Raw genomic sequence first — 56,130 nt, 5'->3', positions numbered from 1 at the left:
GGACATGACGGTTCTGGTCAGCTGCTGGTAAGCTTGCGCTGAAAGACAAACGAAAGGCCCTGCCCGTGCGGGGCCTTTCGCGTTTTTGGGGCCTAGCGGCCGAACAGCCGTTTCAGCGCGCCCCACTGGCTGAGCAGCACTCCGGCCAGGATCAGCACCAGCGCCACCAGCAGGCTGGGGCGCAGGGGTTCGTTCAGCAACAGCACCCCCAGGAAAACCGACCACAGCGGCACCTGGTAGTTGGTCAGGCTCATGAAGACCGGACCGGCGCTGCGGATCACCAGAACGCGCAGCAGGTTGGCCCCGGCGGTGGGCACAAGGCCAAGAATGGCGATCACCAGCAGGGTCTGGCCTTCGGGCATGACGGGCGGGCCTTCTTGCAGCCAGGCCAGGGGGATGACAAAGGCGCTGCCGATGATCAGTGGCACGGCGGCCAGCCCGATGGGATCGACAGGCGGCAGGCGGCGCATGGTGACGGAACTGACGGCGTAACAGGCGGCGGCGCCCAGACAGGCCAGGCGGCCCAGCGGTTCCAGTGCCTCGCCGCTGCGGGCCAGCGCCTCGGGGCCGATCAATACGGCGACACCGGCAAAGCCGATGAGGAAACCGATCAGGCGGCGCAGGCTCATCCGTTCGCCGGGGACAAAGAAATGCGCCAGCGGCAGGACCATCAGCGCGACGGCGGCCATCGACACGCCGGCAAAGCCGGATGTGACGTATTGCAGCCCCCAGGACAGCAGCATGAAGGGCAGGGCGGTGGACAGAACGCCGATCACCGTCAGCGCGCCCCAGGGGCGGTGGTCGGTCAGGAACAGCTTGCCGCCCAGGGCCAGCCAGATCACCACGGTCAGCAGCGTGGCAAAGCCGATGCGCCCGGCGGCCAGCCAGAAAGGGGTGATGCCGCGCAGGGCGATTTCCATGAACAAAAAGGTCGCGCCCCAGACAAGGCCAAGTGCGGCCACCATGAGCCAGCTTTTGGGGGTGATGTCGGGTGTCATGTCCGCTCCTGCGTCAGGGATTATGATCTTGTTTCGTGAACGGCGGGCGGCGCAAGGGGCCGGGGGCAAGGGGGATGGGAACGGCGCTCGCTCGGGAGGCCGAGCATCGCCCCGCCCACCATCCCGCAGCGCAAATGAAAACGGGGGCCGCAATGGGCCCCCGTTTCGCGTTGTCAAACCAGGGCGGGCCTTAGTTCTTGGATTTGTCGACCATCTTGCCGGCCGAGATCCACGGCATCATGCCGCGCAGCTTTTCGCCGGTCGCTTCGATCATGTGTTCGTCGTTGATGCGGCGGGTTGCCTTGAACGACGGCTGGCCAACGGCGTTTTCCAGCATGAAGTCGCGCACGAACTTGCCGGTCTGAATGTCGGTCAGAACCGCCTTCATCCGCGCCTTGGTTTCGTCGTAGGGCAGGATGCGCGGGCCCGAGACATATTCGCCATACTCGGCGGTGTTCGAGATCGAGTAGTTCATGTTGGCGATGCCGCCTTCGTAGATCAGGTCCACGATCAGCTTCACTTCGTGCAGGCATTCGAAATAGGCCATTTCCGGTGCGTAACCGGCCTCAACCAGGGTTTCAAAGCCCATGCGGATCAGTTCGACCAGACCGCCACACAGAACCGCCTGTTCGCCGAAAAGGTCGGTTTCGCATTCTTCGCGGAAGTTGGTTTCGATGATGCCCGAGCGGCCACCGCCGATGGCGGCACAGTAGGACAGGCCGATTTCCAGCGCCTTGCCCGATGCGTCGTTGTGAACGGCCACAAGGCAGGGCACGCCGCCGCCCTTGGTGTATTCGCCGCGCACGGTGTGGCCGGGGCCCTTGGGCGCCATCATGATGACGTCGACGCCGGGCTTGGGCTCGATCAGGCCGAAGTGCACGTTCAGGCCGTGGGCGAAGGCGATGGCCGAGCCTTCCTTGAGGTTGTCGTGCACGTATTTCTTGTAGGTTTCAGCCTGAAGTTCGTCGGGCATGGTGAACATGATCACGTCACACCATGCGGCGGCTTCGGCGATGCCCATGACCTGCAGGCCTTCGGCTTCGCATTTCTTGGCCGAGGAGGAGCCTTCGCGCAGGGCGACGGCGACGTTCTTGGCGCCGGAATCGCGCAGGTTCAGGGCGTGGGCATGACCTTGCGAGCCATAGCCGAGGATGGCGACCTTTTTGTCCTTGATCAGGTTCACGTCGCAATCGCGGTCGTAGTAAACGCGCATGATAATCTTCCTTCCAGTGCGTGGTTGTCTGTTTGAGGGCAATCTAGCCGTTTGCGCGCGAGGAGGTTTGCGTTTTTTGAGTATTTTTGCCAAGAAGAAGAAATATCATTCGCGATATGGACGAAGAGCGGGTTTTTCATGCTTGATGATACGGATCGGCGCATACTTCGCTATTATCAAGGTGCGCCCGAGTCTGCGGTGGCCGATCTGGCCGAGCGGGCCGGGGTGACGCCCAGCACGCTGACCCGGCGGTTGGAGCGGCTGCGCGACCAGGGGGTGCTGCGCGGGGTGCGCGGCGTGATCCACTGGCCGTCGCTGGGCTATGAGGTCGAGGTATCGCTGCGGGTGACGCTGGACAAGACGCAGGCGCGCGCCTTTGACGATTTCCTGGAGGCGGCGCGCGAGGTGCCCGAGGTGCTGGAGATCCAGACCTTTCTGGGGCAGGTCGATGTGCGCCTGTCGGTGATCGCGCGCGACATGGGGCATTACCAGCAGCTGTACCGCGAAAGCCTGCTGACACTGCCGCATATCGCCGATATCGAGGCGCTGATGCATGTTGCGCGGGTCAAGGGGCAGGAGGCGCTGCCGCTATGATCGCGCTGGACGAGACCGACCGGGCATTGGTGCGTGCGCTGGCGCAGGACATGACGGCCAGTGCCGGGGCTTTGGGGCGCGAATTGGGGCTTTCACAGCCCGCCTGCTGGCGGCGGATCAAGCGGCTGCGCGAGGCCGGGGTGTTTCGCGGCGCGCGGCTGGATGTCGACGCGGCGGCGCTGGGGTTTGGCGTGACGGTGTTTCTGGGGGTGAAGCTGGCGGCAAAGGGCCGCGTCAGCCTGGAGGATTTCGAGCGCGCGGTTTCCGCCATCCCCGAAGTGCAGACGATCGAGCATGTGCTGGGCGCCTATGACTATCGCCTGCGGGTGGTGGCGCGGGACATTTCCGATTTCGAGCGGGTGCTGCGGCGGCGGATCATGACGCTGCCGGGGGTGGGCACGCTGGATGCCAACGTGCTGCTGAGCGAGGAGCGGCGGCCCGGGCCGCTTTAGGCCGAGCCGGGAAAGATCGCCTTCATCTCGCTTTCGAAGCTGCCCCAGGTCATGGTCGCCTTGTTGCCCGCATAGCCGCTGTAGTGCGATTTGCCCGAGGAATTGGGCAATCCGGCCCAGATCTTGGCGATGTTGTTCATGAAGCCGGTACGGCTGAGGGTGCCGGCCTGAAGCGATTGCAGCCCTGCCTCGGCCAGAAGCTGATCGGCCAGCCGGTCCTGCAGCTGCGGGGAAAAACGGCTGGCGGGGTTTTCGCCCAGTTTCTTCATCAGGCGTTTCAGCGTGGCAGGGATGAACTGGTAGCGACCGATGGCGTGATGCTGGCCCGGGGTCGCCTTGATCCAGTCATAGATTTCCTGAACCGTCATGTCGGTTGGGCGTCTGGGCGGCTTGATCCGGGCGGCATAGACCACCGCGTCATAGCCCATGCGCCCCGCTTCGGCGCGGGCGATCAAGGCGCGCAGGCGTGCGACCTGACCGCCGCCGGTGCGCGTCGGGATCGCCACGGCGCTGAGCGCGGCGGCGCGCGGTTCGGACCGGGGGCGGCGCTGGACGGGGGCAAAGAACCCGCCTTCGGACGGACCGGCGAACAGGCTGGCCGCGCGGGCGGTGGGCCCTGCGTCCGGCGCGGCGCGGTTGATGCGGACCAGCGGCTGCGCCTGGCCTTGCCGGTCGCCTTGCAGGAAGAACGCCACCTGTTCGGCCGTGGCGGCACCGCCGGGGCACAGCAGCAAAAGCGGCAACAGGGACAGGATCACAAATCTGGTCAGAGGCATTCTGCCCTCGGGTTTGGCTGTTCGATGACGGGACTGTCCCGCAATAAGGTTGAGATTCCCTTGTCGTGGTCGATCAAATCGACGATGCCTTTTGTCAAATGGGGTTTTGCGCGGCGGCTTTGCCTGCGATACCTGACAGGAAAACCAAGGGAGACAACGCCATGGGTGCACTGCTTGAGACCGTCGATCCGACGGGGATGGATGAATTTTCGGTCGTGTTCACCGACCGGTCGCTGAACCACATGTCGGCGGCCTTTCAACAGGTGATGCGCGACATTTCGGGGATGCTGCGCGAGGTCTACAAGGCCGATGGCGTGGCCATCGTGCCGGGCGGCGGCACCTATGGGATGGAGGCCGTGGCACGCCAGTTCGGCCGCGGCGCTGATGTGCTGGTCGTGCGCAACGGCTGGTTCTCGTACCGTTGGAGCCAGATTTTCGAGGCTGGCGGTTTTGCGGGCACGACAACCGTGCTCAAGGCGCGGCGGGCCGGCAACGCGGTGGACGCGCCCTTTGCTCCCGCGCCGATCGAAGAGGTCGAGGCCAAGATCGCCGAGACGCGGCCCGATATCGTCTTTGCGCCGCATGTGGAGACCAGCGCCGGGGTGATCCTGCCCGATGACTACGTCACCCGCATGGCCAAGGCGGCGCATGATGTCGGGGCCTTGATGGTGCTGGATTGCATTGCCTCGGGGTGCATCTGGGTGGACATGAAGGCGACCGGCGTCGATGTGCTGATATCGGCGCCGCAAAAGGGCTGGTCCGCGACGCCCTGCGCGGGGTTGGTGATGCTGTCGGAACGGGCGATTGCGCGGCTGGAGACCACCACGAGCGACAGTTTCGCCATCGACCTGAAAAAGTGGTACCAGATCGCGCAGGCCTATGAGAACGGCGGCCATGCCTATCATGCCACCATGCCGACGGACGGGCTGCGCAGTTTCCGCGACACCATGGCCGAGACCCGCGATTATGGGTTTGAGCGGCTGAAAGAGGCGCAATGGGCGCTGGGTGAAGCGGTGCGCGAGATGTTTGCGGCCAAGGGCGTGCGCTCGGTCGCGGCGCCCGGGTTCGGGGCGCCGGGGGTTGTGGTCAGCTATACCAGCGACCCCGAGATCCAGTCGGGCCGTGCCTTTGCCGCCGAGGGTATGCAGATCGCCGCCGGTGTTCCGCTGCAATGCGATGAGCCCGAGGGGTTTTCGACCTTTCGGATCGGCCTGTTCGGGCTGGACAAACTGTATGACGTCGAAGGCACGGTGGCGCGTTTGCGCCGGGTGGTTGACCGGGTCTTGTAAGCGCTGTGCCGGTTGGCGGTGTTTGTTTTTGGGCGCAAGGAGCGCCTGACGGCGCGCATTTCATTTTGCGTTCAGGCCACGCAGGCCAGGGGGGGGGGGGGGGGGGGGGGGCTGCCCTCCCCAAACCCCACCCGGGATATTTTTGGCACAAAGAAGCGGGGCCGCGGGCCTAGCGGGCGCCGAGGCCCAGTTGCATCAAGGTCTTGCGCACGGGTTTGAGGGTGTAGAGCCCGTCCAGCGCCCGGGCGCGGGCGTCGCGCAGCAGCGGATTTGACAGCATCGACGTCTTGTTCAGCAAGGTGATGCCGGCGACGCGGGTGCGGATGTCGGTGATGCGCTTGCGGTGATAGGCTTCGAGCATGGCAGCGTCGCCCAGGGTGTCAGGGCGGGCCTGGGCCAGGTCGCGCAGAGCCGCCAGATCCTTGAGCGACATGTTCAGGCCCTGCGCGCCGATGGGCGGGACCACATGCGCCGCCTCGGCCACCAGGGCCAGACGCTGGGCGCTCAGGCGTTCGGCCTGTTGGGCGATGATCGGCCAGAGCGTGCGGCGCGAGGCCAGCGTGAGCGGCCCGAAAAGGTGACAGGAGCGCGTCGTCATTTCGGCCTCGAAGGTGGCCTCGTCGAGGGCGAAGAGGCGGTCGGCCTTTGGACCTTCCTCCATCCAGACGATGGCCGAACAGGGGCGCCCCTGGTGATCGGGCAGCGGGACCAGCGTGAAGGGCCCGCCGGTGCGGTGGATTTCCGTCGACACGTTTTCATGCGGGATCGGGTGGGTGACCGCGAAGGCCAGCGCCTTTTGCCCGAACCGGGTGGTCTTGACCTCGATCCCGGCGGCCTTGCGCATCGGGGACTGGCGCCCGTCGGCGGCGATCACCAGGCGGCAGGACACGCGGCTGCCATTGGACAGGCCGACGCGGGCCTCTGCCTCGCGGGTGAAGAGGGTTTTGGTGGCGGTGCCGGGGCGGAAATCGACATTGGCCAGCTGTGCCAGGCGGGCGACCATTTCGCGCCGCAGCAGCCAGTTCGGCAGGTTCCAGCCAAAGGGCTCGTCCGAGATGTCGGCGCTTTCGAAGTTCTTGATCACCCGCGGTTCCGGGGTTTCGCCGCCGGCATCGACGATGCGCATGATTTCCAGCGGCGTGGCGTGCGGGGCCAGGCGATCCCACAGCCCCGCCTCGATCAGGAAATCACGGGCCGGTTGCAGAAAGGCGGTGGTGCGCAGATCGGCGCCCTGGGCATCGGCCTGGGTGACCGGGGGGGCCGGATCGACGCAGAGAATGCGAAAACCGGCCGAAGCAAAGGCGGCAGCTGCGGTAAGCCCCGCGATGCCGCCGCCCGAGATGACAATGTCGTAATCCATGGGTCTTGACTCCTTGCTCTGCAATTTAGTGCGGCAAGTGGCCAAAGACCATGCGGCTTACTTGCCGACAGTGATCAGAATCAGCGTCGCGTAGATGAAGGGCACGGTTGCCAGCGCCGACATCGCAAGACCGGGCAGGCCGAAGGTCGCCGTCAGCACGGCCACCAGCGCCACGAACAACGCAACCACGATCAAGACACCCTTGTCGCCGGAAAGGACCCCTTTGGATTTGGCTTTGCCGGGGGCGATCGCTTCGGTCACAGACATATTCAATTCTCCTAATTTGACGTCCTGACGGTCAAATAGCGTTCTGGAGAATGGTGAACATGTGCGAAATGTCGCATCTTTGATGTCTTTTTGCCAAAAGGCTGAAAGCAGGCGGAAAACCGCCCCTGATTATTTCGAAACCAATCGTCTGAGAAAACCCGCCAGATCACTTGTGTGATGATGAACATGGGGCGCGTCCTGACGGTCGGGGGCGACGTGGACGGTGCGCATGCCCATGTCGTAGGGCGCGGCAAGGTTGCGCAGGTCGTCCTCGAACATGGCGCCCAAGGCAGGGTCCAGCCCGTCCTGGGCAAAGACCGTTTCAAAGGCCGCGCGCTCGGGCTTTGGGGCGAAACCGGCGTTTTCGACGCCGTAGATGGCGTCAAAGGCCGCGTCGAGCCCGCGCGCCCTGAGCACCTGCGCGGCGTAGGGGGCGCTGCCGTTGGTATAGACGATCTTGCGGCCGGGCAGGGCGGCGATCATTTCGGCCAGGTGCGGGTCCGGGGTCAGCGCGTCAAAGCTGATGTCATGGACTTCTTCCAGGTAGGCCTCGGCGTCGATGTCATGTTCGCGCATCAGCCCGGCCAGGGTGGTGCCATGGGTCGCCCAATAGTGTTTGCGCAACTGGTTGGCCTGATCGCGCGTGGCCCCGGTGGCGCGCATGACGAAATCGGTCATCTTCACCTCGATCTGGTCGAACAGGCGTGCCGCGGGCGGGTACAGCGTGTTGTCGAGGTCAAAGACCCAGTGACGCACATGAGAGAAGAACGGTTTTGTCATGGCTTCATTGCTAGTGCGCCGCGGGGCCTGTGGCAATGGGGACGCTTGATTGCGCTCACATCGCGGGGGTAACCTGCCCCGATGTGTGAAGGAGGAGCCGCATGAACCAGGCCAGACCGCCGCAAAAGGATGCCTATACGCTGATCCTTGAGGCCATCGACAGCGGTATCTACCGCCCCGGGGACCGATTGGTCGAAAGCGAACTGGCGGAACGGTTTGGCGTCTCGCGCACTCCGATTCGCGAGGCATTGCAACGGCTTGAGACGCAAAGCCTGTTGTCGCGCGATGGCCGGTCGCTGATCGTCGCGTCGTTGGATCACAACCAGATGGCCGAGCTTTACGCGGTCCGATCCGAGCTGGAGGGGCTGGCGGCGCGGCTGGCGGCGCGCCATGCGACCGAAGAGGAAATCCAGGTTCTGGGCGAGATGATCGAGGAAGACCGCGCCCTGCTGGGCAATCCGGCGGCGCTGAGCCGGGCGAACCGGCGGTTTCACAAGATGATTCACCTTGCGTCGCACAACCGGTTCCTGGTGCAGCAACTGGACCTGGTGCACCGGTCCATGGCGCTGATGGCGACCACGTCGCTGGCGGCGGACGGACGCGGCCAAATCGCCCTGGCGGAACATGCGGCGATCGTCGATGCCATTGCTAGGCGCGACGAAGAGGCGGCCTATCGCGCGCTCAAGGATCATATCTCGGTGGCTTTTGTCACGCGGTTGAAACTGGACGCCAAGGCGCAGGCCGACAGCTGACCCGGCCCCGGCCGGTCACGTGTCGCCGGGGATATCCGCGGCGGGGCTGTCGGGGGCGGAATGGCCATGCTGGGTCTTGTCCCAGTAGAAGGGTTTGAACAGGGTTTCATACAGAGCCTTGTAGATCGCCAGCGTGCCCAGCGGGAAATAGGCAAACAGGGTCGGCACCCAGGGCGTCAGGCCGCGATGCGGGCTGCGGGCGACAGCGGCTAGGCCGATGACGATGGAAATCGCCTCGGCGCTCAGGAACAGGGCGGTCAGGGTCAGGATCACGGGCCGGGTCAGGTGCGGGTCCAGCGGATGGGGCAGCCCGAACAGCACCAGCCAGAACGACCAGAGCACCGGCGCCAGGGCGAATTGCAGCAAGGTGCCCATCAGCAGGATCTGCATTCCGGCAAAGCGTTTCGGCCCCAGTTCGCGCCAAAGCTGGCGCGGGCGTCTGCTGTGCACCCACCAGGTGATGCCATAGCCCTTGAGCCAGCGCGAACGTTGCTTGATCCAGGGCCAGAACCGGTTGTTCGCCTCTTCGCGGGTGGCGGTGGGGATCAGTTCGGTTACATAGCCTTGTCGGGCCAGGCGAAAGCCAAGGTCGGCGTCTTCGGTGACGTTATGGGCATCCCAGCCCTGAACCGCCTCAAGCGCGGCGCGGCGGAAAAAGATCGTGGTTCCGCCCAGAGGCACCGCAAGCCCAAGACGCGCGAGACCGGGCAGAAGAACCCGGAACCAGCTGGCGTATTCCACCGCGAAACAGCGCGACAGCCAGTTGGCACGCGGGTTGTAGAAATCAAGGATGCCTTGCAGGCAGGCGACATTCGGCGGCGCGCGGCTGAAGTGTTCGGCCACGCGGGTCAGCTGGTCGGGGGCGGGGGCATCTTCGGCGTCGTAGACACCGATGATCTGGCCGCGGGTAAAGCGAAAGGCATAGTTCATCGCGCGCGGTTTGGTGGTGACGGCGCCGGGCGGCACCTCGATCACGCGGCACCAGGGCGGCAGGCGGGTGCGGGCCAGCGCGCGGTGGGTACAGTCATCCCCCGCCTCGAGGATCAGCACCACATCCAGCAGCGCCTTGGGATAGGTCAGCCGGGTCAGCCGGGCGATCAGGGTTTCGGCGATTTCCTCTTCCTTGAACAGGGGCACGAGGATCGACATGGTAGGCGGGTTTTTCGGCAAGGTGGCGGCGCCGGCGGGCGCCTGCCTGCGCGGCAAGGCCAGAAGAGCCGCCAGTTTCATCCCCTGCGACGCAACAAGCGAGCCAAGCGCCATCAAAAGCGCGCCGCCAAAGAACACCGCCGGAGCAAAGGCCAGCAGCAGCAGGCACAGCCCCGCCGCCAGCGCCGCGACCACGATGGCCCCGCGCCCTGCGCTGTTGATGTCGCGGCAGCTGTCCTCGGGCGCGCGCCATGTTTCGGCGCGGTTGGCCAGCGCATCGCCATGGCGCGCGGCGATTTCGTCGTGAACATCCGCCTCGAGGGTCAGCGCCATCATCACCGGCCCCAGGCCGCCGGGCAGGATGCCCAGCAGGGTTTCGTAGTCTTCGGGGCGGGCGGTGGCCAGCAGCAGGGTGTCGCCCAGCCGCATCCAGGGCAGGACCCCGTGCATCAGGCAGAATTCGGCCGGCAAAAGCCTGGCAAGATCGGGATCGGGGGGCGTATCGTCGCGCCGCAGGACCATGGCGCCATAGTGTTGGGCCTGCGCGGCAAGGATGTCCTGGCGCGATGCCAGCGACTCGGCCTCGAGAACGCGGGAAATGGTCTGGCCGGTGCGCGATGCCTCGGCCAGGGCGCCGACCATGCTGCGCGGGGCAACCTGGCCATCGTCCATCAGAATGCGTGATATGGGCTGGCCCCGACGCGCCTGCGCCTGGGACAGGTGCCCTATGACCAGTTGGCGGCTTTGCGTGCTCATGGATCACATCCCGTCAGAGAGGATCAGTTGGCACGCAAAGCCTTAAGACAAAGTTAAAATACCCTTCAGGCGGCGTTCATTGACGCTGCGAAACGCTCGAACAGGTAAAAACTGTCTTGCGGTCCGGGGCTGGCCTCGGGGTGGTGCTGTACGCTGAAGACCGGGCGTCCGGTCATGCGGATGCCGCAGTTGGACCCGTCGAACAGGGAAACATGGGTTTCCTCGACGCCCGCGGGCAGGGTCTGGCTGTCCACGGCAAAGCCATGGTTCATCGAGGTGATCTCGACCTTGCCGGTGCCCAGTTCCTTGACCGGGTGGTTGGCGCCGTGGTGGCCGTGGTTCATCTTGATGGTGCGGGCACCCAGCGCCAGCGCCAGCATCTGGTGGCCAAGGCAGATGCCAAAGACCGGCAACGCGGTCTTGTCCAGCAGGTCGCGGATCATCGGCACGGCATATGCGCCGGTGGCGGCGGGATCGCCCGGGCCGTTGGACAGGAACACGCCGTCGGGATTGTGCGCCATGACATCGTCATAGGTCGCGGTGGCGGGCAGTACCGTCACGTCGCAGCCCGCCGAGGCAAGGCAGCGCAGGATGTTGCGCTTGGCGCCATAGTCGACGGCGACGACCTTGTGCTTTGGGGCGGTCTGGGGCTGATAGCCATCGGGCCAGGCCCAACGCATTTCGTCCCAGCGGTAGCTTTGTGCGCAGGTCACGCCCTTGGCCAGATCCAGCCCTTCGAGGCCGGAGAAACCGCGCGCGGCGGCGACCAGTGCGGCGGGGTCAAAGTTGCCGTCGGGGTCATGGGCCATGGCTACATGCGGCGCGCCCTGAGCGCGGATGGCGCGGGTCAGGCGGCGGGTGTCGATGCCGCCGACGGCGATGCGCCCGCGGGCGGCAAGCCAGTCCGACAGCTCCTGTACCGCGCGCCAGTTGGAGCTTTGCGTCGGCATCCATTTGACGACCATGCCCTCGGCCACCGGATCGCCGGTTTCGTCATCCTCGGGGTTGACGCCGGTATTGCCGATATGGGGGAAAGTGAAGGTCACGATCTGGCCCGCGTAGGACGGGTCGGTCATGATTTCCTGATAGCCGGTCATGGCGGTGTTGAAGCACAGTTCGGCGGTGCACTGGCCCGTGGCACCAAAGCCTTGGCCGTAAAACAGGGTGCCGTCGGCAAGCGCGAGGCAGGCGGTAGGTTTCTGCGCAGAAGGCATGGCAGCGACTCCCGGGTTATGTGGGGCAAATTGGGCGGAACCTACGGCGTGGGCCGGGCAGGGTCAAGACCTATAGGGATTTGTGTTCTTTCGTATATTCAATGGGTTAGCTTTGTCTTGTGTGGTTGCGCGGGTTCCTGGCTTTGGGTAATCTGCGGGCTTATGCCAAAACAGGGGATGTGAGGCTCATGGAATTGCGCGACAAGGTGAATGCCGCGATCAAACAGGCGATGCGCGACAAGGCAGCGATGCGGCTGTCGACGCTGCGTCTGGTCAATGCGGCCATCAAGGACCGGGACATAGCCGCCCGCGGCGAAGGCAACGATCAGGGCGTCGACGAAAGCGAGGTCCTGGGGATCCTGGGAAAGATGGTCAAACAGCGCCGCGAAAGCGCGCGGACCTATGAAGAAGGCGGTCGGCTGGACCTGGCGGAACGCGAGGTGGCCGAAATCGAGATCATCGAGGAATTCCTGCCGCGCGCCCTGTCCGGGGACGAGATCACCGCGGCGGTCGATGCGGCGGTGGCCGAGGTCGGCGCCGAGTCGATCCGCGACATGGGCAAGGTCATGGGCGCTCTCAAGGCGAAATACACCGGCCAAATGGACTTTGGCGCGGTGGGCGGCATGGTCAAGGACCGCTTGTCGTCCTGATCAGGGTTGGGTGGGGGCTCTGCCCCCGCCGCCCTGTGGGCGGCCCCCCCCGGGATATTTCAAGCACAAAGAAACACGGTGTCAGGCAGGCGGGAAGTCCTGCGCGATGTCCTGCAGGATTTGCGCGTCGGTGATGCGGAACCTTTCGACGAAGCGCGTCTTGAAGCTGGTCCGGCCGCGGCGCGCGCCGAAGTTTTCACCGTGGTTCAGGATATAGAGCACCGAAGGGCGGCTGAGCGGCGTCAGCTTGCGCCCGGCCAGGGCGGCAAGATGCGGGAACATGCGGTGTTCATGCGCGGTCATGGCGCGCAGGAAAGGCGCGCTTTGCGGTTGGTCCGGGTCGTGGGTCAGAGCCGTGCAGGAGCCGCAGAGTTTCCAGAACGGTTTGCGCAGCGGCTGCGCCAGGCTGGGGCGGTCCGCCAGGGCATAGGTTCCGGCGCCATGGTCCATGACATAGCCTGATTGCACCAGGTAGCCGCCCGGGGCCTGCCGCGAGAGCATTTCAGACACGGTGCCCTGGCGCAGCAGGTCATCGGCATCGAAGCTCATGACATAGCCGCAGGGCAGGGACAGGGCGGGAAGGTGATCGCAAAGCGCCGCCAGCTTGCGCCATTTGTCGTTGCCGGGGGTGGGATCGTCGAAGGACAGGTGGGTGATGCGCGGATCATCCGGCAGCGGCGGGCGCTGCTGGCAGCAGATCACCGCGCGCCAGTTGCGGTTGTCCTGGGCCAGAAAGCTGTGCAGCGTCGATTGCAGGCGCTGGGTGACCGCCTGCCAGTCGCCGACCTGCCGCGGGCCGACAAGCGGGATCAGGAAAGTCACGGTTTCGCGCCGGGCCTGCGGCAGGCCGGCGGCGCGCAGGGCCAGGGCGGCGGTTTCGCTGTCGCCCCGGGCGCGGCCCATGGCGGCGTCGGGGCCGGCGAGGGCGGCCAGCAACCGGATCAGGGCGCGGTGCGGTTTCGGTGTGGCGGGGGCCTGCGCCATGATGCGCCTCGTTTGGTCAGGGGTGGCCCAGCCGTCGCAGCCGGTCGGCCAGCTCGGCAAAAAGCACTTTGCGTTCGTCTTCGCTCAGAAAGGCGCCGATCTCAACCTCTCTTCCGCTGCCCTTCAGCGTGACGTAGTTCGGCACCGGCCCGCCGGACGGGTGCAGCGCGGGTTTGACCCAATAGGTGTTGCTTTCCCAGTCCTGCACGTCGCCCTTGGGGTTGGTGCGGGTCAGGTGGGTGACTTCGGGGGTGATGGTCAGCACCTCGAGGATGCGGCGATCCTTTTCGTTCTTGCGCAGCGCATAATAAAGCGCCGCGACGGCGGCCAGCATGAAGGGCAGCAAGGCCCACAGAAGTTTGGTTCCCAGCAGCCCGTAGAAGGGCATCGAGGCGAAGAGGAAAAAGCCAAGGATCATCGCCGCGAACCCCTCGGGCGAGAGGGAGTTGTGCGGCCAGGCGCGCAGCTCGGCGGTGTGGTCAGAGGTTTCGGTCCAGGTGTGGGGCATGATCGTTCTGGGTTGGTGGATGACAGGGCGCGTGGTTGAGGTGCGGGCATCGGGGCAAACCCGCAAGGGGAATGATAGGGTGCCGGGCGGACATCGACAGCCCGAAAACAAGAAAGGCCCCGCGTCATGCGGGGCCTTTCGATTTTCACTCAGGTCCCGGCGCTTAGTGCGCGTGGCCCTTGTCCCAGTCTTCCTGCTTCGGCAGCTGCTCGAACGTGTGTTCGGGCGGCGGCGAGGGCAGGGTCCATTCCAGGGTGTCGGCCCATTCGTTCCAGGGGTTGTTCTGGGTGCAACGTGCGCCGCGCGTCAGGGCGTGGAACATGATGCCGAAGAACAGCAGGAACGAAGCGAAGGAGATGAAGGCACCGATCGACGACACGTAGTTCCAGGTCGCGAAGGCGTCCGGATAGTCGATGTAGCGGCGCGGCATCCCCTGACGGCCCAGGAAGTGCTGGGGGAAGAAGGTCAGGTTCGCACCGATGAACATCAGCCAGAAGTGCAGCTTTGCCATCGGTTCGCTGTACATGCGGCCGGACATCTTGGGGAAGTAGAAGTAGATCCCCGCGAAGATCGCGAACACGGCGCCCAGCGACATCACATAGTGGAAGTGCGCAACCACATAGTAGGTGTCGTGATAGGCACGGTCGACGCCTGCCTGGCTCAGCACCACGCCGGTCACGCCGCCAACGGTGAAGAGGAACAGGAAGCCGAAGGCCCAGAGCATCGGAGACTTCATCTCGATCGAGCCGCCCCACATGGTGGCGATCCAGCTGAACACCTTGACCCCTGTCGGGACCGCGATGACCATCGTCGCCAGCATGAAATAGGACTGCTGGGTCAGCGACATGCCAACGGTGTACATGTGGTGTGCCCAGACAACAAAGCCCAGTGCGCCGATCGCGATGATCGCCCAGACCATCGGCAGATAGCCGAAGATGGGCTTGCGCGAGAAGGTCGCAATGACGTGGGAGATGATGCCGAAACCGGGCAGGATCACGATGTAGACTTCGGGGTGCCCAAAGAACCACAGGATGTGCTGGTACAGGATCGGGTCACCGCCACCGGCCGGATCGAAGAACGTCGTGCCAAAGTTGCGGTCGGTCAGCAGCATGGTGATGGCGCCCGCCAGAACCGGCAGCGACAGCAGGATCAGCCACGAGGTGACAAAGATCGACCACGAGAACAGCGGAACTTTGAACAGGGTCATGCCCGGGGTCCGCATGTTCAGGAAGGTGGTGATCATGTTGATCGCCCCCAGGATCGACGAGGCACCCGAGATGTGGACGGCAAAGATTGCCAGGTCCATCGAGTAACCGCCTTCAGTGGTCGACAGCGGCGGGTACAGAACCCAGCCCACGCCGGAACCCAGCTGGTTGTTGCCACCGGGGCTGAAGACCGAGGCAACCGCCATGGTGGTGCCGGCAACATACAGCCAGAACGACAGGTTGTTCATCCGCGGGAAGGCCATGTCCGGTGCACCAATCTGCAACGGCATGAAATAGTTGCCAAAACCGCCGAACAGCGCGGGAATGACGACGAAGAACATCATCAGGATCCCGTGGCCGGTGATCATCACGTTCCACAGGTGGCCGTTCGGCTCACACGATGGGCGCTGGGCGATCAGGTGCCAGGTATCGGCACACATGTATTGTACGCCGGGCTCCATAAGCTCCATGCGCATGTAAACGGTAAAGATAACGGATACGAGCCCCGCGAACGCAGAGACGATCAGGTAGAGAATCCCGATGTCCTTGTGGTTCGTGGACATGAACCAACGGGTAAAGAACCCGCGGTTGTCATGGTGGTCGTGGCCGTGAATGGCGGCGTCTGCCATTGTATGCCTCCTGCTGGTCTTTCAACAAACGTACCACGTCAGGGGGAATCCCCCAGCGCATACGTCTTCCCCTTCACGTTTTAGAATGTGGGGGCGGGTCCGGCAATGGCGGGATTTGACACAGATCAAACATTATTGTCGCACCCGGATTGATCTGGCGCAGGGTCGGGGCCATGCGATTTGGCCCGAACAGGGGGCAAAACCCGCTGCGGGTAAGGCATTCCAGACCCGGTTTTGCCCCTTGGGTCAGGCTTTCCGGACTGCCGCGGCGCCGGGGTGGGGTGCATGATCGGGGCAACTGTCTGCCAACCGCTGCCCAAGGAATTTTCGCCATGGCCTTTGCCGACCTCAGCCTTGCCCCGCGCCGCGTTTCCCTGTTTGCCCGTCTGGCGCGTCTTCTGGACACGCCCTTTGATCGCCGTCACCGTCGGCTTTCGGCCCGGGTTGCCGAATTGCGTGCCCTGTCCGACCGGCAACTGGCCGAGATCGGCCTGACCCGCGACACCATCCTGCTGCACGTCTTTCGCGGACATTAGGCCGCGCGCGCCCTGCGCCCTATTGCGCCGTGGGCAGGCATCTGCAACACTTTGACCACGATGGTGATCGCAGGGCCCCGGTCTTGCGATTCAAAAGGGAACACGGTGCGGGCCCATGCCCAATGCCGCGACTGCCCCCGCAACTGTAAGCGGCAAGCGATCCGTCAAATCCACTGGCCCCCGGGCTGGGAAGGGACGGTCAGCGATGACCCGCAAGTCAGGAAACCTGCCATCGCGGACGCCCTTGCGGCGTTCAACGCAACTTGACCCGGGCGGGGTGCCTCGGGCAGAGCCAGAGCCCTGGGGCATGGCCCCGCCGGGATGTTCTGTATCTGCCTTTTCGTGCCCTGTCCCACGCGCGGAGGGCGCAATGCTGATCGCAAGAACCTTGAACGGGCTTCAGGCCCGGACCCTGACGGACGAGCGGGCCAGAGAACTGGGCCAGATGGGCTATATGCAATGGCTGGGCGCCTTGCCCGGCAATGCCGATTACGAACACGAGGCGGTGCGCGCCTATCTGCGCGCGATGGATTTCATCGACACCGATCCGGCCATCGCGGTGTTCTGCGGGCTGATCCGTGACAGCCTGCGCCAACCGATCCGGCCACTTGACCTGGCCTTGCCCAAGGCCCGGCGGCGCGGCGGTGCGCGTCAGCGGCGGCTGTCTATCTAGGCGTCAGCGGCGGCAAAGGCGGCTCGAACGGCGGGCGGTCGGGCAGGATGTCATCGTGCCAGTTCGCCCGCCGCACTGCGTTCAGATACAGGTTGAAGCGCAGGGCGCGGGCGCTGTCCGGGTCGGTGACAAGGTCATCGACATAGCCGGCCATGCAGTCGGCCATGTCGATCTGGTCGCTGGCGCCGGGGCGCCAATGGTCGCTGACGCTGCCTTTCCAGTAGCGTTTGACCATGGCGGCGTCTTCGCAAAAGGCAAAATCGCCCAGCAGCGACAGGCCGAACAGCCAGGCCCGTTCGGAATGGCGCAGCGACCGGGTGGGGCGGATCAGCAGCGGGCCCGCGCCGATCACCTCGCGCCGGATCACCGACTTGAAGCTGCCGCTGAACAGCCCCTGCCAGAACAGCCCGGCGGAAAAGGCCATGGGGTCGTCGATGGGCCGCAGCGGCAGGCGCGGCTCGTCGCGCTGCGGCAGGCGGTTCCCGGCTTCGGTCTGGGCGCGCACCCAGCCGTGGCTGACCACGACCTCGGGGCGGCTGCGCAGGGTTTCTGCCAGAACCGCCGTCGCCGCGCCCGCAACGCTGTCGTCATGCGGGATGATGCGGAAAAAGGGGGTCTGGCAGGCGCGGATCATGCGGTTGCAATTGCTGACCCAATTGCCGCCGGTCGCTTTGGCATCAAGGACCTGCACCAGCCCGGTCCCGGCATAGCGGTCGCGGATTTGCGCCGCGGCATCGTCCAGCCCGTGTTCGTCCGAACACAGCACCCGCCCGCCCAGGGCGACATGGCTGTCGATGTTGTCCATGACCACCGGCAGCAGGCGCGCGCTGCGATACAGCGGGATCAGGCAGGTGACATCGCTCAGGGTCATGGCGCGCCTTCGTCGATCATCATGCGGGCGGCCTGCACGCCGAACATCGGCGCGGTGCAGAACTTGCCGGTCGAGATCGACAGCCAGCGGCCGCTGCCCTCGACGCCGATCTGGTGGCGTTCGTGCAGTCCGCTGGCCCTGTCGTCGATATCCGTGTTGCCTACTGCCATGATGAAACCGCCGCCGATGCGGCTGCGCGCGGCCTGGTCTTGCAGGGCGGCGACCCCGGGCATCAGCGTCGCAAGCCCCTGCAGCGCCTGCCTCCGCAGGGTCTCAGGATCGCTTTGCGCAACCTGCGCGCGCACCTCTTCGGGGGATGCGGTGGTGGACATCGACAGGCGCAGCGCCGGATACCACGAGGCATAGACCCGGCGGTCGCCATAAAGCACGAAATCGCCGTAGGGGCCGACAAAACCGGTGGTCGAGGGCAGGTCCAGCGCGCCCGGCGGCACGTCGATCACCACCGTGGCCTTCCAGCGCTGCGACCAGACGAAAGGCGTGTCCTGCCCGACCATGGCATCCAGCCGCACGCGGTCTTCCCACAGGGCGTTGATCACCCGATCTGCGCCAATCGTGACCCTGTCATCGCCCTGGGCAAGGTCAATGGCATAGCCCCCGGACCCGGTCTGCCCGGCCCCCAGTACAGTGCTGTTGCCGCAAAAGGTGATCAGCGGGTCGGCATAGACCGCCGCCGAGACGATATCGGCGATGCGCCCCGGATCGACGGCGATCTCGGGGGTTGTGAACACGGCCTGGATGCCCGGGGCATAAAACGCGCTGATGGCGCCGCTGTCTGCGATCCGGCTGGGGGGCAGGGGGGCTTGGCCGAATTCGGCGGCCAGCGCGGCATTGGTGCGGTCGACCGTCTGCACATAGTCCCAAAGCGCCGCGACCGGGCGGGCCGAATCCTGCGGGACAATATAGTTGAAACACCCCGAGGTGATCTGCATCGCAAGCGGCGTCCGCGTCAGCCGTGCCACCGTGTCCTGAAACCGCAGCGATCCCGCCGCCAGCAACCGGTGGGTTTCCAGCTGCGGGTCGGCGGCATAGACATAGCCAAGGTGCAGCTTGCCCTCGTTATGGCGGCTGGCGCCCATCATCGGGCGCGGGGTGCGGTCGATCAGGGTGACAGACTGACCCGCCTGGGCCAGGTCCAGCGCGGCGCAGCACCCGGCCAGCCCTGCGCCTAGAATGATGACAGGGGTGGCCTGGGGCATTGGTGGCTCCGCAAGGGGATTGGATGGCTGCGTCAGGTGATCCGCCCGGCTAGGCGAAAGTCAATCGCAAAACAACCATAAGGTGTATGGCGCGCGCAGGATGAGGCCTGCGCGCAAGATTATTTGGCACGCGGCGCGGCCGGGCCCATCACCGTGTCAAAGCTGCGGCGCAAGGCGACATCCAGATCGTCCATGCTCACCGGCAGGCCCATGTCGACCAGCGAGGTCACGCCGTATTCGGTGATGCCGCAGGGCACGATGCCCGCGAAATGCTCCAGATCCGGTTCGACGTTGATCGAAATGCCGTGAAAGCTGATCCATTTGCGCAGGCGGATGCCGATGGCGGCGATCTTGTCTTCGGCTTGCTTGCCCGAAGGCGTCAGCGGCCGGTCGGGCCGTTCGATCCAAACGCCGACGCGGCCATCGCGGATATGACCGGTCAGCCCGAATTCGGCCAGCGTGGCGATCACCCAGGCTTCGAGGTCGCGGACAAAGCAGCGCACGTCGCGGCCGCGCCGGTTCAGGTCCAGCATGACATAGACCACCCGCTGGCCGGGGCCGTGATAGGTATACTGCCCGCCGCGCTTGGCCTCATGAACCGGAAAGCGTTCCGGATCCTTCAGGTCCTCGATCCGGGCGCTGGTGCCCGCAGTATACAGCGGCGGATGTTCCAGAAGCCAGACGCATTCCTCGGCCTCGCCGGTGGCAATCGCCGCGACCCGCGCCTCCATGAAGGCCAGCGCCTCGTCATAGCCGGTCAGGCCATCGGTGATCTTCCATTCGACCATGTCCTATCGGGGCAAAAGCCCCGCCTCCTTGATCTTGGGCAGGTTGGCCCGGCTGACGGGCAGATCGTCCCCGACGCGCATGGTCAGGATCGCCCTGTCCCCTTCGCGCCGCACGGACGTGACCTGCCCGAAGGCCGCCCAATGCGACCGGTGCACCTGATCGCCCGGTGTCGCACCCACTTCGCGGATGGCGTCAGACAGGCGCATCAGCACCAGTTCCTCGCCCTTGGTGGTGCGTACCCGGACATAGTGGTCTTCGACCGAAAGCGCCACCAGCGGGCCGCGTTTGTCCAGCGGCAACCGGTCAAGGATGGGGGGCAGGGCCGGGGGCGCGGGCGACGGTGCGTGCGCGGCCGGCGCCTGCCGGGAAATCAGGCCAAGGGCGGCGGTGATGATCACCGCGATCACAAAGATGGTGCCCAGCAAGGGCAGCCATTCCGCCCGCCCGGGCCACCAGCCAAAGGTGACAAGGTTGATCGCCAGAACCGCTACGCAGACCCCGGCGCCCGTTGCGCTGCCGACCACCAGCACCCGTTGCCAAAACGGCAGCGCGGCTGTGGGCCGGTCCAGCAAAAGCCCCGCCATCAGCCCCCAGCCATAGGTCGCAAAGACCGTCACCAGCCAATAGGCCAGCCGGGGCAAAAGGGTCAGCCGGGCCTCGGTGCCAAAGGGGCCGGCAAGGCCCAGCACCGCCGCGATGGCAATCAGCGCAACCAGCGCCACAGGCTGGCCGATCTGCCGCCGCCATTCACGAAGCGCCGATTGCGGTTGCCTGTCGTTCACGAACTCATCCCGAGGTTTCACGCAAGCGGCATGGCATGGGGGCAGGGGGTTTGTCTAGGTCAGCCCATCGCATTCACCCCGACGGAGAAGACAATGACCGCTAGCCCCTTTCTTGCTGCCCCGCTGCACATTCAGGCCCATGCGCTGGCCGCCTTGCTGGTGCTGATCCTTGGACCCTTCGTGATCCTGCGGTCCCGGCGCGACCGTCTGCACCGGCTGGGCGGCTATGTCTGGGTTGTGGCGATGGGGTTCACGGCGCTGTCCAGTTTCGCGATCCACAGCTTTGCGCTGATCGGCCCGTTCAGCCCGATTCACCTGCTGGCGGTTCTGGTGCTGTGGTCGCTGTGGCAGGGCATGGCACATGCTTTTGCCGGACGCATCCGCGCCCACGAAGCGGTGTTTCGCAACCTCTACTGGCGCGGGTTGATCGTGGCGGGGCTGTTCAATTTTCTGCCGGGCCGCGTGGTCAGCCGCGCGCTTTTGCCCGAAACGCCCGAACTGGGCTATGCCGTGATCGTCGCTGGGGCCGCGGCCCTAGTGTGGCACGCCCTGTCCGCCCGGCGCGGCCCTGCGGCGCAGCTGGCCTAGGGCAAGGCCCCGCCCCGGCACCCGGCAGGTGCGGGACGGGGCCGCGATGTCAGCCCTTGGCCATGGTCTTGTCGATATAGGCCTGACACTGGTCATAGGTCGCCGGGCCATAGACGATCTGGCTATAGCCCTTTTGCGCCAGAATCTGCGATCCCATGCCATAGGTCTGTGTGCAGGCGATGTTCACCTGAGACGAGTCGTTTGGCTTGACGCCCACCCAGCATTGCTGATCCGCCAGCGCCGCGCTGGCCAGAACGCCAAACCCCAAGGCCATCGCCGAAATTTTCAGCAGGGTCATGTCTTCCTCCTATCCCTTGTTTTTCATGGGGTTAGTCTACGCCTGCCAAGGGGTTCGCGAAATAACATGGATCAACAACCATGGCGCGAGGCCGCCGCCGCGCCGCATCGCGGGAATGCGCAAAAAGCCGCTTTTTTCCTCTTCACAAGGCCGCCGCGCTTCTGTAGAGAGCCTCCACCAAGTCAAGACAGTGCGGTCGTGGCGGAATTGGTAGACGCGCAGCGTTGAGGTCGCTGTTCCTTAACCGGAGTGGAAGTTCGAGTCTTCTCGACCGCACCATCTGGCCCTTGGGCCGAATGTCAAAGCGCCCCTTGCCGGGCGCTTTTGTCGTTTTTGGCCTGCAACTGTGTTGGCCAGTGTCTGTGTCGGCCAGTGTCCATGCCTGCGCTATTGCCGCGTTGCCGGGGTCAAAAGCGCGCCGTCGATCACCATGTCGCCGGGGTGGCTGACCACCTGTTCGCCTTCGCTCAGCCCGGACAGGACCTCGGCCATCATGTCGTTGCGCCGGCCCAGCGTCACGGTCCGCAACCGGGCCAGGCCGCCGTCATCGACAAAGACCGCCCAATCGCCGCCCTGCCGGAACAAGGCGCCCAGCGGCACGGCCAGCACGTCGGGGGCCTGCCACTCGATCACTTCAAGCCGCAGCGCATAGCCGTCGCCCAGCCCCGGGCGCTGCGCCGCCGGCGACAGGAAATCAAAGATCGCTTCGACGCGCTGCTCCTCGATGCCAAGGGCCGAAACCTCGGTATGGGCGACGGGGTCGATCTGGCGCAGCCGCGCCTCCAGCACCGTATCGCCGCCCCAGCGGGTCACCCGGGCCATGGCGCTGGCCGGAATGCGCACCGCGTCGCGCGACAGAGGGTCGGCGACGATTTCCAGATCCGACGGATCACCGATGGTCAGCAGGCGCTGGCCCGCCGTCACCGGGCGTTCGCTGATCTGGTCGATCGACAGCACGACGCCATCGGCGGGGGCGGTGATCTGCACGCAGCAGCTGTCGGGGGTGTTGCGGGCGGTTTCGGGGCCGATCAGGGCGGCGCGGGCGCGGTCAAGCGTGCTTTGCGCCTTGGCCCGGCTGGAAATGGCGGTGTTGCGCGCCGCTTGTGCGACATCGCGGGCCTGCATGGCGTTTTCCAGCTGCACGATCGAGGCCACGCCGCGGTCGGCCAGCGCCTGGGCGCGGTCCACCTGGGACTGGGCATAGACCAGGTCGGCCTCGGCCTGGACCAGCTGGCTTTGCGCGACGGCCAGCGCGGCCTCGGCCTCCTGGACGGCGGCCTCGGCCTCGGTGCGCGACCGCAGGTCCAGCAGGCTGGGGGCAACCGGTTCAACCCGCGCCACCAGCGTCACGCCCGCGACAACCATGTCGCCCACCCGCACCGGCGACCGGTCGGCGGTGCCGGTGATCGGGGCCGAGACCTCCCAGACCTCGCGGATGCGGGTGACGGCGTCGACTTCGATCGTCACCTCCATCGGGCCGCGCGTCACCGGCACCAGGTCGACCGACACCGGAACGGGGCGCAGGGACAGCCAAAGCAGGAAACCGATCAGGCCGGCGCCGATCAGGCTGAAAAGGACAAGGCGAGTGCTGCGGGTCATCGGTTCATTCCCGTGTCTTGAGGACAGAGACAAGATCAAGCCGGTCAAGCCGCTGGCGCACCAGCAGCGCGGCAGCGCCGGTGGCGGCCAGCGAAACCAGGCTGGCGGTGGCGAAACCGGCGGGCGTCAGCACCAGCGGCACGCGGAACAGGTCGGTGTCAAAGCCGATCACCATCAACCAGGCCAGGCCCGCCCCGATGGCCCAGCCCAGCGGCTGCGCCAGAAGGGCCAGCACCGCGGTTTCCCCCAGCAGGATCATCGAAATCTCGGGCCGGGTAAAGCCAAGGATGCGCAGGCTGGCCAGTTCGCGCGCCCGTTCGCTCAGCTGGATGCGGGCGTTGTTGTAGGCGACGCCGATGGTGATCAGCACGGCGATGGTCAGAAAGACGATCATGTTGATCCGCAGGTTTTCGCCCAGCGTCTGGCGGAAACTGTCGCGCACCTCGGTCATCATCACCACCGAGGCAACCGCCGGCAGTTGTTTCAGCCGGGCCTGGAAGGCAAGCAGCTGATCCGTATCCAGCGCGACATTCAGCGCGGTGATCCGCGGCGCGGCCAACAACCGGGCCGACAGCGCGTCCAGCTGCATGTAGGCGCCCAGCCCGATGTATTGCGTTGCGATGCCCGCCACGGACAGGGAAAAGCTGGTGCGCCGGGTGCGGGTGACATCGACCTGTACCAGATCGCCGGGGCCAACGCCCAGGTGCATGGCCAGCCGCTGCGACAGCACGATGCCCTCGGCGGGCACCGGGATCACGCGGTCGTCGGTGTCCAGCACCCGTACCAGATCGCCGCCGGGGGGATGCGCGCTGATCGCGACCTGTTTGCTGCGCGCGCCATTGCGCAGGGTGACGGGCAGGTCGAACTGCGGCTCGACCCGCAGCACGCCGGGCAGGGCGCGCACGTCATGCACCACGTCCAGCGTCGCCTCGCTGGCCAGAACCAGCGTGGCGTGCTGGCGGTTGGCCTTGAAAAAGGCGCTGTCGATGACCTTGTCCATCGAGCCCTGGAAAAACCCCGAAGCGACCAGCACCGCCACGCCAAAGGCCAGCCCGAACGAGGTGGACAGGGCCCGCACCGGCCAGCGCATCAGCCCGCGCAGGATCATCATTTCCGATTGCGACAGCCGCGCCCAGCTGGCCAGGCGGTCGACCGGGCCGTGGCGAAAGCTGGGCGGCACCGGCGGCGCCATGGCCACGGCGGGCGCCAGCCGCACCGCCGCCAGGACCGAGCGCATTGCCCCGATCCCGGCCGCCGCCAGCCCGATCAGCCCTGAAAAGGCGTATTGGTCCCAACCTTCCATGCGCACCAGCCAGGGAAAGTCATAGAACTTGGCATATAGTCGGGCCATGCCCTCGGTCAGCCAGGCCCCGGCGACCCAGCCGATGACGATGCCCAGCGTGCCCACCAGCGCGGCCATCATCAGGTAATGCAGGCCAATCTCTCGGTTGCGGTATCCCAGCGCCTTGAGCAGGCCGATCTCGCTGCGCTCGAGCGCGACGATATTGCCCATGACCATGTTCACCAGGAACCCGGCGATGGCAAAGAACACTGGCGGCAGCACCAGGGTCATGCCGCGCAGCCCGTCCAGTTCGGTCTGCAGAAAGGCGTGGCTGACCTGGTCGGCGCGGTCATGGGCGCCGGTGCCGCCCCAGGGGTCCAGCAGGCGGTCCAGCTGGTCGATCACGGCCTGCGGGCGGGCATCGCGGCGCAGCGCCAGGGCCAGGTCGTTGAAGGCGCCGGTCATGTCAAAGGTGGCGGCGGCGGCGCGTTCGGGCATCCAGATCACGCCAAAGCCCGCATCGTCCGGCATCAGCCCGCCGGGTGGCAGGGCATAGATGAATTCGGGGCTGCGCAGGGTGCCGGTGATGGTCATGGTGATCCGCGTGCCATCGGTGATGGCGGCAAAGCGCGACCCGGGACCAAAACCGTTGGCCTTGGCAAAGCGGTCGGTGACGGCGACCTCGTCCTCGGAGTCCGGGTCGGGCAGACGCCCGGTGACCAGCAGCGGCGCGTTCAACCCCGCCCCCCCGGCAGGCAACGACAGCACGCGCCCGCTGGCGGGGGCCGCGCGCCCGGGCAGGTCCAGGATCACCCAGCCGGTGACCCGCGCCTGCACCGCCCGCACGCCGTCGATTTCACGCACATCGTCCAGCAGCGACAGCGGTGCCCGGCTGGCACTGGCAAAGACATCGGCAAAACCTTGGCGGGCATAGTAATCGCGTTGCGTCGCCTCGAGCGCGCGCAACATGCCAAAGCCGGTCAGAAAGATCGCCACGCCGCAACCCAGCACCAGCGCGATCGCCAGCGCCTGCGACCGAAGCCGCCACAGATCGCGCAGCAGCTTGCGGTCAAGGGAATGCAGGCTCACCATTCGATGTCTTCCGGGGGCAGGCGGGTTTCGTTCAGGGCAACATCCACCACCTTGCCGTCCTGAAAGCGGATCACGCGATGCGCCATGCGCTGGATGTTGGCGTTGTGGGTGATCACCAGAACCGCCGTGCCAAAGGCATCGTTCACCTGTTTCAGCGCGTTCAGCACCGACAGGCCGGTTTTGCTGTCCAGCGCGCCGGTGGGTTCGTCGCACAGCAGCACGGCCGGGCGCTTGGCGATGGCGCGGGCGATGGCGACGCGCTGCTGCTCTCCGCCTGACATCTGCGCCGGGAAATGGTCCAGCCGGTCCTTCAGCCCGACCAGCGCCAGCGCCTCGGCGACGGGCATCGGATCATGCGCCACATCGGTCACCAGCGCCACGTTTTCCCGTGCCGTCAGGCTGGGCACAAGATTGTAGAACTGAAAGACGAACCCGACGTGGTCGCGCCGGTACAGGGTCAATTGCCGGTCGGTCATCGCGGTGATCTCGTGGTCCTGGAACCATGCCTTGCCCGAAGTGGCATGATCCAGCCCGCCAAGGATGTTCAGCAAGGTCGATTTGCCACTGCCCGACGGGCCAAGCAGCACGACGATTTCGCCATGCGGCAGGTCCAGGTCGACCCCGTCCAGCGCGCGCACCACGGCCGTGCCCTTGCCGCCATACAGCTTGGTCAGCCCATCGGTGCGAAACACGAAAGGCGCGCGTGCCGCAGATGATTGCGGGATCGGCGCAGTACGGGCGGCCTTGGGCCTATCGGCATTCTGTTCGGGCATGGCTTTCAGCTTGTGCGATACCGACGCGCCCTGCGTTGACACGGATCAACCAAAGCCTGAAAGAACGATTGCCGCGCAGGCAGGCCGGACTGGTGCAGGGGGGCAGGGACGTTGAACAGCAGGCAGGCTTCTATCGCCCAGTCCGAGGTCTGGGCGCTTGACCGCATCGCGCCTGAACGTTCGGCCGCGGCGCTGCTTTGGGCCATTTCCATCACATCGCCATCGGACCCGGCGGCGCTGGCGCGCACGCTGGCGGCGGCGCTGGCCGGGGTCATTGCGCGCCATGACTGCCTGCGCATGCGCTTTGCGGTGCAGGGCGCGGGCCTGTGCCATACCCTGGTCGCGGCCGGTCCGGTCGCGCTGCCCATGATCGACGAAAGCGCGCTGAGCGACGCGCAGCGCCTGCAGGCCGCGCGGCAGTTCGGCATGCAGCCCTACGCGCTGGCGCAGGACGCGCCTTGCCGGTTCCGGCTGGTGCAGGACGGGCCCGGGGCCTTCCGCCTGCTGTGCGGGTTTCACCACATTGCGATCGACGGGCTGTCCTGGCGGTATTTCTTTCGCGACCTGGTGCAAGAGCTGTCCGCCGCCATGCCGTTCGATCCGGCGCAGGACTACGACGATTTCGCAACGGCACAGCGCGCGCAGATCGCCGCGATCCGCGCCGCGCAGCCCTATTGGCAGGACATCGTGCGGGTAACGCCCTGGACCCTGCCGGGCGGCGGCACCGGCCTGGCCAGCCCGGCGCAGGGCCAGGCCACCCCAGCCGGGATCGTCGAGACCGCGCTGGACCCGCAGTTGCACGCGGCGCTGAAATCGCGGGCCGCGCAGTCGGGGATCAGCCGCTTTCGGCTGCTTCTGACCGGGTTCGGCGCCTGGTGCGCCCGGGCGGCGGGCCGCGACTGCATCGCGGTTGCGACGACGCTGGCGGGGCGCGCTCCGGGCGCCTTTGACGGGGTCATCGGGGTCTTTGCCAACGTGCACCCCATCGCCATCGACACGCAGGGCGCCAGTTTCACCAGCCTTGCCGCCAGTGTCGATGCCGGCCTTGCCCGGGCGCTGGACCATCAGGCCCTGTCGCCCGCAGTGGCGCTGGCGGCGCTGGGCCTTGGCGGCGCACATGGCCCCGTGCCCGCCAGCCTGACCCGTTCGCCGGGGCGCGCCAGCGCCGTGATCGGCACTCTGCGATTGTCCGAAGAACGGGTGTTCCTGCCGGTCGGCACGCGCCCGCTGTCGGTCTATGCCCGGCTGGACGAGGACAGCATAACCCTGACCTGGGTGCATGACGAGGCGCTGTTTGACCGCGATGCGGTGCTGCGCGCGGCGCGGCAGTTGGAGCACCTTTTGCAGCAGGCGCTTGCCGATCCGGACAGCTCGCTGTGCCAGATCCCGTCCATTCCGCCATCCGAGCGGGCAAGGGTGCTGGACATGGCCACCGGAGCGCCGCGCGCCTTGTCGCCGCGTCCGCTGCACCGGCTGGTGCAGGATCAGGCTCAGCGCAGCCCCGATGCGACCGCGGTCCTGGACGGCGAAACCCGGCTGAGCCATGCGCAGGTGCAGGCCAAGGCCAATGCGCTGGCGCTGCAACTGGCCGCGCTGGGCGTCGGGCGGGGGGACTATGTGCCGATCGTGATGGTGCCGGGCGCCCAGATGCTGCTGGCGGAACTGGCGGTGCTCAAACTTGGGGCAATCTTTGTGCCGATGAACCCCGACTGGCCCGCCCTGCGCCTGCAACAGCTGTTGGCGCGGCTGGTGCCGAAGACAGTGATGCGGCGGGCAGACGACGGGCTGGCGCTGGACGGCGGGGCGGCCGCAACGCTGACCGTGCCCGAAGCCCTGATCATCGCAGAGGCCGGGCGCTGCGACAGTGTCGATATCGCCCCGGACGATCCAGTCTATTGCATCTTCACCTCGGGGTCGACCGGCCAGCCCAAGGGCGCGATCAACACCGGCCGGGGCCTGTGCAACCGTATCGACGGCATGCGCGCCATGATCGACGATCCGCGCCCGGTGGTTCTGGCCGGCGCCGGCGCCGGGGTCGATACGCTGGTCTGGCAATATTTCCTGCCGTTGGTCGCCGGCGGGATCTGCACGCTGCCCGGCGTGCAGACCGGCGGCTCGGCCGAGGCGATGCTGAAACGCTGCGCCGAGGCGCAGATCACCGTGATGGATTTCGTGCCGTCGCTTTTCGCAGGCTTCGTCGAGTGCCTGGACCAGATGCCAGAGCCCGATGTCGCCTGGGCGCTGGCCTCGGTGCGCAACGTGCTGATCGGCGGCGAGGCGATGCAGGGCGCCCCGGTGCGCCGGTTCCGGCAGCGCTTTCCCTGGATCAGGGTGCACAATTCCTATGGCCCGACAGAAACCGCAATCAGCTGCATCTTTCACGAGGTTTCGCAGCACTGCGGCGATCCGGTTCCGATCGGCAGACCGCTGCGCAATACCATAGCGCTGGTGCGCGATGCACAGGGCCATCCCGCCCCCATCGGCTGGACCGGCGAGCTGTGTCTTGGCGGCGCCTGCCTTGGGCTGGGGTATTTCGATGCGCCCGATCTGACCGATCACAGCTTTGTCCGGGTCGATCCGGCGGCGCTGGGCACCGACCGGCTGTACCGCACAGGCGATCTGGCGCGGCTGCGGGCGGATGGGCTGATCGACTACCTGGGCCGGCTGGACGACCAGATTTCGCTTAATGGCAACCGGATGGAGCCGACCGAGATCGAGGCAACCCTGATGCAGCACCCGGCGCTGGCGCAGGCCGCGGTTGCCCTGCTGCCGTCGCCCGATGGCCCCGCGCGGCTGGTGGCCTTTGTGGTGATCCGGGGCGATCACACCCCAAGCGGCGCGGCGCTGCGCGATTTCCTGGCGCTGCGCCTGCCGCGCGGCTGGCTGCCTTCGCTGTACCTGAAGGTGGCCGATCTTCCGCGCGCGGCCTCGGGCAAATTGGACCGCGCCGCGCTTGCGCGATGCACGGGCGCGCCGCTGCATCTGCGCGCGCCGGACAGCGGCCCGGTGCCGGAACCGGTGCAGAGGATCATCGACGCCTGGGCAAAGGTGCTGGGCCATGGGGACATCCGCGCGCAGGACAATGTCTTTCTGGATCTGGGGGCGGAATCGCTGGCGGCGCTGCAGGTGCATGCGGTGCTGCAACAGGCGCTGGGCCGCGAAATCGACCTGCGCGATCTGTTCACCCACGCCACCCCCGCCGCGCTGGCGCAGCGGCTGGCGGGCCAGGCCCCCCCAGAGCAGGGCGATCTGGCCGCGCGCCTTGCGCCCTATCTGTCGACCTGGAGCGGAGAGCGCAAAACCCCGGACTCGCTGCTGTTTACGCTGAACGGGGCGGGGAAGGGCAGGCGGCTGTTCTGGTGTTTCCAGGGCTTTGCCGAACTGCGCGACCTGGCGCGGCACCTTGCCCCGCATCATCCGGTGACGGGAATGCGCTCGGCGCACCTGGCCTTTGACTATTCCCGGGACAACGTCAGCGCCCTGGCGAAGCTGTATATCCGCGAGATCGAGGACCTGGTCCCCGAGGGGCCGCTGACTATCGGCGGCAACTGCCAGGCCACCCGCATCGTGCGCGAAATCGCGGCACAGCTGCATCAGGCGGGCCGCGAGGTGGCCCTGACGATCCTGATGGAGGACACCGAATTTGCGCCTTTGCCCGGGCGCATCGCGCTGCTGTATGGCGATGAAAGCCACCTGAACCCCTACCGGCAGACCAGCGGACCGAACCCGGATGACCGGTTCCGCGCGCTTTACGAGGGCGGCTTTGTCACGCGGGTCATTCCCGGCGGGCACGGCCGGTTCTTCCTGCCGGGCAATGTCGAAGGACTGGCGGCGGTCCTGCGCGACCTGTTGCCCTGAACACAAGGTCGGGCGCGCAGCGGTTGCGAACCAGACGGGGCCGTGTTTTCGCGGACCTTTCGAAAGGCAGGTCTGCCGCAGCGCCGCCTTGCAGAACCCCGAGTGTGGCGTCTGACCCGCAGGCCTGTTCAGAGCGCTTTCGCAAGACGGCCATGCCCTGCATCAAATGCGTTGACGCCCCGTTGCACGGAAACCCCGATCAAGGTGAGCGCTTTCGGAAAGGGATCAAGCGGGCCCGCCAGGACGGGTATTGCACCGGGCCTGGCGGCGTTGGGCCGTGTCAGCCCAGAAGGCGGGACAGCACAAAGAACCAGAAGGCCGACAGCAGCGCCGCCGCGGGCACGGTGATGACCCAGGCCGCGATGATGGTCAGGAAATGCGACCGGCGCACCAGTTTGCGGCGCTTGCGTTCTTCGCTGGGCAGGCGTTTTTCGGGGGAACGGTTGCCGTTGATCTGGCGCACCCGGCGTTCGGCGTGCCATTCGCGGAAAAAGCCGACGCCAAAGACCCCGCCCACCGCGATATGGGTCGAGCTGACCGGCAGCCCCAGCCAGGATGCGACAATCACCGTCACCGCCGCCGACAGCGCCACGCAATAGGCGCGCATCGGGTTCAGCTTGGTAATCTGGTTGCCGACCATGCGGATCAGCTTGGGGCCAAAGAACACCAGGCCAAAGGAAATCCCCAGCGCGCCGATGACCATGACCCACAGCGGGATCGCCACTTTTGCGGCAATGTCGCCGGCTTCCTGCGTGTGGACGATGGCGGCCAGAGGCCCGACCGCATTGGCCACGTCATTGGCGCCATGGGCAAAGCTCAGCAGCGCCGCCGACATCACCAGCGGCAGGCGGAACAGCACCTTGAGCGACTTGTTGCGGTTTTCCAGGCCAACCGACTGGCGGTGGACCAGCGGACGCGCCAGCAAGGTTGCGACGATGCCGGCCGCCAGTCCGACCAGCAGGGCGGTGCCCATGTCGATCTTGACCAGATGCTTGAGCCCCTTGAGCGCAAGATAGGTGCCAAAGGCGGCGGACATCAGGCCGATCAGGACCGGCACCCAGACCCGGGCCGAGGCGATCTTGTCTTCCTGGTAGATGATCTTCCACTTGATGAAGGCCAGAACCGCGGCGGCGATCAGACCGCCCAGCAAGGGCGAGATGACCCAGCTGGCGGCGATCGCGCTCATGGTTGGCCAGCTGACCGCGCTCAGCCCGGCGGCGGCGATGCCGGCGCCCATGACGCCGCCCACCACCGAATGCGTGGTCGAGACCGGCGCGCCGATCCAGGTCGCCAGGTTCACCCAAAGCGCCGCCGACAACAGCGCCGCCATCATCGCCCAGATAAAGGTGTTGCCATCCGCAAGACCCGCGGGGTCGATGATCCCCTTGGAGATGGTCGACACCACGTCGCCGCCCGCCAGCAGCGCCCCGGCGCTTTCGCAGACCGCCGCGATGGCGATGGCGCCGAACATCGACAGCGCATTCGCGCCCACCGCCGGCCCCATGTTGTTGGCCACATCGTTGGCGCCGATGTTCAGCGCCATGTAGGCGCCAAGACCGGCGGCGACGATGACAAACAGGCTGGCCGGGGGCTGATCGCCCATGAAGCCACCCACCAGCGCGGCGAGGGCGATGAAGATCACCGACAGGCCGACGCCGATCAGCGGCCGCGAGGCATAAAGCGCCGCGCTTTCCAGGCTGTTCACGCGCCCAAGGTCGCGGTCCAGCGTTTCCAGGTGATCGGCGTTGTTCTGATCGCTCACGGTCGGGTCTCGCTTTTCTTTGGCTCGGTGTCAGAGGTCTGCGGCTCTGGCAGGATATCGGGGAATTGGGTGATCAGGGCGCCAAGATCGGCCTCGCGCACACGCTCGGCCGCCTCTTCGGGCGAAAACCACTGCCGGGTGCGTTCGTCCACCTCGGGAAAGGTCTTGGACAGGCGGTCGACTTCGATGGCAAAGACGTCCACGTCGGTGTCGACGGGCACGCCGCCCGGGGTGACCTTTGGATATTGGTACTGGCCGATCTTGACCGGGCTCTTGCCGGTGGGCTTCACGCCGGCCTCTTCCCAGGCCTCCTGGCGGGCCGCGCCGCCGGTATCGAGCCCCTTCATCGGCCAGCCCTTGGGCAGGATCCAGCGCCTTGTCTCGCGCGAGGTGATCAGCAGGATCTGCGGGCCGCTCTTGGCCATGCGATAGCACAGCGCAGCCACTTGGAACTGCGCGGGGCGGATCAGGATCGGACGGATGAATTGTTTCCACAAAACCGGGAACATGGCGGACCTTATCATTTGATCTGCGACGTAACGGTTTTGCGACAAAAGGGCAATGGCGTGCCATCGGGGCGGCCCGCGGGGCGGTTTTCGGGTCTGGGCGGCGCGGGATGCGGCAGACCGGCGGGATGTCAGGCCGGGCGGGTCCGGGCGATCTCGGCCCGGGTGACACCCTCTGCGTCAACCGGGCCGAGCGGGATCACGGGGGAGCGATCCGTGATCCTATCTGCCATTCTCCTTGCGCCACTTGGCGAATTTCTCAAGGTTTTCGTCCTGCGTCGGCGGATACAGCCCGATGATCGTGGCCCCGGCCTTGACCTGTTCGACGACGAAATCCTCGTAGGCGGTCATTTCCACCGCTTCGGCGGCCACTTCGTCGGCCATATGGGCGGGAATGATGATGACGCTGTCATCGTCGCCGACCACGATATCGCCGGGAAAGACCGGCGCATCGCCGCAACCGATCGGCACGTTGATGTCGATGGCTTCGTTGATGGTCAGGTTGGTCGGGCTTGACGGCCGGTGATGATAGGCGGGCATGTCAAGCTCGGCGATGCGCATGGCGTCGCGAAAACCGCCGTCGGTCACGACACCGGCCGCGCCGCGCACCATCAGCCGGGTGATCAGGATGTCACCGGCGCTGGCGGCGGTGGCGTTCTTGCGGCTGTCCATGACCAGCACCGCGCCCGGTGGGCAGGTTTCCACCGCGTGGCGCTGCGGGTGCTTGGGGTTGCGGAATTCGGCCAGCGTGTTGCGGTCTTCGCGGGCGGGCATATAGCGCAGGGTAAAGGCCGGGCCGACCATGTTGCGGCCGTTTTGCGACAGCGGGTGCACGTCCTGGATGACCTGATTGCGCAGGCCCCGCTTGTAAAGCGCGGTGCACAGCGTGGCGACCGAGACCTGTTCGAGTTTCGCCTTGGTTTCGGGGTTCAGCGGGTGTTGCGTCATCGCGGTTTCCTTGTCCGTCAGGCCAGCAGGCCGTTGTCTTGCATGAAGGCATAAAGCGCCGCGGCCTGCGCGCCGGTCAGCGGCCAGGCACCGGGCGGGCGCACCGCGCCGCAGTCCAGACCTTGCAGGGCAAGCGCCGTCTTGACGCCGGTGACATTGGTGCCGCCCATTTCCTCGGCGCGGATGTCCTCGAACAGGCGCATGCCTTCGATCAGCGCGCCCGCCTGCTGGTAATCCATCGCGTTCAAGGCATCGCGGATCGCGACGGAGCGCTGCGGCCAGACGTTGATCAGCCCGCTGGTAAAGCCGCGCGCGCCGACGGCGCAAAGCGGCGGGGCCCAGACCTCGGCCAGGCCGCCGACCCAGATCACATCCGGACTGCTGGCGGCGATTGCACGGGCCAGGTTCATCGGGTTGGGCGTGGCCCATTTGACACCGGCGACGCCCTCGATCGCGGTCAGCCGGGCGATGGCCTCGGTGCCGATGGCGTCGTTGCGCAGGTACAGCATGGCGGGCAGGCCATCGCCGGCCTCGACCACCCGTTTGACGTAATCCTCGTAGCCGCGCGGGGCGACGAAGGGATCGGGTGTCTGGTGGATCATCAGCGCGTCGGCACCGGCCGTCTTGGCATGGGCGGCGGCGCGGGTCGCCTCGCGGATGCCGCGCCCGATCCCGGCAAAGACCGGCACGCGGCCATCGACAAGCTGAACTGATTTTTCAGTGAAAAGCCGGCTCTCGGCCTCGTCCAGAGCATAGAATTCGCCGGTGTTGCCATTGGCGACAAGAATATCGACCCCGGCCCCGATGGCGCGGTCGATGATCGGGGCAAGGCGGTCCGGCGCCAGTTCCCCGGCGTCGTCATAAGGCGCGACAAGGATGCCGGAAATCCCGGTCAGCGCCATGCGGATGCGGTGCAGGTTGGTGGACATCAGTTGATCTCCGGCTCGGGGACGGGCGCGCCGAAATCTGTGCGCAGGAAGTCGAAATCACAGCCCTTGTCGGCCTGTTCGACGTGCTGGCTGAACATCTGGCCATAGCCGCGTTCATAGCGCGGGGCAGGGGCCTGCCATTTGGCGCGGCGTGCGTCCAGTTGGGCCTCTGTCAGATCGACGCGCAAGGACCGGTTGGGGATGTCCATTTCGATGATGTCGCCGGTTTCGATCAACGCCAGCGGCCCGCCGATATAGGCCTCGGGGGCGACGTGCAGGATGCAGGCGCCATAGCTGGTGCCGGACATGCGCGCATCGGACAGGCGCACCATGTCGCGGTGCCCGTCCTTGAGCAGCGCCTTTGGCATCGGGATCATGCCCCATTCCGGCATGCCCGGCCCGCCCTGGGGCCCGGCATTGCGCAGCACCAGCACATGGTCTGGCGTCATGGGATAGTTTTCGTCGTTGATGATCTCTTTCAACTGCGCATAGCTGTCGGCGACGATGGCGGGGCCGCGGTGTTTCTGAAACTTCGGGTCCATGGCGGCGGGTTTGATCACCGCACCATCGGGGGCAAGGTTGCCCTTGAGCACGGCCAGCGACCCTTCGTGGTAGACCGGGTTCGACAGCGGGCGGATCACGTCATCGTTGAAATTGACCGCCTCTGCGATGTTGTCGCCCACGGTCTTGCCGTTCACCGTCATCACCGACAGGTCCAGCTTGTCGCCCAGTTCCTTCATCAGCGCGGGCAGGCCCCCTGCGTAAAAGAAATCCTCCATCAGATAGTCTTTGCCCGACGGGCGGATATTGGCCAGCACCGGGGTGGAATGGCCGATCTCGTCCAGGTGGTCCAGCGTCAGGTCGACCCCAGCGCGGCGCGCCATGGCGATCAGGTGGATGATGGCATTGGTCGAACAGCCCGTGGCCATGGCGACGGTCACGGCGTTGCGGGTGCTTTCCCAGGTCATGATCTTGTCCGGGGTCAGATCCTCCCAGACCATGTCGACGGCGCGGCGCCCGCAGGCGGCGGCCATGCGTTTGTGCCCGGCATCCGGCGCCGGGATCGAGGAGGCACCGGGCAGCGTCAGGCCCCAGCCGTCGGCGATGCTCATCATCGTGCTGGCGGTGCCCATGGTCATGCAGGTGCCATAGCTGCGCGCGATGCCGCCCTGCACGCCGTCCCACTGCTCCTTGGTGATGTTGCCGGCGCGGCGTTCGTCCCAGTATTTCCAGACATCCGTGCCCGAGCCCAGCTTTTCCCCGGCATAATTGCCGCGCAGCATCGCGCCCGCTGGCATGAAGATAAAGGGCAGGTTCATCGACACCGCCCCCATGATCAGCGCCGGGGTGCTTTTATCACAGCCGCCCATCAGCACTGCGCCGTCGATGGGGTGGGACCGCAGGGTTTCCTCGACCTCGAGCGCGCCCATGTTGCGATAGAGCATCGAGGTGGGTTTCAGGAACTGTTCCGAAAACGAATGCACCGGCATTTCCACCGGCGTGCCGCCCGCCTGCAAAATCCCGCGTTTCACCCATTCGGCGCGGTCGCGCAGGTGGTGGTGACAGGGCGACAGATCGGACCACGTGTTGATGATGGCAATGACGGGCTTGCCTTCCCAGTCGTCTGCGGTCCAGCCCATCTGCATGGCGCGGCTGCGGTGGCCCATGCTGCGCAGGTCATCGGGGGCGAACCAACGGGCGGAACGCAGGTCTTGGGGTTTCTTGGCCATCCGGGCCTCCTTGAGGAAATCGCTTGGGGGAAGGTGACCACCAAAACGGCGATCAGTCCAGCCAAAGCCGCGCCAAGCCTCATCACCGGCACCGTACCTATGCCGGGCGGGGCAAGGTCAAGCAAGAACAGACCCGGGTAAACGCCGCCGATGTCAGGCGCGTCTGCCGTGCCTGCCGCGGCGCGCCAAGGGGCGGGTGCCAAGGCCGATTGACGCCGCCCGGCGGCCCTGACAGGGTGCCGGGGAAACCGGGGCGGCGGCGCATGGACGATCTTTCACTGTGGAATCTCAGCGCGGCCGAACCGCCCCTTGCCGCCACCTCCGAGGCGCCGGTGGAAGGCGCGGCCGATGTGGTCATCATCGGCGGCGGCTATACCGGCCTTGCCACCGCGCTGTTTGCCGCCGCGCGCGGCATGTCCGTTCAGGTGATCGAAGCGCGCTGCATCGGCTATGGCGGCTCGGGGCGCAATGTCGGGCTGGTCAATGCCGGGCTTTGGGTGCCGCCGGACAAACTGGTCGAAACGCTGGGGCCCAAGGTCGGGCGGCGGTTCCTGGACCTGTTCGGCAATGGGCCACAAGTGGTCTTTGACCTGATCGAAAAACACCAGATCCGCTGCGAGCCGCGGCGCGAAGGGTCGATCCATGCGGCGCATTCCGCTGCCGGCCTGCGCGACCTTCAGGGCCGGTTCGACGCCTGGAGGCGCCATGGCGCGCCGGTCGACCTGCTGGACCGCGACGAAATGCAGGACAGGACGGGAACGCGGCTGTATCGCGGCGGCCTGTTGGATCACCGCGCCGGCAAGGTGAACCCGATGGGTTATGCGCGCGGCCTGGCCCGCGCCGCGCTGGGCGCGGGGGCGCGGATCAGCACCGGGGCGCCGGCAACCGGGCTGGTCCGGCAGGGCGCGCTTTGGCGGGTGACCACCGCGCGCGGCACGATCGAGGCGCCGCAGGTGGTTCTGGCGACCAATGCCTATGGCGGCGCGCTTTGGCCTGATCTGGACCGGGCCTATTCCGTCATCCATTTCTTTCAACTGGCGACCGACCCGATGGGCGAGGCCTCGGCGCAGGTGCTGCCGGGGGGGCAGGGGCTTTGGGATACCGCGCCGGTCATGACGGCGCTGACGCGCGATGCCGAAGGGCGGGTCATCGTGGGGTCGATGGGGCGGATGATCGGCACGCCGCAGGGCGGCATCAGTGCCCGATGGGCGCGCAAGCGGCTGGCGCGGCTGTTCCCCGACCTGGGCGCGCTGCGGTTCACCCAAGGCTGGGATGGCCGCATCGCCATGACCCCCGACCACATGCCGCGCATCTGTCACTTGGAAACCGGGCTGTTTGCGCCGCTGGGCTACAACGGGCGCGGGATCACCACCGGCACGTTGTTTGGCCGCGCCCTGGCGCAGGTGCTGGCAGGCGCGCCGCGCGAAAGCCTGCCGCTGCCGGTCACGCCCCTGCAGCGCCTGCGCATGCCCGGGCTTCAAAGCCGCGCGCTGGACCTGGCCTTTACCGCGCACCAGATGATCGGCGGCGTCTGACCGCAGTGATCCGGCATCAATCCACGCGCGCTGCGCGGATTGTTTCGCGCCCGGAAACGGCCATCCTTTTTCCTTTGCACTCAAGGGTTTCGGCAGGATAGTCTCAACTTCGGGAAGCATTCCCGAGTGAGGTTCCATGAGTACCCAATTGACTGAACGCCTGGCCAACTGCCTGGCCGCGCTGCGCGCCGGGCGCGGCTGGACGCTGGATCAGCTGGCGGCGCAAAGCGGTGTCAGCCGGGCCGCCCTGTCGCGGCTGGAAAACGCCGAGGTCAGCCCTTCGGCGGACGTTCTGTCACGCCTGGCCTGTGCCTATGGGCTGACGCCTTCGCGCCTGCTGGGCATGGTCGAAGACGGTTTTGCCGCGCATGTCCCGCGCGACGATCAGGCGATCCTGCGCGATGGCACCGCCGGGCACATGCGCCGCTGCGTGTCGCCTTCGTCGCGCGCACTGGCGGGCGAAGTGCTGGAATGCCGGTTGTCGCCGGGATCGGTCTGGCAACAGGACGCCCCGGCGATTCCGGGGCAGGAACACCACCTGATCATGCTTGCGGGGGGCATGTCGGCGCGGATCGAGGCGCGTGAATTCACCCTGTCGCAGGGCGATGCGCTGCGGTTTCGGCCGCATGGCGCCATCCGTTTCGAAACCGATGCGGGGCAGGGGGCCAAGTACATCCTGTGCATGGTCTCGCCCGCCAGCTAGGGGCTGTCGGGAAAAGCTGGCCTAAGACGCGCGAATGCGGTAGGCTTTGTCCCAGACCCGGAAAACCGGGCGATCTGAGGCAGTAAAAGCGGTGTTCCCATGACGGAAATGGTCTATGGTACGGTGTCGGTGCGCGATGGCGAGCCGATCTTGCCGAAATGGTGGCGGACGGTGGACAAATGGGCCCTGTCCTGCATCCTGATGCTGTTCGGCGTGGGGATATTGCTGGGGCTTGCGGCCTCGCCTCCGCTGGCCGAGCGCAACAATTTTGCCCCCTTCCACTATGTCCAGCGGCAGGCCTTCTTTGGCGGGCTGGCGATGATCGCGATGTTCCTGACCTCGATGATGACGCCGGTGATGGTGCGGCGCGCGGCGGTGCTGGGCTTTGTCGGAGCCTTCATCGCGCTGGCGCTGCTGCCGTTCTTCGGCACGGATTTCGGCAAGGGCGCGGTGCGCTGGTACTCGCTGGGCTTTGCCTCGGTGCAGCCTTCGGAATTCCTCAAGCCGACCTTCGTGATCGCGGCGGCCTGGATGATGGCTGCGGCGCAGGACCTGGGCGGACCTCCGGGGCGGATGTATTCCTTTGTCCTGATGGTGGCCATCGTTCTGATGCTGGCCATGCAGCCCGACTTTGGCCAGGCCTCGCTGGTGCTGTTCGGCTGGGGCGTGATGTGGTTCGTCGGCGGCGCGCCGATGATCCTGCTGATCGGCCTTGCCGGGCTGGTGGTGCTGTGCGGCAGCTTTGCCTACAACAACTCGGAACACTTTGCGCGCCGCATCGACGGTTTCCTGTCCCCCGAGGTCGATCCGACCACGCAGCTGGGCTATGCCACCAATGCCATCCGCGAGGGCGGGTTCTTTGGCGTCGGCGTCGGCGAGGGCCAGGTGAAATGGAGCCTGCCGGACGCCCATACCGATTTCATCATCGCGGTGGCGGCCGAGGAATACGGGCTGGTGCTGGTGCTGGCGATCATCGCGCTGTACGCGACCATCGTGGTGCGTAGCCTGATCCGGCTGATGCGTGAACGCGATCCGTTTATCCGCCTTGCCGGGACCGGCCTTGCCTGCATGTTCGGAGTGCAGGCGATGATCAACATGGGTGTTGCCGTGCGCCTGCTGCCGGCCAAGGGCATGACGCTGCCCTTTGTCAGCTATGGCGGTTCGTCCCTTATTGCGGGCGGGATTGCGGTTGGCATGTTGCTGGCGTTTACCCGCACGCGGCCACAGGGCGAAATCGGGGATATCCTGCGGGGCCGGTCGCGCTGAGCGATCGGGCCCTGCGCCGGTTGCGGGCGTTGCAGTGAGTATTTTTGCCAAGAAGAAGCAGCAGCGGATGCGCGGAAAAATGCCGGTTTCGGGGCAAGGATGGACGGCGCGGCACGCCTGTTGTACTGGCCCGGGACATGGTGACGGAGTGATGGGATGACCAAGCGCAAGCCCCTGTTGGTGATGGCAGCCGGAGGCACCGGCGGACATATGTTCCCGGCCCAGGCCCTGGCCGAGCTGATGCTGCGGCGGGGCTGGCGGGTCAAGCTGAGCACCGATGCGCGCGGCGCCCGTTATACCGGCGGCTTTCCGCATTCGGTCGAGATCGAGCAGGTGGCCAGCGCCACCTTTGCGCGCGGCGGTCCGCTGGCCAAGCTGCTGGCGCCCTTTCGCATCGCGGGCGGCGTGGTGTCGATGGCGCTGCGCATGATGAAGGACCGGCCCGACGCGGTGATCGGCTTTGGCGGCTATCCTTCGATCCCGGCGCTGTCGGCGGCGACGCTGTTGCGCCTGCCGCGCATGATCCACGAACAGAACGGCGTGCTGGGCAAGGTCAACCGGATCTTTGCGACGCGGGTGGACATGGTCGCCTGTGGCACCTGGCCGACCGAATTGCCCGAGGGCGCCAAGGGCCGCCATGTCGGCAACCCGGTGCGTCTGGCGGTCAAGGAACGGGCGGGCGCGGGCTATATCGCGCCGGGGCTGTACCCGATGTCGATCCTGGTGATCGGCGGCAGCCAGGGCGCGCGCATCCTGTCCGACGTGGTGCCTCCGGCGATTGCCTCGTTGCCGATGGAAGCGCTGAAATGGTTGCGGGTCAGCCACCAGGCGCGCGATGAGGACGGCGAGCGTGTGGCGCAGTTCTATGCAGACCACGCCATTTCTGCCGATGTGCAGCCGTTCTTTACCGACATTCCCACCCGGATGGCCGATGCGCAGATCGTGATCTCGCGTTCGGGGGCGTCCAGCGTGGCCGATATCAGCGTGATCGGGCGGCCTTCGATCCTGATCCCTTACAAATACGCGACGGGCGATCATCAGATGGTGAATGCCCAGGCGCTGACCGAGGCGGGGGCGGCGATCCGCATTCCCGAGGAAAAACTGACCGTCGAGACGATGAGCGATGCGATCCTTGCCATTCTCGACACGCCGCAGGGGGCCGAACAGATGGCCCGCGCGGCCATTTCCGTTTCCAAACCAGAGGCCGCCGAAGAGCTGGCCGATATCGTAGAACAATTGGTACAAGGGGTGACAGGCAATGAAGGATCTGACGAATGAGCGGGGGACAGCTTTGAACGGTGCGACCAAACTTCCCGGGGATGTGGGCCCCATTCATTTCGTCGGCATCGGCGGCATCGGCATGTCGGGCATCGCCGAGGTCCTGCTGAACCACGGTTACGTGGTGCAAGGCTCGGACCTGAAGTCGACCAAGATCACCCAGCGGCTGGAACAGCTGGGCGCGCATGTCTTTGAAGGCCAGCGCGCCGAGAACCTGGAGACCGCCGAGGTCGTGGTGATTTCCAGCGCGATCAAGCCGGGCAATCCCGAGCTGGACGAGGCCCGCCGCCGCGGTCTGCCCGTGGTGCGCCGCGCCGAGATGCTGGCCGAGCTGATGCGTCTGAAATCCAACGTGGCCATTGCCGGCACCCACGGCAAGACGACGACGACGACCATGGTGGCGACGCTGCTGGATGCGGGCAATTTCGACCCCACGGTGGTCAATGGCGGGATCATCCATGCCTATGGGTCGAACGCGCGCATGGGGCAGGGCGAATGGATGGTGGTCGAGGCGGACGAGTCCGACGGCACCTTCAACCGGTTGCCCGCGACCATTGCCATTGTCACCAATATCGACCCCGAGCACATGGAACACTGGGGCACCATCGAGAACCTGCGCCGCGGTTTTTATGACTTTGTGTCGAACATCCCGTTCTATGGTCTGGCGGTCTGTTGCACCGACCACCCCGAGGTGCAGGCGCTGGTGGGCCGTGTCACGGACCGGCGCGTGGTGACCTATGGGTTCAACGCGCAGGCGGATGTGCGGGCGGTGAACCTGCGCTATGTCAAGGGCGTGGCGCATTTCGACATCGAGTTCCAGCAGGACGGTGTGACGCTTGAAGGCTGCACCCTGCCGATGCCCGGCGATCACAACGTGTCGAACGCCCTGTCTGCCGTGGCCGTGGCCAGGCACCTGGGCATGTCCGGCGAGGAAATCCGCGAGGCGCTGGCCGCCTTTGGCGGGGTGAACCGGCGGTTCACCAAGGTCGGCGAAGTGAACGGCGTGACCATCATCGACGACTATGGCCACCATCCGGTGGAGATTGCCGCCGTGCTGAAAGCGGCGCGTCAGGCGACCGAAGGCCGGGTGATCGCGGTGCATCAGCCGCACCGCTACACCCGCCTGCATCACCATTTCGAGGATTTCTGCACCTGCTTCAACGAGGCCGACGTGGTGGCCATCGCCGAGGTTTTCGCCGCTGGCGAAGAGCCGATCGAGGGGGCATCGCGCGATGACCTGGTCGCCGGGCTGGTGCGGCACGGGCATCGTCATGCCCGCGCGCTGCAAAGCGAGGACGACCTGGAGCGGCTGGTGCGCGAACAGGCGCAGCCGGGCGACATGGTGGTCTGCCTGGGCGCCGGGACGATTTCGGCCTGGGCCAACAACCTGCCGGCGCGTTTGGAAAAATGACCGCCGCGCGCCCCTGATCGGGCCAAAGCCCGCCCACCCACCCCTTTGCCCCGATCCGGGGCGGCGCGGCGGTTGGGGGCTCTGCCCCCGCCGCTGACGCGGCTCCCCCGGGATATTTGGGCACAAAGAAACCGAGGAAGGCCATGGCGGAAGGGTTGAAGCGTCGGATCGGGCTGGGGCTTTTGACCGCCTATGGGGTCGGCGTCATGGTTGGCGCGGGCATCTATGTGCTGAGCGGCGCGGTGGCCGGGGTTGCGGGAACCTGGGCGCCGCTGTCGTTTTTGCTGGCTGGGTTGATCGCGGCGCCGACGGCCCTGTCCTATGCCGAGTTTTCGACGCGCCATCCCGAGGCTGCCGGAGAGGCGGTCTATGTCGCGCGCGGCTTTGGCCGCGATTGGCTGGGGATCGCGGTGGGATTGGCCATCGTTCTGGCCGGGGTGATTTCGGCGGCGGCCGTGCTGCGCGGCGGGGCGGGCTATCTGTTGGCGTTGGTTGATCTGCCGGTTGCCCTGGTGGTTGTGGCCCTGGGCGGGGCCTTGACGCTGGTGGCGATCATCGGAGTGTTGGAAAGCCTGGGGCTGGCGGCGCTTTTTACCCTGATCGAGGTGGTTGGTCTGGCCTTGATCGTCTGGGCCGGGGCCAGTGCCGTGCCTTTGGCGGGGGTATCGGGCGCGGTGCCCTGGGGCGGGATCGGAGCGGGGGCGGTTCTGGCGTTCTTTGCCTTTATCGGGTTCGAGGACATCGTCAACATGGCCGAGGAGGTCATTGCGCCAGAGCGCACCCTGCCGCGCGCCATCGTGTTGTCGCTGGTCATTGCCTCGGCGCTCTATGCACTGGTGGTTTGGGCGGCTTTGCGGGTGGTTCCGCCGCAGGCGCTGGCCGGATCAGAGCAACCGCTGGCGCTGGTCTGGGCCACGGCGACCGGGGGCAGCGGCCGGTTCCTGGCGGCGATTGCGGTCTTTGCTGCCCTGAACGGGGTTCTGGCGCAGATGGTCATGGCGGCGCGGGTGCTGTTTGGCCTGGGCAAGGCGGGCGGCGCGCTTGGGGTATTTCACCATGCGCATCCGCGGTTCGGCACGCCGGTGTTGGCCAGTCTTGTTCTGGGGGCGGCGGTTGTTGTCGGGGCGCTGAGCCTGCCGCTGGCGGTTCTGGCCGAGGCGACCTCGGTCGTGTTGCTGGCGGTTTTCGTGTTGGTCAACGCGGCGCTGATCGCGGTCAAACGCGGCGGCAGTCGGTCTGCGTTCCAGGTGCCCCTGGCGGTGCCCTGTGCCGGCCTGCTTTTGTCGCTGGTCGCCCTGGTTGCCAATTTCGCCTTGCAAGGCTGAGCGGGCACGGATCTGGCATCCACCACCGAAAACGGGCAGGGGGCGCGCCAATCGCCGGCTGGATGCATGGGCGCGATAAAAAGACAAATATATCCAAGGTCTTGTCGGGGCGTTTGCGCAATCGGAGGAAATGCCTGGCACGAATCCCTTGTTTATTGGAAGCAAGGGTCGCTATAAAAATCATTAAGAAATCATTAATCGGAGTATTGGCTTGTGAGTGATATCAAAAAAGAGATCGAAACCGAAACCGTTGAATCCGAAGAACGCCGCAAGGCGCTGCGCGCGATCGGCAAATATGCGACGCTGGGGGCCGGGGCCTCGGTGGTGCTGCTGTCCTCGGCCGAGGCGGTCAAGGCGCAATCGGGCAGTATCTATCGCTACTGAGCCCCGATGCCCTGGTTGGGGGGCGCTGAGCCGGCGCGAGACTGAGTCGTAACCCGTCTGAGGTAGCAATCAAGCCGGATCAATCGCCTGTAAGTTGCTGCCCTGTCCGGCTCTTTCATCTTTTGATGGTGTTGCCCAAAAATTCCCCTGTGCAAGGCCGTCCGTAAGCCGTTGAAACCATTGCTGGGCGGTATTAAATTAACCTAAAGGGTGGAGATCTGCCCAGCAACACAATCCAGTGCCTTGATTGGGATGATGCTCGGGGTGTATTCTGAGAGCCATCTAAGTCTTGGATTTTAAGGTGAACGATTATGAACGACCAGCACGACGACAACATCGAATCCGAAGGGCGCCGCAAGGCGCTGCGCGCGATCGGCAAGTATGCGACCCTGGGCGCGGGGGCCTCTGTGGTGCTGCTGTCCTCGGCCGAGGCGGTCAAGGCCGCGCCGAACAGCAAGGCCTGCGAAAAGAACAAGAACTGCTAAAGCCGACAGGCTGACAACAACCAAGTGAGTCCCGATGTCCGCTGACATTGAAAGCTGTGCCATCGGGGCGCATCTGGTGCTGCACAATCGCGCCTCGGGCGCTATTGTTCTGGCCGCGCCCGAACTGGCGCGGCTTTTGCATGAAGACCCCCGGACACAGGCCGAGCGTGACACGCTGGCATCCTGGCAATCCGCCGGGCTTTTCGATGCGGAACGCTACAGCCCCGGGCAGGCCATCGCGGCGCGGCCGCTGGCGGGCAAGGTCGGGCTTGGCTTTGCCGCCGGTGCGGCGCGGGCGACGCTTTGGATGCCGCAGGACCCCCTGCTGGATCAGCTGAACTGCGTTCTGGCGCGCTATGCCCAGCCCGGTGGGGCACCGACACAGCCGGAGCTGTCGATCGAGGTCGAAGGCGACGATTACACCCTGTACCGCGACGGCGTTGCGCTGACCGAGCGGATCGACCGCGACGCGGCGCGCTATGCCTGCATCCTGGCAATCAGCGAAGCGTTGGTGGGCGGCGATGCGGTGGCGGCGAACATGCATGCCTCGGCGGTGGCGCGCGGCGGGCGGGCGCTGGTGTTCGTCGGCGGCAGCGGCAGCGGCAAGACGACCACCGCGCTTGGCCTGATGGGGCGGGGCTGGTCGCAGGTTGCCGATGATCACGTGCCGCTGCACCGCAATGGCCATCAGGTGTTCAGCTTTCCGGCGGCGGTCGGCACCAAGGCCCGGTCCTGGGCGCTGCCCGAGGTGCAGGCCCTGTTCACCGCCGGGCGCGAGATGCCAAAGGTGCGCGATGGCGTGCGCTATGTCGAGGTCAGCCGCCAGGTCGCGGCCGGAAGCGTCGTTCCCGTCGCGGCGGTGATCTTTCCGACCCATGACGCAGGCGCGGATTTCGAAATGCACCGCGTCACCCCCGAAGAGGCGCTGCTGCGCGCCATCGAAGGCGGCGCGCGGGTCAGCCGGGGGCTGAACACGCTGGCCCCGCTGGCGCGTCTGCTGGACCAGGTGCCGGCCTACCGGATGGTCTATTCCCATTCGGGTCAGTCGCTTGATGCCTGTGAAAGCCTGCCCGAGCTATGAGCCTGATTGACCGCTGCCCGTCGGCAATGCACCGCGCGGCGCTGCGCCTGGTGGGGGCGGCGCTGGGGGGACCGGTGACGCAAGGCCTGTTGGAGGATCTGGCGCAGGTTGATCCTGTCGCCCTTGCCGGGTTGTTGAATGTCCAGCACGCCCACACGGTCGTTGCCGCGGTTCAGGGGCGCGATCCGCGCCTGGACGCGGCCCTGCCCGAAGACCTTTGGCTGTATCTGGCCGAAATGCGGGCGGCGAACCGTGACCGCATGGCGCTGGGGGTGCAGGATCTGGGCCGCATTGGCGCGTTGCTGGGCGGGGCGGGGATTTCGGCGGTCGTCCTGAAGGGCGGGGCGGAAATGCTGGACCCGCTGGTCAACCCCGCTGCGATCCGCTTTGTCAGCGATCTGGACATCCTGGTGCCCTATGACCGCGCCCGCGAGGCGCAGGCGCTGCTGTCGGGGCAATCCCCCGATGCGGTGGCCTTTCCCGACCGGATCGACGCCGCCGTGCTGCACCACCTTGACCCGCTGCACCCCGAAGGTCACGAATTCCCGATCGAGCTGCATTTCCATGTCGGTCAAAGCCTTGTGCGGCGGGTGCTGGACGCGCCGGGGGTGCTGGACCGGGCGACCCCAAGCGCCGTCGCGGGCATCGCCCTGCCGTCAATGCGCGACCGTTTCCTGCATCACGTGCTGCACTATGCCAAGGAACATCACGCGGACCACGGGCTGTACCTGCGCGGGCTGGTCGATCACCATGCCTTTCGTCAGGCGCTGACGGCGCAGGACCGCGCGGCAGCCGAAACTTCGCTGCGCGCGGCAGGGCTGGGGCATCATCTGCAGATCCTTGACGCGCTGACGGACATGGTTCTGGGCCAGGATCCGGGGGCCATGTCGCCGGCCACTTCGCGTTGGCTGCGGCGCTGCCTGCAAGGCTTCGGCAGCCCGGCGCGGCGGCGGCTGTCGGCGTCGCTGACGCTTTTGTACCGGGTGCCTTGGCGCTTTGTCACCAGCCGCTATTACCGCCGCCGCTACCTGGGCATCCTGCGCGATCCGGCGGTTTTGAAGGGCGAACTGGGCCTGCAACGCGACCGGTTCGGCAAGCTGCGCTAGGCCCGGCGGGCGTTTTGCGCCCGATTTTGTCGATCCCGGGCCGTCAGAGGGCTTGCGAGCCGGGGCCTTACGGGGCAAGGTATCCCTGCCGCCGGGGGATGCGGAGGGCAGGACGATGACAACCTCTTTGATACTGGCGTGTGCTTGGGCCGTGCTGGCGAATGTGCTTGGGATGTTGCCATCCAAGGACAATCACTGGACGCGGGCCTATGTGCTGATTGCGCTGGGAATTCCGCTTGTGGGCTATGTGACCTACGAGAACGGCCCCTGGATCGGGCTTGCCGTGCTGGCCGCCGGCATGAGCGTTCTGCGCTGGCCGCTGCGTTACCTTGCGGCATGGATCAAACGCACGGTCAAGGGCGCCTGAGCACCCGGCAGGGTCGGGGATACCTCACTTTCGCGATGGCCTTGGTCTTTGGCACACTCTGGGCATTCAGAGGGTGTTTTCATCATGCTTTATGCCATTCCTTTTCTGTCGATGTGTTGCGGATTGTCTTTGGGTTTTTTGCCCTTGCGGGCGGGGCGGCGGGGGTTGACCCTGGGCCTGGGGGCGGCGCTGGCTGCGGCTCTGGGCGCCGCGCTGGTCACCGGGTTCAGCGTGCCTGGGATCGACGGGCTGTTGTTCCTGGGGCTGTCGGCGCTGCTTCTGGGCCCGGCACTGGTGGCCTTTGCCATCGGGGCGGGGCTTGCGCTTTGGTCCGGCGGGACATGGCCGCCGCGGGCGGACAGGGCTTGCCCTTTTTCGCGCCGGGTCGTAGCAGACGGATATGACCGATCTGCCGCAAACACGTGGGCGCCTGACGCCTGACCGACCGCTGAACGACCTGACCTGGCTGCGGGTCGGGGGCCCTGCCGACTGGCTGTTCCAGCCCGCCGACCCCGAGGATCTGGCCCAGTTTCTGGCCGCGCTCGACCCGTCGGTCGCGGTGTTCCCGATGGGCGTGGGCAGCAACCTGATCGTGCGCGATGGCGGCATCCGCGCCGTGGTGATCCGAATGGGCCGGGGCTTTAACGCGATAACGGTCGAGGGCACGCGCGTGACCGCAGGCGTTGCCGCGCTGGACGCGCATGTGGCGAAGAAGGCCGCCGAGGCGGGGGTTGACCTGACCTTTCTGCGCACCATCCCCGGTGCGATCGGCGGCGCGGTGCGCATGAACGCAGGCTGCTATGGCTCTTACGTGGCGGATCATTTCGTTCAGGCGACGGCGATCACCCGCGCCGGCGAGATGGTGACCCTGACCGCCGAAGACCTGAATTTCCGCTACCGCCAGACCGACCTGCCCGAAGGCTGGGTCATCATCGAAGCGGTGTTCGAGGGCGCCAAGGGCGATCCGCAGGAATTGGCGGGCCGGATGGAGGCGCAGCTGAAAAAGCGCGACGAAACCCAGCCGACCAAGGACCGCACCGCTGGCAGCACCTTTCGCAACCCGGCGGGCTTTTCCAGCACCGGGCAGGCCGATGACAGCCACGAGCTGAAAGCCTGGAAGGTAATCGACGATGCGGGGATGCGCGGCGCAACCCTGGGCGGTGCCCAGATGAGCCCGATGCATTCCAATTTCCTGGTGAACACAGGGGGGGCAACCGCCGCCGATCTCGAAGGATTGGGCGAAGAGGTGCGAAAAAAGGTTTTCCAACACAGTGGAATAGAGTTACACTGGGAAATCATGCGGGTGGGCGAGCCGGGATAGGACGCGCCCCGCTAGGCGGGTTAACCTGCCATTAACTATAACAAGCGCAAGCTTGAATTCGGGCGAAAGCCCTGCGGCCACAGGCAGGTCGCATTTTCAAAAAACCGGGGTAAACCCCGGAAAACAAGGGGGATAACCCCCAGTCAGACGAGGCGGTTTTGGGAATGTCGAGCAGGACGCTCCCGAAAGTGGTGGTATTATTGGGTGGACCTTCGGCTGAACGCGAAGTGTCTCTCAGTTCCGGGCGGGAATGTGCCGCCGCTTTGCGGGCTATGGGCTATGAAGTCACAGAAATAGATGCGGGCCCCGATATGGCGGCGCGCCTGGCAGACCTGCAGCCGGACGTTGTGTTCAACGCCCTGCATGGCCGCTGGGGCGAAGACGGCTGCGTCCAGGGCGTACTGGAATGGATGGGCTTGCCCTATACCCATTCCGGTGTTCTGGCCTCGGCGCTGGCCATGGACAAGGAACGCACCAAGCTGGTCTACCGCGCGGCGGACCTTCCGGTCGCGGACAGCTTGCTGGCCGACAAGGCCGATGTTCAGGCCCGTCACGTCATGGCGCCGCCCTACGTGGTCAAACCCTATAACGAAGGGTCGTCGGTCGGGGTCTACCTGGTCAACGAGGCCGCGAACGCGCCGCCGGTTCTGGCCGCGGACATGCCGCAGACCGTCATGGTCGAGGCCTTTATTCCGGGGCGGGAACTGACCTGCACCGTGATGGGCGACCGGGCGCTTGGTGTGACGGAAATCCTGACCGACGGCTGGTATGACTACGACGCCAAATACAAGGCGGGCGGATCGCGCCACGTCTGCCCGGCGGAACTGCCCGATGACATCACCGCCGCCTGCCTGGACTATGCTCTGCGCGCCCACAACGCCCTGGGCTGCCGCGGCGTGACGCGCACCGATTTCCGCTGGGACGAGGCAAAAGGGCTGGCGGGGCTGATCCTGCTGGAAACCAACACCCAGCCGGGCATGACGCCGACGTCGCTGTCGCCTGAACATGGCGCGCTGGCCGGGATGACATTTGGCGAATTCTGCGCCTGGATGGTGGAGGACGCCTCGTGCAACCGGTAGATGCCCACGACCCGCAGATGGCCCGGCTGGACCCCAGCGCCTCGCGATTGAAATACCGGATCGAGCGGCTCATGCTGACGCCGCTCTTTCGCTTTGCGTTGCGGGTGGTGCTGCCGTTTTCGCTGTGCCTTGGTGGCGGGGCGCTGTGGTTTTCGATGGACGAGAACCGCGAGGCCTTTAACGGGATGATTGCGGAAATCCGCGAAACCATCGAAAGCCGCCCGGAATTCCAGGTCAAGCTGATGGCCATCGACGGTGCCAGCGCCGGCGTCGCCGAAGACATCCGCGCCATCCTGCCCATCGACTTCCCGGTCAGCTCGTTCGATCTGGATCTGGAGCGGATGCACGACGCGATCATCGAACTGGACGCGGTGAAAAAGGCGCAGCTGCGCATCAAGCAGGGCGGCACGCTTCAGATCGACATCACCGAACGCAAGCCTGCGGTGCTGTGGCGCCATGACGGCGGGCTGGAAATGCTGGATGCCAAGGGCTTTGTCGTCGGCCCGCTGCCGACGCGCTTTGATCGCCCCGACCTGCCCGTGATCGCGGGCGAGGGGGCCGAACGGGCGGTGCCCGAGGCGCTGGAACTGGTCGCGGTGGCCGGGCCCCTGTCGGGCCGGCTGCGCGGACTGGAACGCATGGGCGGGCGGCGCTGGGACGTGGTGCTTGACCGTGACCAGCGCATCCTGCTGCCGGAATTTGGCGCCGTGACGGCGCTGGAACGCACCATCGCCATGGACGAGGCGGTCGAGATGCTTTCGCGTGACCTTGCGGCAGTCGATCTGCGACTGCCCCACAGACCAACCATAAGAATGAAAGAAAACGCCGTGCAGGAGCTGCTGCGCATAAAGGCGTTGGAAGCAGGCGGAGACCAGCGGTAATGATCGAGCTATATGAAACCCAAAGGGCCATGCGCAACATGCGCAAAGCGGCAATGCAGCGGGGTGTGATCGCGATCCTGGACGTGGGCAGTTCCAAGATCGCATGCCTTGTCCTGCGCTTTGACGGAACCGACCCCAGTGACGAAGGGCTTGGCTCTTTGGCGGGGCAGTCGGGGTTTCGCGTCATCGGCGCGGCGACGACCCGGTCGCGCGGGGTGCGGTTCGGTGAAATCCACGCCATGAGCGAGACCGAGCGCGCCATCCGGACCGCCGTGCAGGCGGCGCAAAAGATGGCGGGCATCCGGGTGGACCACGTGATCGCCAGCTTTTCGGGCGCCGATCCGCGCAGCTATGGCCTTGCGGGGCGGGTCGAGGTGCATGGTGTCAACGTCGACGAACAGGACGTGGCGCGGGTGCTGTCGTCCTGCGACGTGCCGGACTTTGGCCACGGCCGCGAGGTGCTGCACGCGCAGCCGGTGAACTTTGCGCTGGATCACCGCAGCGGGTTGATCGACCCGCGCGGCCAGATCGGCAACGAACTATCCTGCGACATGCACATGCTGACGGTCGACGCGCAGGCGATCCAGAACCTGGCCCATTGCGTGCGGCGCTGCGATCTGGAACTGGCGGGGCTTGCCTCCTCGGCCTATGTCAGCGGCGCGGCGGCCCTGGTCGAGGACGAACAGGAACTGGGCGCGGCCTGCATCGACATGGGCGGCGGCGCGACGGGCGTGTCGATCTTCATCAAGAAACACATGATCTATGCCGATGCGGTGCGCATGGGCGGCGATCACGTCACCAGCGACATTTCCATGGGGCTGTCGGTGCCGATGGCCACCGCCGAACGGATCAAGACGTTCTACGGCGGCGTGCATGCCACCGGGATGGATGACCGCGAGATGATCGAGATTGGCGGCGATACCGGCGATTGGGAACATGATCGCCGCACCGTCAGCCGCGCCGAGCTGATCGGCATCATGCGCCCCCGCGTCGAGGAAATCCTCGAAGAGGTGCGGGTGCGTCTGGACGCGGCGGGCTTTGACCATCTTCCCAGCCAGCAGATCGTGCTGACCGGCGGCGCCAGCCAGATCCCCGGGCTGGACGGTCTGGCCACCAAGATCCTTGGCCAGCAGGTCCGACTGGGTCGTCCCTTGCGGGTGCATGGGTTGCCGCAGGCCGCGACGGGGCCGGGCTTTGCCAGCGCCGTGGGCCTGTGCCTGTTTGCCGCCCATCCGCAGGACGAATGGTGGGATTTCGAAATTCCGGTCGATCGCTACCCGGCCCGCAGCCTCAAGCGCGCGGTGCAGTGGTTCCGCGACAACTGGTAGGCCCCGAACTCTGGCGGGCGGCGATCCGGCAAAGGGTCGCCGCCTTGCAGATTTGGGGGTGACGGCCGGGCAGGGCCTTGTTAATGTTCCGTAAAGGCGCACGAACCAGATGCGCCAGGCGGGATGTCGGGCAGGCCTCCCTTGAAATGTAACCTTCCGGATTCGCCGCGGGCTTGCCCGCGCCGATGCTTTGTGTTGTGTCGGGATTGCCTGGGGCACACATCATCTGCGTAGTTCGGCGAAATCCCGCGAATATTGCCCCAAATATGGCTATATTTGGTAGGAAATTGGCGTTTTTCGCGTGACGTAGCCTTTATCAGGGGGTAGGATCGTTCGGAAAAGGTGTAGTTAGAGACCCCGCAACAGGGGCATAAAGACAGGCGGACAGATCGATGACATTGAACCTTTCCATGCCCGGACAGGAAGAACTCAAGCCTCGCATCACGGTGTTTGGTGTGGGCGGCGCTGGCGGCAACGCGGTCAACAACATGATCGAGAAGGCGCTTGAAGGCGTTGATTTTGTTGTCGCGAACACGGACGCGCAGGCGCTTCAGCAAAGCAAGGCGCAGAACCGCGTGCAGCTGGGTGTGAAAGTGACCGAAGGGCTGGGCGCAGGCGCGCGGGCTTCGGTCGGTGCGGCAGCAGCCGAGGAAAGCATCGAACAGATCGTCGATCATCTTGCTGGCGCGCACATGTGTTTCATCACTGCCGGCATGGGCGGCGGCACTGGCACCGGCGCGGCCCCGATCATCGCGCAGGCCGCGCGTGAGCTGGGTGTCCTGACCGTCGGCGTCGTGACCAAGCCCTTCCAGTTCGAAGGCGGCAAGCGCATGAAGCAGGCCGAAGACGGCGTCGATGCGCTGCAAAAGGTCGTCGACACGCTGATCATCATTCCGAACCAGAACCTGTTCCGCCTGGCCAACGAAAAGACAACCTTTACCGAGGCGTTCAGCCTTGCGGACGATGTCCTGTACCAGGGTGTCAAAGGCGTGACCGACCTGATGGTCCGTCCCGGCCTGATCAACCTCGACTTTGCCGACGTGCGCGCCGTGATGGACGAGATGGGCAAGGCCATGATGGGCACCGGCGAGGCAGAGGGCGAAGATCGCGCCATCCAGGCCGCCGAAAAGGCCATCGCCAACCCGCTGCTGGACGAAATCAGCCTCAAGGGCGCACGCGGCGTGTTGATCAATATCACCGGCGGCCACGACCTGACCCTGTTCGAACTGGACGAGGCGGCAAACCGCATCCGCGAAGAAGTGGACGCCGATGCCAACATCATCGTCGGCTCGACGCTGGATGACGGCATGGCTGGCGTGATGCGCGTGTCGGTCGTCGCCACCGGCATCGACGCGGTCGATGTGAACGCCGAAATGCCGCTGCCGCGCCGCAGCCTTGCGCAGCCCCTGCCGCAGCAGCATGTCGCCGAACCGGCCCCCGCTCCGCGTGCCGAAGCGCCCAAGCCGGTCGTCGCCAAGGCCCCGGTCGAAGAGCAGTACGAAGCCGAAGAGCCGTCGCTGTTCGCGGACATGCACGGATCGCAGGACGAACCCGAATACGAAGAAGTGGCCGAGGACGATCTGCCGCCGCCGGCCTACCAGCCGCGCGTCGCCGAGTTCCAGCCGCAGCAGGACACCATCGAAGCCCACCCCGAGGATTTCGTGGCCCCGCGCGCCCCGGCGCCCGGCACGCCCAGCCCCGACGCGCTGGCCCGGCTCAAGCATGCTGCCGCGACCCGCACCCAGCAGTCGCGCGAAGCCGCCGCCCCGACCCATTCGGCCGAAGGCGACAAGCCGCGCTTTAGCGTGAATTCCCTGATCGGCCGCATGACGGGCCATGGCCAGGGCGGCGAAGCCCCGGCTCAGCCGGTCCGCCGTCAGCAGCCCCCGGTGCAGTCGCAGCGCCCGGCACCGGCCCCGGTGCAGGATGTGGACAGCGATCCGGAACAGGAAAAAATCGAGATCCCGGCCTTCCTGCGGCGCCAAGCCAACTGATTTCCGGTCAAATCCCTGTGAAAACGCCCCCGATTTAGGGGGCGTTTTTTGTTGTAAGAACAAAGGCTTGTGACCGGATTGGCGGAATTGCGCGGGGTTTCGCCGAAAGGATTACAGCCGTGTTTCACTTGGTTACAATCTTTGATTTGAGCCCACGGGCCCTGTGCCGTACCTCATATTCCAACACTGCGGGCGCCATAAGTCCGCGTAAGGAAGCAGGTCATACCGTGCAGACAACCATTCGCAGCGCAATCAGCTTTCAGGGCGTCGGTCTTCATTCCGGAGAGCCGGCCAAACTGACGATTCGTCCGGCGATGGCCGAGCACGGGATCTGGTTCAAGCGCACCGACATTTCGCTGGGTGATACCCTGGTGCCGGCCCGTTATGACGTGGTCGAATCCTCGCCTTTGTGCACCCTGATCAAGAACGCCGCCGGCGTATCCGTGTCGACCATCGAACATGTGATGGCGGCCCTGGCCGGTTGCGGCATCCACAATGCCCTGATCGAGATCGACGGCCCGGAATGCCCGATCCTTGACGGATCTTCGGCGCCCTTCGTGCGCGGTATCCTGTCGCGCGGCGTGCGCGAGCTGACGGCGCCGGTGCGGGCCATCGAAATCCTGTCTCCGGTATCGGTGCACACGGCCCATGGCTGGGCCCGTCTGTCGCCCGAGCAGGGGACAACCATGTCCTTCCACATCGACTTTGACGACAAGGCGATCGGCGTTCAGGACAAGCGTCTGAACCTGGCCAACGGCAGCTTTGTGCGTGAACTCTGCGACAGCCGCACTTTTTGCCGCGCCTCCGACGTCGATGCGATGCGCGCAGCGGGCAAGGCGCTGGGGGGCACCTATGAAAACGCGGTCGTCGTCGACGGCGACAAGATCCTGTCGCCCGGCGGTCTGCGCCACCAGGACGAAGCCGTGCGCCACAAGATGCTGGACGCGCTTGGCGATCTGTCGCTGGCCGGCGCCCCGATCCTGGGCCATTACGAAGGCCACAAGGCCGGGCACGCCATCACCAACGCGCTGCTGCGCGAGGTCTTTGCCAATCCCGATGCCTTCCGCATCGTGCTGTGTGACGACGTGATGGCCGCGCGCCTTCCCGGCGCCGGGGTCGAGCGGCACGAAGTGCCCGCCGTCGCCTGACCGGCGTGCGCGCATCGGACACCCTGTTCGGATTGCGCGTATTCCCGCCAGAAATCCCTGCTACAGGTTTCTCTTTGCGTGCGAAAACGCGCTTAAGACATTTTGCACCGGGATTTTCTGTGCTAAGCCCAACTCAAAGGCAGCCCGGAACGGGGCGGCCTCGATGGAGATCGAGGGGATAGTCGAGCATGGCAGCGGGCAGATCGCGGAAATTGGTGATCGTGGGGCTGGCGGTCCTGGCTTTGGCCGGGTGCGATGAACTGCGTCAAAAAGGAACGGCTCCGGGGGGCGGCTCGCTTGAGGGCTTTACCGCCAAGCAGATCTTTGAGCGTGGCGAATACGAAATTTCCGTCGACGACAACGAAGAGGCCGCGATCTACTTCTCGGAAGTCGAACGCCTGTACCCCTATTCGGAATGGGCCAAGCGCGCGCTGATCATGCAGGCCTTTGCCTATCATTCGGACAAGGATTACGAAAACAGCCGCGCCGCCGCGCAACGCTTTATCGATTTCTATCCGGCCGATGACGACGCGGCCTATGCCCAGTACCTGCTGGCGCTGTCCTACTATGACCAGATCGAAGAGGTCGGCCGCGACCAGGGCCTGACCTTCCAGGCGCTGCAGGCGCTGCGCACAGTGATCGAACGCTATCCCGACAGCGAATACGCGCGCTCGTCGATCCTGAAATTCGACCTGGCCTTTGACCACCTTGCAGGCAAGGAAATGGAGATCGGGCGCTATTATCTCAAGCGCGATCACTATGCCTCGGCGATCAACCGGTTCCGCGTCGTGGTCGAGGATTTCCAGACCACCACCCACACCCCCGAGGCGCTGCACCGCCTGGTCGAGGCTTATCTGTCGCTGGGCCTTGTCGAAGAAGCACAGACCGCCGGCGCGATTCTGGGCTACAACTACCAGTCCACCGAGTGGTACGAGGACAGCTACAAACTGCTGACCGGGCAGGGGCTTGAAATGAAGATGTTCGGCGACAGCTGGCTGTCGAAGATATATCGCCAGATGATCAAGGGCGAGTGGATCTAAGGGGTGGCGGGGTAGTACCCCGCCCTACGGAACGTCATGCTTCGGGCGCTTGAAATCCGCGATATGCTGATCATTGACCGGCTGGACCTTGCGTTCCAGCCTGGCCTGAACGTGCTGACCGGCGAAACCGGCGCGGGCAAATCCATCCTTCTCGATTCGCTTGGCTTCGTGCTGGGCTGGCGCGGCCGCGCCGAACTGGTGCGCAGCGGCGCCGACCAGGGCGAGGTGACAGCCGTCTTCGAACTGCCCTCTGGCCACGCCGCCTTTGACGTGCTCGAAGAGGCGGGGCTGCCCGTCTGCGACGAACTGATCCTGCGCCGGGTGAACACCGCCGACGGGCGCAAGACCGGCTGGATCAACGACCGGCGCGTGTCGGGCGAGGTGCTGCGCCGCCTGTCCGAAACGCTTGTGGAACTGCACGGCCAGCACGACGACCGCGGGCTGCTGGACCCAAAGGGGCACCGCGCGATCCTCGATGCCTTTGGCGTGCCGCAGGACATGCTGGACCGCACCCGCGACGCCTGGACCAACCGCGCCGCCGCCCGCAAGGGTCTGGCCGAGGCCCGCGCCGCCCTCGAGGCGGTGCAGG

The 56,130-nt window shown here is 65.9% G+C and carries 54 protein-coding genes, 1 tRNA gene and 1 riboswitch (2 of these 56 running past the window's edge); of the genes, 31 read left to right on the top strand and 24 right to left on the bottom strand.

Annotated features, from left to right (window positions below):
- A protein-coding gene (locus tag QF118_RS15665; RefSeq protein WP_282299985.1) for a serine protease crosses the window boundary here: on the top strand, positions 1-31 show its 3' portion. 1,760 nt of this gene lie to the left of the window's left edge; 31 of the gene's 1,791 nt are visible here — the last part of the coding sequence; the start codon falls outside the window, past its left edge; the stop codon is at positions 29-31.
- A gap of 61 nt (positions 32-92) precedes the next feature.
- On the opposite strand, the gene QF118_RS15660 is transcribed toward QF118_RS15665, so the two are convergent.
- Positions 93-998: a DMT family transporter gene (locus QF118_RS15660; protein ID WP_282299984.1), complete on the bottom strand. Its 906-nt coding sequence runs from the start codon at positions 996-998 to the stop codon at positions 93-95.
- A gap of 190 nt (positions 999-1,188) precedes the next feature.
- Positions 1,189-2,211: a ketol-acid reductoisomerase gene (gene ilvC / locus QF118_RS15655; protein ID WP_282299983.1), complete on the bottom strand. Its 1,023-nt coding sequence runs from the start codon at positions 2,209-2,211 to the stop codon at positions 1,189-1,191.
- 138 nt (positions 2,212-2,349) lie between these two features.
- Here ilvC and QF118_RS15650 point away from each other — a divergent pair, with 138 nt between their 5' ends.
- Both QF118_RS15650 and QF118_RS15645 read left to right on the top strand, forming a co-directional pair.
- Positions 2,350-2,805, top strand: a complete 456-nt coding sequence (locus QF118_RS15650; RefSeq protein ID WP_282299982.1) for an Lrp/AsnC family transcriptional regulator — start codon at positions 2,350-2,352, stop codon at positions 2,803-2,805.
- A complete protein-coding gene (locus tag QF118_RS15645; RefSeq protein ID WP_282299981.1) occupies positions 2,802-3,257 on the top strand; it encodes an Lrp/AsnC family transcriptional regulator in 456 nt (151 codons plus the stop codon). Before QF118_RS15650 ends, QF118_RS15645 begins: the two co-directional genes overlap by 4 nt.
- Here QF118_RS15645 and QF118_RS15640 read toward each other — a convergent pair.
- Complete coding sequence (locus QF118_RS15640) at positions 3,254-4,033, bottom strand: lysozyme family protein (protein ID WP_282299980.1); 780 nt, start codon at positions 4,031-4,033, stop codon at positions 3,254-3,256. The two genes, QF118_RS15645 and QF118_RS15640, sit on opposite strands and share 4 nt — an antisense overlap.
- 161 nt (positions 4,034-4,194) lie before the next feature.
- Here QF118_RS15640 and QF118_RS15635 point away from each other — a divergent pair, with 161 nt between their 5' ends.
- Positions 4,195-5,322: an aminotransferase class V-fold PLP-dependent enzyme gene (locus tag QF118_RS15635; protein WP_282299979.1), complete on the top strand. Its 1,128-nt coding sequence runs from the start codon at positions 4,195-4,197 to the stop codon at positions 5,320-5,322.
- Positions 5,323-5,491: 169 nt separating this feature from the next.
- Here the strand turns inward: QF118_RS15635 and QF118_RS15630 are convergent, their stop codons facing one another.
- The 3 genes from QF118_RS15630 to QF118_RS15620 all read right to left on the bottom strand — a co-directional run bounded on the left by QF118_RS15630 (position 5,492) and on the right by QF118_RS15620 (position 7,729).
- Positions 5,492-6,682, bottom strand: a complete 1,191-nt coding sequence (locus QF118_RS15630) for a UbiH/UbiF family hydroxylase (RefSeq protein WP_282299978.1) — start codon at positions 6,680-6,682, stop codon at positions 5,492-5,494.
- A gap of 57 nt (positions 6,683-6,739) precedes the next feature.
- On the bottom strand, positions 6,740-6,949 hold the full coding sequence (locus QF118_RS15625) for a hypothetical protein (RefSeq protein ID WP_282299977.1): 210 nt from the start codon (positions 6,947-6,949) through the stop codon (positions 6,740-6,742).
- Positions 6,950-7,078: 129 nt separating this feature from the next.
- Positions 7,079-7,729 carry a pyrimidine 5'-nucleotidase gene (locus tag QF118_RS15620; RefSeq protein ID WP_282299976.1) on the bottom strand — a complete coding sequence of 217 codons (651 nt, stop codon included), beginning with the start codon at positions 7,727-7,729 and terminating at the stop codon, positions 7,079-7,081.
- 101 nt (positions 7,730-7,830) lie between these two features.
- Between QF118_RS15620 and QF118_RS15615 the strand changes: the two genes are divergently transcribed.
- Positions 7,831-8,481 carry a GntR family transcriptional regulator gene (locus tag QF118_RS15615; RefSeq protein WP_282299975.1) on the top strand — a complete coding sequence of 217 codons (651 nt, stop codon included), beginning with the start codon at positions 7,831-7,833 and terminating at the stop codon, positions 8,479-8,481.
- A 15-nt stretch (positions 8,482-8,496) separates the two neighbouring features.
- Here the strand turns inward: QF118_RS15615 and QF118_RS15610 are convergent, their stop codons facing one another.
- Entirely contained in the window at positions 8,497-10,386 is a 1,890-nt protein-coding gene (locus tag QF118_RS15610; RefSeq protein ID WP_282299974.1) for a glycosyltransferase family 2 protein, read from the bottom strand.
- 65 nt (positions 10,387-10,451) lie between these two features.
- The gene (gene carA / locus QF118_RS15605; protein WP_282299973.1) at positions 10,452-11,600 is read right to left on the bottom strand and encodes a glutamine-hydrolyzing carbamoyl-phosphate synthase small subunit; all 1,149 of its coding nucleotides are present in this window, start codon (positions 11,598-11,600) and stop codon (positions 10,452-10,454) included.
- Positions 11,601-11,788: 188 nt separating this feature from the next.
- Here carA and QF118_RS15600 point away from each other — a divergent pair, with 188 nt between their 5' ends.
- A complete protein-coding gene (locus QF118_RS15600; protein ID WP_282299972.1) occupies positions 11,789-12,250 on the top strand; it encodes a GatB/YqeY domain-containing protein in 462 nt (153 codons plus the stop codon).
- Positions 12,251-12,331: 81 nt separating this feature from the next.
- Here QF118_RS15600 and QF118_RS15595 read toward each other — a convergent pair whose 3' ends face one another.
- From QF118_RS15595 to ctaD, 3 genes are all read right to left on the bottom strand, one after another.
- Complete coding sequence (locus tag QF118_RS15595) at positions 12,332-13,234, bottom strand: hypothetical protein (RefSeq protein WP_282299971.1); 903 nt, start codon at positions 13,232-13,234, stop codon at positions 12,332-12,334.
- Positions 13,235-13,250: 16 nt separating this feature from the next.
- Entirely contained in the window at positions 13,251-13,742 is a 492-nt protein-coding gene (locus tag QF118_RS15590) for a DUF2244 domain-containing protein (protein ID WP_282299970.1), read from the bottom strand.
- A gap of 163 nt (positions 13,743-13,905) precedes the next feature.
- The gene (ctaD, locus tag QF118_RS15585) at positions 13,906-15,576 is read right to left on the bottom strand and encodes a cytochrome c oxidase subunit I (RefSeq protein WP_282299969.1); all 1,671 of its coding nucleotides are present in this window, start codon (positions 15,574-15,576) and stop codon (positions 13,906-13,908) included.
- Positions 15,577-15,908: 332 nt separating this feature from the next.
- Between ctaD and QF118_RS15580 the strand changes: the two genes are divergently transcribed.
- Together QF118_RS15580 and QF118_RS15575 are read left to right on the top strand one after the other, a co-directional pair.
- On the top strand, positions 15,909-16,112 hold the full coding sequence (locus QF118_RS15580; RefSeq protein ID WP_282299968.1) for a hypothetical protein: 204 nt from the start codon (positions 15,909-15,911) through the stop codon (positions 16,110-16,112).
- 44 nt (positions 16,113-16,156) lie between these two features.
- A riboswitch (cobalamin riboswitch) is annotated at positions 16,157-16,360 on the top strand.
- A gap of 122 nt (positions 16,361-16,482) precedes the next feature.
- Entirely contained in the window at positions 16,483-16,785 is a 303-nt protein-coding gene (locus QF118_RS15575; protein WP_282299967.1) for a hypothetical protein, read from the top strand.
- Here the strand turns inward: QF118_RS15575 and QF118_RS15570 are convergent.
- From QF118_RS15570 to QF118_RS15555, 4 genes are all read right to left on the bottom strand, one after another.
- Entirely contained in the window at positions 16,778-17,656 is an 879-nt protein-coding gene (locus QF118_RS15570) for a hypothetical protein (RefSeq protein WP_282299965.1), read from the bottom strand. The genes QF118_RS15575 and QF118_RS15570 overlap by 8 nt on opposite strands.
- Positions 17,653-18,873, bottom strand: a complete 1,221-nt coding sequence (locus QF118_RS15565) for an FAD-dependent oxidoreductase (RefSeq protein WP_282299964.1) — start codon at positions 18,871-18,873, stop codon at positions 17,653-17,655. The genes QF118_RS15570 and QF118_RS15565 overlap by 4 nt, the downstream gene beginning before the upstream one ends.
- A gap of 119 nt (positions 18,874-18,992) precedes the next feature.
- The gene (gene lipB, locus QF118_RS15560; protein ID WP_282299963.1) at positions 18,993-19,661 is read right to left on the bottom strand and encodes a lipoyl(octanoyl) transferase LipB; all 669 of its coding nucleotides are present in this window, start codon (positions 19,659-19,661) and stop codon (positions 18,993-18,995) included.
- 3 nt (positions 19,662-19,664) lie between these two features.
- Positions 19,665-20,465 (bottom strand): LytTR family DNA-binding domain-containing protein, encoded by an 801-nt coding sequence (locus tag QF118_RS15555; RefSeq protein WP_282299962.1) that lies wholly within the window; start codon positions 20,463-20,465, stop codon positions 19,665-19,667.
- A gap of 72 nt (positions 20,466-20,537) precedes the next feature.
- On the opposite strand from QF118_RS15555, the gene QF118_RS15550 reads away from it, so the two are divergent.
- Entirely contained in the window at positions 20,538-21,032 is a 495-nt protein-coding gene (locus QF118_RS15550) for a DUF2306 domain-containing protein (RefSeq protein WP_282299961.1), read from the top strand.
- 49 nt (positions 21,033-21,081) lie between these two features.
- On the opposite strand, the gene QF118_RS15545 is transcribed toward QF118_RS15550, so the two are convergent.
- Positions 21,082-21,330: a hypothetical protein gene (locus tag QF118_RS15545; RefSeq protein ID WP_282299960.1), complete on the bottom strand. Its 249-nt coding sequence runs from the start codon at positions 21,328-21,330 to the stop codon at positions 21,082-21,084.
- A 192-nt stretch (positions 21,331-21,522) separates the two neighbouring features.
- Between QF118_RS15545 and QF118_RS15540 the strand changes: the two genes are divergently transcribed.
- Positions 21,523-21,609 (top strand) — tRNA-Leu (locus QF118_RS15540).
- Between the two features lie 108 nt (positions 21,610-21,717).
- Here the strand turns inward: QF118_RS15540 and QF118_RS15535 are convergent.
- The 3 genes from QF118_RS15535 to QF118_RS15525 are packed head-to-tail and all read right to left on the bottom strand — an operon-like array spanning position 21,718 to position 26,118.
- On the bottom strand, positions 21,718-22,929 hold the full coding sequence (locus QF118_RS15535) for an efflux RND transporter periplasmic adaptor subunit (RefSeq protein ID WP_282299959.1): 1,212 nt from the start codon (positions 22,927-22,929) through the stop codon (positions 21,718-21,720).
- A gap of 4 nt (positions 22,930-22,933) precedes the next feature.
- The gene (locus tag QF118_RS15530) at positions 22,934-25,303 is read right to left on the bottom strand and encodes an ABC transporter permease (protein WP_282299958.1); all 2,370 of its coding nucleotides are present in this window, start codon (positions 25,301-25,303) and stop codon (positions 22,934-22,936) included.
- On the bottom strand, positions 25,297-26,118 hold the full coding sequence (locus QF118_RS15525; RefSeq protein ID WP_282299957.1) for an ABC transporter ATP-binding protein: 822 nt from the start codon (positions 26,116-26,118) through the stop codon (positions 25,297-25,299). Before QF118_RS15525 ends, QF118_RS15530 begins: the two co-directional genes overlap by 7 nt.
- 69 nt (positions 26,119-26,187) lie before the next feature.
- Here QF118_RS15525 and QF118_RS15520 point away from each other — a divergent pair, with 69 nt between their 5' ends.
- Positions 26,188-29,934: a non-ribosomal peptide synthetase gene (locus QF118_RS15520; RefSeq protein WP_282299956.1), complete on the top strand. Its 3,747-nt coding sequence runs from the start codon at positions 26,188-26,190 to the stop codon at positions 29,932-29,934.
- Between the two features lie 280 nt (positions 29,935-30,214).
- Here QF118_RS15520 and QF118_RS15515 read toward each other — a convergent pair whose 3' ends face one another.
- From QF118_RS15515 to araD, 5 genes are all read right to left on the bottom strand, one after another.
- On the bottom strand, positions 30,215-31,696 hold the full coding sequence (locus tag QF118_RS15515; RefSeq protein ID WP_282299955.1) for an inorganic phosphate transporter: 1,482 nt from the start codon (positions 31,694-31,696) through the stop codon (positions 30,215-30,217).
- Positions 31,693-32,205, bottom strand: a complete 513-nt coding sequence (locus QF118_RS15510) for an NUDIX hydrolase (protein ID WP_282299954.1) — start codon at positions 32,203-32,205, stop codon at positions 31,693-31,695. The genes QF118_RS15515 and QF118_RS15510 overlap by 4 nt, the downstream gene beginning before the upstream one ends.
- A gap of 219 nt (positions 32,206-32,424) precedes the next feature.
- Positions 32,425-33,150, bottom strand: coding sequence for a ribonuclease activity regulator RraA (locus QF118_RS15505; protein WP_282299953.1), 726 nt, complete (start codon positions 33,148-33,150; stop codon positions 32,425-32,427).
- 17 nt (positions 33,151-33,167) lie between these two features.
- Positions 33,168-34,079 carry a dihydrodipicolinate synthase family protein gene (locus tag QF118_RS15500; protein WP_282299952.1) on the bottom strand — a complete coding sequence of 304 codons (912 nt, stop codon included), beginning with the start codon at positions 34,077-34,079 and terminating at the stop codon, positions 33,168-33,170.
- Positions 34,079-35,809, bottom strand: a complete 1,731-nt coding sequence (araD, locus tag QF118_RS15495) for an L-arabinonate dehydratase (protein ID WP_282299951.1) — start codon at positions 35,807-35,809, stop codon at positions 34,079-34,081. Before araD ends, QF118_RS15500 begins: the two co-directional genes overlap by 1 nt.
- A gap of 263 nt (positions 35,810-36,072) precedes the next feature.
- On the opposite strand from araD, the gene QF118_RS15490 reads away from it, so the two are divergent.
- The 20 genes from QF118_RS15490 to recN form a co-directional block, all read left to right on the top strand.
- Positions 36,073-37,344, top strand: coding sequence for an NAD(P)/FAD-dependent oxidoreductase (locus tag QF118_RS15490; protein ID WP_282299950.1), 1,272 nt, complete (start codon positions 36,073-36,075; stop codon positions 37,342-37,344).
- A 136-nt stretch (positions 37,345-37,480) separates the two neighbouring features.
- Positions 37,481-38,047, top strand: coding sequence for an XRE family transcriptional regulator (locus QF118_RS15485; RefSeq protein ID WP_282299948.1), 567 nt, complete (start codon positions 37,481-37,483; stop codon positions 38,045-38,047).
- A 99-nt stretch (positions 38,048-38,146) separates the two neighbouring features.
- Entirely contained in the window at positions 38,147-39,313 is a 1,167-nt protein-coding gene (gene ftsW, locus QF118_RS15480) for a putative lipid II flippase FtsW (protein WP_282299947.1), read from the top strand.
- Between the two features lie 156 nt (positions 39,314-39,469).
- Positions 39,470-40,591, top strand: coding sequence for a UDP-N-acetylglucosamine--N-acetylmuramyl-(pentapeptide) pyrophosphoryl-undecaprenol N-acetylglucosamine transferase (locus QF118_RS15475; RefSeq protein WP_282299946.1), 1,122 nt, complete (start codon positions 39,470-39,472; stop codon positions 40,589-40,591).
- Positions 40,592-40,604: 13 nt separating this feature from the next.
- Entirely contained in the window at positions 40,605-42,002 is a 1,398-nt protein-coding gene (gene murC, locus QF118_RS15470) for a UDP-N-acetylmuramate--L-alanine ligase (RefSeq protein ID WP_282299945.1), read from the top strand.
- A gap of 143 nt (positions 42,003-42,145) precedes the next feature.
- Positions 42,146-43,327, top strand: a complete 1,182-nt coding sequence (locus QF118_RS15465; RefSeq protein ID WP_282299944.1) for an APC family permease — start codon at positions 42,146-42,148, stop codon at positions 43,325-43,327.
- Between the two features lie 213 nt (positions 43,328-43,540).
- Positions 43,541-43,711: a hypothetical protein gene (locus QF118_RS15460; protein WP_282299943.1), complete on the top strand. Its 171-nt coding sequence runs from the start codon at positions 43,541-43,543 to the stop codon at positions 43,709-43,711.
- A gap of 311 nt (positions 43,712-44,022) precedes the next feature.
- On the top strand, positions 44,023-44,196 hold the full coding sequence (locus QF118_RS15455; protein ID WP_282299942.1) for a hypothetical protein: 174 nt from the start codon (positions 44,023-44,025) through the stop codon (positions 44,194-44,196).
- Positions 44,197-44,230: 34 nt separating this feature from the next.
- Complete coding sequence (locus tag QF118_RS15450) at positions 44,231-45,277, top strand: phosphoenolpyruvate carboxykinase (ATP) (RefSeq protein WP_282299941.1); 1,047 nt, start codon at positions 44,231-44,233, stop codon at positions 45,275-45,277.
- A complete protein-coding gene (locus QF118_RS15445) occupies positions 45,274-46,383 on the top strand; it encodes a nucleotidyltransferase family protein (RefSeq protein ID WP_282299940.1) in 1,110 nt (369 codons plus the stop codon). The genes QF118_RS15450 and QF118_RS15445 overlap by 4 nt, the downstream gene beginning before the upstream one ends.
- Positions 46,384-46,498: 115 nt before the next feature.
- Positions 46,499-46,750, top strand: coding sequence for a DUF2484 family protein (locus QF118_RS15440; protein ID WP_282299938.1), 252 nt, complete (start codon positions 46,499-46,501; stop codon positions 46,748-46,750).
- Positions 46,751-46,915: 165 nt separating this feature from the next.
- A complete protein-coding gene (locus QF118_RS15435; RefSeq protein WP_282299937.1) occupies positions 46,916-47,191 on the top strand; it encodes a hypothetical protein in 276 nt (91 codons plus the stop codon).
- Positions 47,151-48,071 (top strand): UDP-N-acetylmuramate dehydrogenase, encoded by a 921-nt coding sequence (murB, locus tag QF118_RS15430; protein WP_282299935.1) that lies wholly within the window; start codon positions 47,151-47,153, stop codon positions 48,069-48,071. The genes QF118_RS15435 and murB overlap by 41 nt, the downstream gene beginning before the upstream one ends.
- 158 nt (positions 48,072-48,229) lie before the next feature.
- Entirely contained in the window at positions 48,230-49,150 is a 921-nt protein-coding gene (locus QF118_RS15425; protein WP_282299934.1) for a D-alanine--D-alanine ligase, read from the top strand.
- Positions 49,138-50,031, top strand: coding sequence for a cell division protein FtsQ/DivIB (locus tag QF118_RS15420; RefSeq protein ID WP_317133882.1), 894 nt, complete (start codon positions 49,138-49,140; stop codon positions 50,029-50,031). Before QF118_RS15425 ends, QF118_RS15420 begins: the two co-directional genes overlap by 13 nt.
- Positions 50,031-51,359 (top strand): cell division protein FtsA, encoded by a 1,329-nt coding sequence (gene ftsA, locus QF118_RS15415; protein WP_282299933.1) that lies wholly within the window; start codon positions 50,031-50,033, stop codon positions 51,357-51,359. Before QF118_RS15420 ends, ftsA begins: the two co-directional genes overlap by 1 nt.
- Positions 51,360-51,751: 392 nt before the next feature.
- On the top strand, positions 51,752-53,353 hold the full coding sequence (ftsZ, locus tag QF118_RS15410; protein ID WP_282299932.1) for a cell division protein FtsZ: 1,602 nt from the start codon (positions 51,752-51,754) through the stop codon (positions 53,351-53,353).
- Positions 53,354-53,580: 227 nt separating this feature from the next.
- Complete coding sequence (lpxC, locus tag QF118_RS15405) at positions 53,581-54,501, top strand: UDP-3-O-acyl-N-acetylglucosamine deacetylase (RefSeq protein ID WP_282299931.1); 921 nt, start codon at positions 53,581-53,583, stop codon at positions 54,499-54,501.
- A gap of 188 nt (positions 54,502-54,689) precedes the next feature.
- Positions 54,690-55,541: an outer membrane protein assembly factor BamD gene (locus tag QF118_RS15400; RefSeq protein WP_282299930.1), complete on the top strand. Its 852-nt coding sequence runs from the start codon at positions 54,690-54,692 to the stop codon at positions 55,539-55,541.
- 36 nt (positions 55,542-55,577) lie between these two features.
- Positions 55,578-56,130, top strand: partial view of a DNA repair protein RecN gene (recN, locus tag QF118_RS15395; protein WP_282299929.1) — the start only. Its footprint extends 1,100 nt past the window's final position; only the first 553 of its 1,653 coding nucleotides appear in the window; it begins with the start codon at positions 55,578-55,580; the stop codon falls past the right edge of the window.

Source organism: Tropicibacter oceani (assembly GCF_029958925.1).
Taxonomy (GTDB): domain Bacteria; phylum Pseudomonadota; class Alphaproteobacteria; order Rhodobacterales; family Rhodobacteraceae; genus Pacificoceanicola; species Pacificoceanicola oceani.
Note: the sequence above shows the minus strand (reverse complement) of the source record. Positions and strands in the feature narration are given on the sequence as shown.

What these genes read in the sequence shown, in the direction of transcription:
- QF118_RS15660 (WP_282299984.1), bottom strand. Translation starts at nt 998, where the DNA reads ATGACACCCGACATCACCCCCAAAAGCTGGCTCATGGTGGCCGCACTT.
- ilvC (WP_282299983.1), bottom strand. Translation starts at nt 2,211, where the DNA reads ATGCGCGTTTACTACGACCGCGATTGCGACGTGAACCTGATCAAGGAC.
- QF118_RS15650 (WP_282299982.1), top strand. Translation starts at nt 2,350, where the DNA reads ATGCTTGATGATACGGATCGGCGCATACTTCGCTATTATCAAGGTGCG.
- QF118_RS15645 (WP_282299981.1), top strand. Translation starts at nt 2,802, where the DNA reads ATGATCGCGCTGGACGAGACCGACCGGGCATTGGTGCGTGCGCTGGCG.
- QF118_RS15640 (WP_282299980.1), bottom strand. Translation starts at nt 4,033, where the DNA reads ATGCCTCTGACCAGATTTGTGATCCTGTCCCTGTTGCCGCTTTTGCTG.
- QF118_RS15635 (WP_282299979.1), top strand. Translation starts at nt 4,195, where the DNA reads ATGGGTGCACTGCTTGAGACCGTCGATCCGACGGGGATGGATGAATTT.
- QF118_RS15630 (WP_282299978.1), bottom strand. Translation starts at nt 6,682, where the DNA reads ATGGATTACGACATTGTCATCTCGGGCGGCGGCATCGCGGGGCTTACC.
- QF118_RS15625 (WP_282299977.1), bottom strand. Translation starts at nt 6,949, where the DNA reads ATGTCTGTGACCGAAGCGATCGCCCCCGGCAAAGCCAAATCCAAAGGG.
- QF118_RS15620 (WP_282299976.1), bottom strand. Translation starts at nt 7,729, where the DNA reads ATGACAAAACCGTTCTTCTCTCATGTGCGTCACTGGGTCTTTGACCTC.
- QF118_RS15615 (WP_282299975.1), top strand. Translation starts at nt 7,831, where the DNA reads ATGAACCAGGCCAGACCGCCGCAAAAGGATGCCTATACGCTGATCCTT.
- QF118_RS15610 (WP_282299974.1), bottom strand. Translation starts at nt 10,386, where the DNA reads ATGAGCACGCAAAGCCGCCAACTGGTCATAGGGCACCTGTCCCAGGCG.
- carA (WP_282299973.1), bottom strand. Translation starts at nt 11,600, where the DNA reads ATGCCTTCTGCGCAGAAACCTACCGCCTGCCTCGCGCTTGCCGACGGC.
- QF118_RS15600 (WP_282299972.1), top strand. Translation starts at nt 11,789, where the DNA reads ATGGAATTGCGCGACAAGGTGAATGCCGCGATCAAACAGGCGATGCGC.
- QF118_RS15595 (WP_282299971.1), bottom strand. Translation starts at nt 13,234, where the DNA reads ATGGCGCAGGCCCCCGCCACACCGAAACCGCACCGCGCCCTGATCCGG.
- QF118_RS15590 (WP_282299970.1), bottom strand. Translation starts at nt 13,742, where the DNA reads ATGCCCCACACCTGGACCGAAACCTCTGACCACACCGCCGAGCTGCGC.
- ctaD (WP_282299969.1), bottom strand. Translation starts at nt 15,576, where the DNA reads ATGGCAGACGCCGCCATTCACGGCCACGACCACCATGACAACCGCGGG.
- QF118_RS15580 (WP_282299968.1), top strand. Translation starts at nt 15,909, where the DNA reads ATGGCCTTTGCCGACCTCAGCCTTGCCCCGCGCCGCGTTTCCCTGTTT.
- QF118_RS15575 (WP_282299967.1), top strand. Translation starts at nt 16,483, where the DNA reads ATGCTGATCGCAAGAACCTTGAACGGGCTTCAGGCCCGGACCCTGACG.
- QF118_RS15570 (WP_282299965.1), bottom strand. Translation starts at nt 17,656, where the DNA reads ATGACCCTGAGCGATGTCACCTGCCTGATCCCGCTGTATCGCAGCGCG.
- QF118_RS15565 (WP_282299964.1), bottom strand. Translation starts at nt 18,873, where the DNA reads ATGCCCCAGGCCACCCCTGTCATCATTCTAGGCGCAGGGCTGGCCGGG.
- lipB (WP_282299963.1), bottom strand. Translation starts at nt 19,661, where the DNA reads ATGGTCGAATGGAAGATCACCGATGGCCTGACCGGCTATGACGAGGCG.
- QF118_RS15550 (WP_282299961.1), top strand. Translation starts at nt 20,538, where the DNA reads ATGACCGCTAGCCCCTTTCTTGCTGCCCCGCTGCACATTCAGGCCCAT.
- QF118_RS15545 (WP_282299960.1), bottom strand. Translation starts at nt 21,330, where the DNA reads ATGACCCTGCTGAAAATTTCGGCGATGGCCTTGGGGTTTGGCGTTCTG.
- QF118_RS15535 (WP_282299959.1), bottom strand. Translation starts at nt 22,929, where the DNA reads ATGACCCGCAGCACTCGCCTTGTCCTTTTCAGCCTGATCGGCGCCGGC.
- QF118_RS15530 (WP_282299958.1), bottom strand. Translation starts at nt 25,303, where the DNA reads ATGGTGAGCCTGCATTCCCTTGACCGCAAGCTGCTGCGCGATCTGTGG.
- QF118_RS15510 (WP_282299954.1), bottom strand. Translation starts at nt 32,205, where the DNA reads ATGTTCCCGGTTTTGTGGAAACAATTCATCCGTCCGATCCTGATCCGC.
- QF118_RS15505 (WP_282299953.1), bottom strand. Translation starts at nt 33,150, where the DNA reads ATGACGCAACACCCGCTGAACCCCGAAACCAAGGCGAAACTCGAACAG.
- QF118_RS15500 (WP_282299952.1), bottom strand. Translation starts at nt 34,079, where the DNA reads ATGTCCACCAACCTGCACCGCATCCGCATGGCGCTGACCGGGATTTCC.
- araD (WP_282299951.1), bottom strand. Translation starts at nt 35,809, where the DNA reads ATGGCCAAGAAACCCCAAGACCTGCGTTCCGCCCGTTGGTTCGCCCCC.
- QF118_RS15490 (WP_282299950.1), top strand. Translation starts at nt 36,073, where the DNA reads ATGGACGATCTTTCACTGTGGAATCTCAGCGCGGCCGAACCGCCCCTT.
- QF118_RS15485 (WP_282299948.1), top strand. Translation starts at nt 37,481, where the DNA reads ATGAGTACCCAATTGACTGAACGCCTGGCCAACTGCCTGGCCGCGCTG.
- ftsW (WP_282299947.1), top strand. Translation starts at nt 38,147, where the DNA reads ATGACGGAAATGGTCTATGGTACGGTGTCGGTGCGCGATGGCGAGCCG.
- QF118_RS15475 (WP_282299946.1), top strand. Translation starts at nt 39,470, where the DNA reads ATGACCAAGCGCAAGCCCCTGTTGGTGATGGCAGCCGGAGGCACCGGC.
- QF118_RS15465 (WP_282299944.1), top strand. Translation starts at nt 42,146, where the DNA reads ATGGCGGAAGGGTTGAAGCGTCGGATCGGGCTGGGGCTTTTGACCGCC.
- QF118_RS15455 (WP_282299942.1), top strand. Translation starts at nt 44,023, where the DNA reads ATGAACGACCAGCACGACGACAACATCGAATCCGAAGGGCGCCGCAAG.
- QF118_RS15450 (WP_282299941.1), top strand. Translation starts at nt 44,231, where the DNA reads ATGTCCGCTGACATTGAAAGCTGTGCCATCGGGGCGCATCTGGTGCTG.
- QF118_RS15445 (WP_282299940.1), top strand. Translation starts at nt 45,274, where the DNA reads ATGAGCCTGATTGACCGCTGCCCGTCGGCAATGCACCGCGCGGCGCTG.
- QF118_RS15440 (WP_282299938.1), top strand. Translation starts at nt 46,499, where the DNA reads ATGACAACCTCTTTGATACTGGCGTGTGCTTGGGCCGTGCTGGCGAAT.
- murB (WP_282299935.1), top strand. Translation starts at nt 47,151, where the DNA reads ATGACCGATCTGCCGCAAACACGTGGGCGCCTGACGCCTGACCGACCG.
- ftsA (WP_282299933.1), top strand. Translation starts at nt 50,031, where the DNA reads ATGATCGAGCTATATGAAACCCAAAGGGCCATGCGCAACATGCGCAAA.
- ftsZ (WP_282299932.1), top strand. Translation starts at nt 51,752, where the DNA reads ATGACATTGAACCTTTCCATGCCCGGACAGGAAGAACTCAAGCCTCGC.
- QF118_RS15400 (WP_282299930.1), top strand. Translation starts at nt 54,690, where the DNA reads ATGGCAGCGGGCAGATCGCGGAAATTGGTGATCGTGGGGCTGGCGGTC.